A 57,194-nucleotide genomic window follows, 5' to 3' on the forward strand; every position below is an offset into this window, starting at 1 on the left:
TCGGCCAGCTTGCGCTCGGTGATGTCGAGAATGATGCCCTCCACCTCCAACAGCAGGCCCTGCTCGTTGCGCACCGGAATGTAGCGATTCTCCACCCAGCGGAATGTGTCGTCGCCAGTGCGCATGCGGAACTCGATGGAGGCGCCCGCCGTATCGCGACCCAGGACGCGCACCATGGCGTCGTCGACTTTGCTTTGGTCGTCGGGGTGAATCAGGATTTGCGCCCAATCCGGCGAATTGATCAGTTGCGCCGCTGAATGGCCGAACTTGGTGATGTTGTGGGAGATGTACATCAACGGGAACGGCGGTTCGCCGCGCAGGCGATAGAGGATGGTCGGGCTGTTCTGCACGATGATGTTGGCGTCGGCGAGCTCCCGGGTACGTTCCTCGACTGCCCGTTCGAGCATGTCCATTTTCAGCGCTGCGTCTTCGGTCATTTGCCATTTGACGGTCAAGGCGCTGGCCATCTGGCGGATCTCGATGGCATCGAAGGGTTTTTTCAGGATCAACAGGCGATCGCCCAAGTCGAGGCGCTCGGAGATGTCCTCCCAGGAATAGTCCGAGTATGCGGTGCACAGGGCCACTTGCAGCTTGGGGTCGACTCGCCACAGCCGTTCGATGGTCTCCAGGCCGTCCCAGCCTGGTGGCATGCGCATGTCGATGAAGGCCATGGCGAAGGGCTGCCCCTGGGCCAGCGCTGATTCGACTTTATTCAAGGCTTCCATGCCCTGGAACGCCGAATCGAGTACGAAACTCTGGTTGGAAACCACCACCGGCGCGCCGAACAGGGCTTCTTCGGCGCTGCTCAGGCTGTCTTCGGTGGTCACCTGGGGGCTGAGGATCTTTCGAAAATCCTCATGAATTGTAGGGGTGTCATCAACAATCAGGATCCGCCGATTGCCTTTCTCCATCGGCAGGCTCATGGCCGTGCACCGCTTTGATGCTGACTATAGAACCGTGGGAACATCTGATATCCCTTTCTGTGGCATGAGTATTCGGCCTGTACTTGGCCCTTCATGAGGTACAGCATAGTCGGCTCATCGGGATGCGCTCGGCCTGTGATGGCAATTCCTGCCTAAATTTATGCAATCTACTAGCCTGTATTTCGGGGGTAGGGTAGAACAGTTGTCGTGAATAGGAGGGGGTTCTAATGGAAGATCAATCGCCGGACGTTCCGGTTACGAAGCCGACGGTGCTGCTGGTCGATGACGAAGAGTCGATTCTCAATAGCCTGCGGCGGTTATTGCGCAGTCAACCGTATGAGATTCTGCTGGCCGATAGCGGAGCCAAGGCCCTGGAAATCCTCAAGGAGCGGCCGGTCGACCTGGTAATGACCGATGCGCGCATGCCGAACATGGACGGCGCGACGCTGCTGGCGCAGATTCGCAAGCTTTACCCGTCGACCTTGCGCATCCTGCTCACCGGTTACGCCGACGTGGATATGATGACCAAGGCCATCAATGAGGGGCAGCTTTATCGCTACCTCAGCAAGCCCTGGAACGATGAGGAACTGATACAGGCCCTGCGTCAGGCCCTGGCCCACCAACATTCCGAAAGCGAGCGCCAGCGCCTCGAAGCGCTGAACAGCGAACAGAACCAGCAACTCAAGACCCTCAACGCCACCCTGGAAAAACGCGTGGCCTCGCGCACCTCCGAGTTGCAGCAGACCGCCGACATGCTCGACCTGGCCTATGACGAGCTCAAGCGCAGCTATGTAACCAGCACCGAAGTGTTTTCGTTGATCGCCAACCTGCGCCTGCCCAAGGCCAAGCAGACCAACCGGCAGATCATCGAGCTGATCCGCGTCTACAGTCGGCTGCACTTCCTGGACGAGTCCACCGACCGCGACCTGACCATGGCTGCGGCGCTCTACAACATTGGCAAGCTGAGTTGGACCGACAACATGATGGTCACGCCCGCCGACATGTTGCACCACACTGAACTTGAGCTGTACCGCGCCTATCCGAAGCAGAGCGAATCGCTGCTGATGACCCTGGACCCGATGAAGGATGCGGCACGGATCATCCGCCATCACCAGGAGCGCTGGGACGGTAGCGGCTTTCCCGAGCACCTCAAGGGCGAGGCCATTCCGTTCGGTTCGCGGCTGTTGAAACTGGCGGTGGACTTCATTGAACTGCAGCGCGGGTTGATTCTCGAGCGGCAGATGAACAGCGACGAAGCGCTGGTCTACATCCGCAAATACGCCGGCAAGCTGTACGACCCGGACATGATCGAGGACTTCATCAAGGCTTGTGGCGAATACCTGGACGACGTGACCTTGTCCGATCCGACGGTGAAGGTCATGAGCACCCGGGAGTTGGGGCCTGGGATGATCCTGGCGCGCAACCTCAACGCCGATAACGGTATGTTGCTGCTGAACGCTGGCAAGGTCCTGAGCGCTCCGCTGGTGGAAAAGCTCATCGCCTTCGAATCGATGGAAGGGGCCCGGTACAGCGTGTTCGTCAAAATCCCTGAGGAGGAAGCGGACCCCTCGGCGCCGAAGCCGATTTTGGGCTGACCGCAGTTCAACTGTGAGAGCGGGCTTGCTCGCGAAGGCGGAGTATCAGTCGCAATCAATGTTGCCTGACACAGCGCCTTCGCGAGCAAGCCCGCTCCCACATGGGAATGTGTGGATTCTGGGCTTTGCTCGTTTCCCCCTGGCCTGTAATCTCCCCCGGCATTTCCCCGCCCAAGGCTTTGATCTCCCATGACCACTTCCCTCATCCGCATTGCCGCGGCCCTGTTGATCGGGCCTGACGGTCGAACCCTGCTGGTGCGCAAACGCGGCACCCTGGCCTTCATGCAGCCGGGGGGCAAGATCGAGGCCCATGAACAGCCGGTCCAGGCCCTGGTACGGGAACTGGAAGAGGAACTCGGCTTGACGATCGATCCGGCACGCGCCCGTTACCTGGGCCCGTTCAGTGCTCCGGCCGCCAACGAGCCGGGTTTTACCGTGCAGGCTGAAGTGTTTTTGCTGACCATCGACACCCCGGTTTCGCCCGCCGCTGAAATTGAGGAAGTGCGCTGGATCGACCCGGCCGGCGACAGCGATCTTGTGTTGGCACCGTTGACAGGTGAGGTGATCCTGCCGTTTTATCGAGCCACACACCTCGTGACCTGCTGACTCAAGGATTGATGCTCATGATTCCATTGCCGGACCTGTTGGTTTTCGCCGCCGCGGCGTTGTTGATGGTGCTCACGCCCGGCCCGAACATGATCTACCTGATTTCCCGTTCGATCTGCCAGGGCCGCAAGGCCGGTGTCACGTCCTTGCTGGGGGTGGTGGCCGGGTTTTTCGTGCACATGTTCGCCGCGGCGGTGGGGCTCACCGCAGTGTTCCTGGCAGTGCCGGTGGCCTATGAAGTGTTGAAATGGGCCGGTGCGCTGTACCTGCTCTGGCTGGCCTGGCAGGCCGTGAAGCCCGGGGCGCGTTCGCCTTTCGAGGCCCAGCAGCTGCCGGCGGACTCGACGCGCAAGTTGATCACCATGGGCTTTCTCACCAGCGCGCTGAATCCGAAGATCGCGGTGTTTTACCTCTCGGTGTTCCCGCAGTTCATCAGCCCGGAACACGGTTCGCTGTTCACCCAGAGCATCATCCTGGGGTTGACCCAGATCAGCGTCAGTTTCAGCGTCAACCTGCTGATTGCCCTGTTCGCCGCCGGCATTGCCTCGTGGTTCGTCCACAACCCGACCTGGCTGGCGGCCCAGCGTTATTTCATGGGCTTTGTGCTGGGGGCGCTGGCGTTGCGCCTGATGTTTGAGCAACGGCGTTCGGCGTGAGCATTCGACGGCTGCGGGCGGGCGATGCCCAGGCGTATCGCGAGCTGATGCTCCAGGCCTACGCGCTTCATCCGCAGGCCTTCACCTCCAGCGTCAACGAGCGGGCGGCGCTGCCCATCAATTGGTGGGAAGCGCGCCTGACCAATCGGCTGGATGTGGTGCTGGGGGCGTTTGTCGAGGATCAGTTGGTGGGGATTGTCGGGCTGTCCCTGGAGCCCCGGGAAAAGGCCCGGCACAAAGCGACGTTGTTTGGCATGTACGTCGTCCAAGCCCATTGTCATCGAGGCCTGGGCTACCAACTGGTACAGGCCGCCCTCGACGAAGCCCGTCGCTACAGCTTTTTGCGCCTGGTGCAATTGACCGTCACCGCCGGCAACGCCCCGGCCGTCAAGCTCTACCAGCGCTGCGGTTTCGTGCTGTACGGCCTCGAACCAATGGCGATACGGGTGGGCGACGAATACCTCGACAAAATCCATATGTGGCTTGAGCTCTAATCCCACCGCCCTTGTGAGATGAGCACACGTTCTGTGTCAACCAGCGATCTCCTGTGGGAGCGGGCTTGCTCGCGATAGGCGCGAAGCGGTATCACCGAACAGCACTCACCCCATCCAACGTGGAAAACGAAGTGTCCTTGGCCGTCAGCAAAAAATCGCGCATGTACGGCGCATCGAGCATGTCGGTACGCACCGCCGCATACAGCGTGGCAAACAAGCCTTTCTCCCCCAGCCGCTTGGCTTTCACGTAGCCCCGCGAGCTGTATTCATGCAGTGCCCAGTGCGGCATGCCGCACACACCTCGGCCGCTGGCCACCAGTTGCATCATCATCACCGTCAGTTCGGAGGTGCGCACCTGGGCCGGTTCGATGTCGGCTGGCTCCAGGAAGCGGGTGAAGATGTCCAGCCGGTCTCGTTCCACCGGATAGGTGATCAAGGTTTCGCTGATCAGGTCTTCCGGCACGACGTAGGGCTTGCCCGCCAGGCGATGCTGGTTGGCCACGGCAAGCATCGCTTCGTAGGTGAACAGCGGCACGTAGGTGATGCCGGCCAGTTCCAGCGGGTCGGAGGTCACCACCAGGTCCAGATCACCCCGGGCCAGGGCCGGCAGCGGGGCGAAGGCGAAGCCCGAAGCCAGGTCCAGTTCGACTTCCGGCCAGGCGTCGCGAAACTGGTCGATGGTCGGCATCAGCCACTGAAAGCAACTGTGGCATTCGATCGCCATGTGCAAACGTCCGGCGGTGCCGCCGGCCAGCCGTGCGATGTCCCGTTCGGCACCGCGCAACAGGGGCAGGGTGGCGTCGGCCAGTTGCAGCAGGCGCAGGCCGGCGCTGGTGAAGCGTACCGGCTTGGTCTTGCGCACGAACAACGGCATCCCCAGGCGCTCCTCCAGTTCCTTGAATTGGTGGGAGAGGGCGGACTGGGTCAGGTGCAGGCGTTCGGCGGCTTCGACCAGGCTGTCGGCTTCGCGCAAGGCGTGCAGGGTCTTGAGGTGACGGATTTCAAGCACGGCGGCCTCCATGAGGAAAACTTGTGATCAACACGAAAAGGTTGAGTTTGTCTCATGTAGGGTGAGCTGTCGACAATGGCGCCATCTTTTATAGGAGGACGCACACCATGGCCCTGGCCCACTCTCTCGGTTTTCCACGCATCGGCACCGACCGCGAACTGAAAAAAGCCCTCGAAGCCTACTGGAAGGGCGACCTCGCCCCGGCCGCGCTGCAAGCGGTGGGCCGCGAACTGCGGGCCCGGCACTGGCAACTGCAGAAAGATGCCGGCATTGACTTGCTGCCGGTCGGTGACTTTGCCTGGTACGACCAGGTGCTCGGTCACACCTTGACCCTGGGCGCCGTTCCGCCGCGTTTCCATAGCACCTTGAGTGCCCAGGGTAAACCGACCCTCGACACGCTGTTTGCCATGGCCCGTGGCGCCACGGCTGCCTGTTGCGGTGCCGACCACGGCCAGGCGCAATACGCCCAGGAATTGACCAAGTGGTTCGACACCAACTACCACTACCTGGTCCCGGAGTTTTCCGCAAATCAGACCTTCACCCTGAGCTGGGAGCAGTTGTTCGACGAAGTCGACGAGGCCCACGCCCTGGGGCACCAGGTCAAACCGGTGATCATCGGCCCGCTGACTTATCTGTGGCTGGGCAAGGCCAAGGGTGGGGATTTCGACAAGCTCGAGCTGCTGGAGCGCCTGCTGCCGGTCTACGGTGAAATCCTCAACCGCCTCAAGGCCCAGGGCGTGGAGTGGGTGCAGATCGACGAACCGATCCTCACCCTCGACCTGCCCCTGGCCTGGAAAAGCGCGTTCGAGCGGGCTTATCACATTCTCCAGTACTCGCCGCTGAAGAAACTGGTGGCGACTTATTTCAGTGGCCTGGAAGACAACCTCGGCCTGGCGGTGAGCCTGCCGGTGGACGGTTTGCACATCGACGCCGTGCGTGCGCCGGAGCAACTGGGCCAGGTACTGGACCGCCTGCCCACCTACAAGATTCTGTCGGTGGGGCTGGTCAATGGCCGCAATGTCTGGCGTTGCGAACTGGAACAGGCACTGGCGCAGTTGCAACCGGCCCAGGAGCGTTTTGGCGATAACCTCTGGGTCAGCACTTCTTGTTCATTGCTGCACAGCCCGGTGGATCTGGAGCGCGAAGACCGGCTCGATCCGGAACTCAAGGGCTGGCTGGCCTTCGCCGTGCAGAAGTGCGGTGAAGTGGCGGTGTTGCGCGATGCGCTCAACGATCCGCAGGCCCCCGGCGTACAGCAGGCCTTGGCCGACAGCCGCGAGGTGCAGGCCCGTCGCGCCAACTCGACGCGCATTCACAAAGCCGAGGTCCAGGCTCGTCTGGCCGCAATCGGGCCACAGGACAGCCAGCGGCGTTCATCGTTTGCCAAGCGCATCGAACAGCAGCATGCCCGGTTGAAACTGCCCACGTTTCCCACCACCACCATCGGCTCCTTCCCGCAGACCCCGGCGATTCGCCTGGCGCGTCAGGCATATAAGCAAGGCAAGCTGTCGGCCAATGATTATCAGGACGCCATGCACACCGAGATCCGCCATGCCGTGCAGATCCAGGAACGCCTGGGCCTGGATGTGCTGGTGCACGGTGAAGCCGAGCGCAACGACATGGTGGAGTATTTCGCCGAGCAACTGGACGGCTACGCCTTCACCCGTTTCGGTTGGGTGCAGAGCTACGGCTCGCGTTGCGTGAAACCGGCGATCATCTACGGCGACATCAGCCGGCCGAAAGCCATGACCGTCGACTGGATCCGCTACGCGCAAAGCCTGACCGACAAGGTCATGAAGGGCATGCTCACCGGTCCCGTGACCATGCTGATGTGGTCGTTTCCCCGTGAGGACATCTCGCGTCAAGTCCAGGCCCGCCAACTGGCCCTGGCCCTGCGCGACGAAGTAGTGGACCTGGAACAGGCCGAAATCAAGATCGTGCAGATCGACGAGGCGGCGTTCCGCGAAGGTTTGCCGCTGCGTCGCGGGCAATGGCAGGAGTACCTGGACTGGGCCGTGGAGGCCTTCCGCTTGAGCGCGTCGGGGGTGAGCGACGAAACCCAGATCCACACCCACATGTGCTACAGCGAATTCAACGACGTGATCCAGGCTATCGCGGCCATGGACGCTGACGTCATCACCATCGAAACTTCGCGTTCGGACATGGAACTGCTCGAGGCGTTCGAGGCATTCGACTACCCCAGCGACATCGGGCCGGGCGTCTACGACATCCACTCGCCACGGGTGCCGGACACGGCTGAGATGGTCGCGCTGATGAGCAAGGCAGTGAAGCGGATCCCCGCCGAGCGGTTGTGGATCAACCCCGACTGCGGGCTGAAAACCCGGGCTTGGCCGGAGACGGAAGCGGCGTTGGTGAACATGGTGGCGGCGGCGCGGCAACTGAGAAGCCAGTTGGCGTAAGAGCCGCGTAGGAGCTGTCGAGCGAAGCGAGGCTGCGATCTTTCCCCAGACAATTGGGTCTTGAATGAAAGATCAGCAAAACAAGATCAAAAGATCGCAGCCTTCGGCAGCTCCTACACAATCCTCATCTCCTCGCAGCCCAGCCGGATTCTGCAGCACCCCCCTCAGGCAGTCCGCCCTCCAAGCACTTCAGCGACCCAGTCGGCAATGTACTGGCCGGCATTGATACTGTTATCGAAGCTCGAATGTTGGACGCCGCCTTCGCGTTCGGTGAATATTTTCAGTTCGCGCTTAGGGCTGTTGACCAACTGCTCGTAGGTACGGTGCGCCCACTTCAATGGAATCTGCGAGTCCTTCTCACCATGGGTGACGAGGAACGGCACCTTGATGCGATCCAGTATGCCGTCCAGGTGGACATTCTCGGCGATGGTCATGAACTCATCGGTGTCTTTGGCGCCCCATACCCAGGCTACGTGCGACCAGTAATGCGGAACTGGGAAGCTGCCTTCTTTTTCCATGCGCCGCTTCTGTACATCACGCCAGTCATGGTTGGCACCCCAGACTACCCCGCAGGCAAAGCGCGGCTCGAAGGCTACCGCGCGGGGGCAGTAATAGCCGCCGAGCGACACGCCTTCCATGCCGATGCGTTTGGCGTCGATATCGTTGCGGGTTTCCAGCCAGTCCACCACTCGACTGGCCCAATGTTCGCTGTCAAAGCGCGCAGTCAGGTTATGCAGGCGCAGGGCTTCGCCGGTACCAGGCTGGTCGATGATCAACGATGACACGCCACGTTTGGCCAGCCAGGCGGGCAGGCCAACGCGGTATTTCATTTCTTTGGTGGAGTCCAGTCCGTTGACCTGCACCAGAATCGGCGCTGGGCCGCCGACGCCTTCGGCACGTACCAGCAGACCGGAAATGTGTTTGCCCTCGTAAGGGATTTCAACGCGCTCGCAGTTTTCCTGCGCCAGTTCGATACCGCGTTGGAAGGTGTGTAAAAAGCGCTGGTACAGCTCCGTACGGCCAGGGGCGCCATGGGCCTGCAGGCGTTCGCAGCTCAGGTAATAGGTCGCGGCGCGGTTGTATTTTTCGCCGGCTGACAACATTCGACCTTTGGCTTCATCTTCCTCGGCCAAGCCGCAAAGCTTGTCGGCCATTTTCGCCCAGGTTTCACGGAAGGCCTTGCTGCCGGCGGCATCCGGCTGCTTGGCGGCCTCTTGCAGCGGCGCGCACATTTCTTCGATTTCGCCGATGCGGGCGCCCATTTCAATGGCGAGGTCGACGGAAAGATTCCACACGTAGTTGGTCGGGAAGTAGCGGAACATGATTGTTATTGTCCTTGTGCAAACAAAGGCAGGCAGCCAGGTCCGGAGCGGATGACAGCCTGACCTGGCGGTTCGAAGCAGGCTAAGGGGAGGGCAATTGTTTGGCCAATCGCAAGTCGGGATGGGAGGTATTGCGAACGGTGATGGAGCGTATGTGTGTCATTGGCCTAGGGGTTTTCTACTCACAGATCAAGCAGCAAATCCAGATACCTATCATCGTACTTTGCGATTGCTCATAACGCGGGATGCGATTGGTGTCGTTGAGGTACGACTCACTAGAGTTGGCGCTACACCGCGCCGTTGGCTGGAGTCCCGGGCGCGCACAACAACAAGAACAAGGTATCGGCAAATGAGTGAGTCTAATTCCGGCACAGCGATCAGCCTGGGCGCCAAGGGCAGGATGTGTTTCCACTACCGTGGGAGGAATTGGACATGCCTGTACTGAGCCGTGTGCTTGGCAATCTGTCGGTGGGTGCCAAGCTGTCGCTGGGTTTTGGCCTGGTGTTGCTGGTTACCCTGGGGGTAGCGGCCACGGCTTTTCACTCTCTGGGTGTGTTGCAGCAGCGCGGTGAGCAATCGCGTCAGGAGTCGTCGATCCAGGCATTGATCCTGCGTGCCCGCATCGCCGAAAAGGCATTTGCCCTGGATCTTGCTCCGCAGGGCCTGGAACAGGTGCGCGAGACAATCGGCAAGCTGAACCAGCAACTTGATGAGGAACCGGCCAATAGCGCATCGGGCGCCACGGTGCGCACGGCGGTCAGTGCTTACCTGGAGCAGTTTCTCGGCTATGCCGATTCGTTGCGTCGGGCTCGCGAAGCCCGCTTGCGCATGCAGACGCTGGCGCAGACGGCAGGCGATAGCTTTACCCTGCTGTTTCTCGATCAACTGGATGCGCTGAATACCCGGTTGGGGCAGGGCACACCCCCGACCAGCAATCAGATGGTGCTGCTTGAGCAGACCGCTGCATTGCGCGACAAACTCGCCAAGCTGCGTGACAGCGAACTGTACTACTCGCTCGATGGTGAGGAGCGTTACCGCAGCGACTGGGAAATGAGCATGAGTGACCTGCTGGCCGCCATGCAGGCGCTCGATCTTGGCGAGCAGCAAGGCGAGTCGCTGCAGGAGGCGAGCACAGCCTTGGGCGACTACCGCAAGGCCTTCGTCGAGTTTGTCGCCAGCCGTGGGCAAAGCGCGCAAAGCAGTGCGGCGATGAACGCGCAAACCGAGCAGGTGAGCAAGCTGCTGGCCCTGGCCGATGAACAGCAAAGGCAGGCGGTGCTGGATGATAATCGCCGCGCCGATCGCCAATTGGGCTTGATCACTTTTCTGGCGCTCGCCTTGGGCATCGGGGCCAGCCTGCTGATCCGTCAGTTGATAGTGCAGCCGCTGCGCCAGGCCGTGCAGCTGGTCCAGCGGGTGGCGGCGGGAGATCTGAGCGATCCGCCGTCAGGCCGTGTTCGTCGCGATGAACTGGGCCAGTTGTTGGGCGCGGTGGGCAGCATGCTGGGCAGCCTGCGCGGATTGGTCGGGCGCATCGACCGTGGGGTCGGCTCGCTCAACGGCATGGCCGGCAGCCTGGCCGAAGTGACCCAGAGCAACAGCCGTGGTGTCGAGCACCAACGCCAGGAAACCGAACTGGCCGCCACCGCCATGCAACAGATGGCCGCCACGGCGCAGGAGGTTGCCCGCAACGCGGGTGAGGCTCGCGCAGCGGTGGCGCATGCCGACGAACAGGCGCGTGAGGGCGATGAACTGGTGCGCCAGGCGGGGGGCAAGATCGACCATCTGGCGGTGGAGATGAGTGGTTGTGCGCAAGCCATGCGCTCGTTGCTGGTGGAGAGCGCAGCGATCGGTGGCGTGCTCGATGTCATCAAGGCGGTGGCCGAGCAGACCAACCTGCTGGCGCTCAACGCCGCCATCGAGGCGGCGCGGGCTGGCGAGCATGGTCGCGGTTTCGCCGTGGTCGCCGACGAGGTGCGCGGCCTGGCACGGCGTACACAGCGTTCGACCACGGAAATCGAAGGGTTGATCGTTCGTCTGAGCAGCGTTGCCCAACAAGCCGCCGAGCGCTTGCAAGGCAGCCATGTGTTGAGCGATGAAACGGTGGTGCTTGCCGCACAAGCCTCCCAGGCACTGGCGCGGATCACCCGGGCGGTGTCCAGCATCGAGCAGATGAACCAGCAGATTGCCGCAGCCGCCGAGCAGCAGAGTGTGGTGGCCGAGCAAGTCAGCCAGAGTATGACGCGGGTGCGCGAAGTGACCGAGGGCAGCGCCAGGGAAAGCCAGCAACTGCAAGTCTCAACGGCCGACCTGCAACAGGTTAGCGGTGAACTCAAGGCGGCCGTCGGGCATTTCCGCACCTGACCCGGTTCCGGGCAAGGGAGCGGCTACTGCTCCAGCTCATTGATGATTTGACTGATTTTCGCTCGCAGCCAACGGTGCATCGGATCCCCGTCCATGGTGCGATGCCAGAGCATGAACTCACGCATCACCGGGATTTTCACCGGCGGCTGCAAGATGCGCAGCGGCAGGTAGTTGGCGTAGAGCCTGGCCATGCGCTGGAGCATGGTGGCGACGCGTTGGGTGCCGACGATCAACTGCGGCAAGGTGTTGAAGTCGTGGGTCACCACTTCCATGCGACGCGTGAAACCGTACTGGGCCATCAGCCATTCTTCGACGCTCAGTTGTCGGTTGCGACCAAAAATCACCGAGACATGACCCATCTCGATGTACTGATCGAGGGTGATGCTATCGCCCACTTGGGTGTTGCCGTCCCACACAACGCAAACGTGCTCTTCTTCGAACAGTAACTGCGATGGGTGGCCTTCAATGAGATAGCGCTCAGGCACGATCATCATGTCGGCCTCGCCGCGCATCAGCAGCTCGGTTGAGGTGTCGCCGGGGCCAAGCAGCTCGAAGGTGATGTGCGGAGCTTCCAGGGAGATCTTCTGGATCACCCGGGCAAACAGGACGCTGATCAGATAGTCCGAGGTGATCAGGCGGAAATGGCGCTTGCTGGTGGCGGGGTCGAACACCGGTTTGGCGGTGATCGAGGACTGGATCGTCAGCAGTATCTGGCGCACTGGCGCCGCCAGTTCACGGGCATAGGGCGTGGGCTGCATCTTGCGCCCGACCTGCGCCAGCAGTTCGTCTTCGAAATAGACCCGCAGCCTGCCCAGTACGCCGCTGGTGGCGGATTGGGTCATGTGCAGGCGTTCGGCGGCGCGGGTGATGTTCTGCTCTTCCAGTAACACATCAAGCGCCACCAGGAGGTTGAGATCCAGGTGGTTAAAACGCATGGCGGTCTCGATTTTTGTATTTATTTTGTAAATACCTTCCGACCTTCCTATCGCGGCGTCAAGCCCCGTGAAGAGGTGCGTCGACCGATGTCTTTGCGATTTTTCACGTCGTTTGGCGCTGCGCAGCCAGGTATCGCGTTTACCGATAGGTCGCATCCCGACAAGCGATTAGTCAGTGCGTTTTCGCCACTTCAGTATCGACCCACAGTCGGTTGGCCGTGACGCTTGATCGACTCCAAGACCCGCCTCGGCAGCGCTTCGCCTGGCACGGCTCCCGTAAGCGGGGTGCTGGCCTGCGCTGAATAATTACAATGGAGTGGTAACTCAATGAACATCATTGGCCTTGATGCCTTGATTTTTGGCGTCGACGACATTCAAGCCTGTACCCATTGCCTGCGTGACTACGGCCTGCAACCTGTCGATGTCGACAGCGAGGGCGGTCGTTTTGAAGCCCTCGACGGCACTGCCGTGATTATCCGCCGGGCTGACGATGCCAGTCTGCCGGCGGCCATCGGGCCTGCACCCTCGATTCGTGAAACCATCTATGGCGTGGCCAGCGGTGCGGATCTCGAGGCCATCGCCGATGAGTTGGGGCGCGATCGCCTGGTGATCCGTGGTGCCGATGGCTCCGTGCACAGTGTTGACGATATGGGGTTCGCCATTGGTTTTCAGATCAGTGTGCGGCGTCCGTACAGTGCCCCGGCCGACCTGACCAATGCGCCGGGCCATGCCCCCCAGCGCCCGGTCAATCAACCGGGTATCACCCCCGATATGCAGGCCCTGCCGCGCACCCTGTCTCATGTGGTGTATTTCGTGCCGGATGCGCTGAAGGCCGAGGCCTTTTACAAGCGCCTGGGCTTCATGACCACCGATACCTTCGTTGGTGCTGGCCCGTTCATGCGTCCAGCCGGTTCCGATGACCACCATTGCCTGTTCATGATCCAGACGCCACCGCACATGAAGGGTTGCGAGCACTTTACCTTTCACATGGGCAGCGGCACGGAAGTGCTGCTGGCCGGGCGACGCTTCGAACAGCAAGGCTGGACCAGCTTCTGGGGCCCGGGCCGTCACCTCTTTGGCTCCAACTGGTTCTGGTACTTCAACAGCCCATTGGGCTGCCACATCGAATACGACGCCGACATGGACAAGCACGATGATGCCTGGCAAGCGCGTCAGGCGCCTTTGTCGGCGGATAACTCGCAGCTGTTCCTGTTCACTTCCCGGGAAAAATGGTTCCCGAGCGGTCCGCCGCCCAAGCAGGCCTGAGTGCGGAGTTTGTCCATGAGTCTCGACGCCCTTGCGCTATGTCGCCTGGATGAATTGCTCGAAGGGCAGGCCCGCGGATTCGATCCTCTGGACACAGGGAAGGACAGCGTGTTTGCCCTGCGCCATGGCGGCGAGGTGCGGGTCTATCGCAATAGTTGCCCGCATCTGCAGGTGCGCCTGGAGTACCGCAAGGATCGTTTTCTCAGTGTCGATGGCAGCCAGATTGTCTGTTACGCCCACGGTGCCCGGTTCCTTCCGGACAGTGGCCTGTGCATCTACGGGCCGTGCCTGGGAGAAAGCCTGAGTGCTCTGCAATGGCATGCGGAGGCTGATTGGCTGGTGCTCGAAGCGGGTCAATTGGAGGCGTTTGCACCTGAATCAACGTATCGCGGTTGCTGATACATCGTATCCCTACATGCGATTAGTCAAACGCCTGCTTTGCCGAGAAAGTGAGCACAACGCGGTAGCGAATGCGTGCAGAAACAGCCGGTAGTGAGGCCTCTGATCGCTCCGGCAGATAGCTTGCGTGAATAACAAGAATAAGAGTGAGACAAGCATGAAAGCAGTGAAAAAAGTGCTTATCGTCGGTGGTGGTATCGGTGGTCTGTGCGCCGCGATTGCTTTGCGTCGCCAGGACATCGAAGTCGATCTGGTCGAGCTCAAGACGCAATGGACAGTCTACGGCGTCGGCATCATCCAGCAGAGCAACGTCGTGCGTGAGATGGCCAAGTTGGGTGTGTTGGACGGCTACCTGGATGCTGCCTACGCGTTCGAGGATGTGACCATCAATACCACAGCGGGTGAACAGCTGGCGCGAATACCCGGCCAGCGCCTGGCCGGCCCCGAATACCCGGCCAACGTCGGCATCTCGCGCCTGGCCCTGCATCAAGTCCTCAGTGACACCGCCATCGCCCTGGGCGCCTCGATTCGCCTGGGCCTGAGCGTGCAAACCCTGGAGCAGGTGGACGAGGGCGTTGATGTGCTGTTCACCGACGGCAGTCGCGGTTGTTACGACCTGGTCGTGGGTGCCGATGGCCTGTACTCGCAAATGCGCGGTTTGCTGTTCGGCGAGCAGTACCGGCCGCGTTTCACCGGCCAGTCGGTGTGGCGCTACAACTTTCCACGCGCCGCTGGAATCGATCACCTGGCTACCTTCCAAGGCCCTGCTGGCAATGCCGGACTGGTGCCGCTGGGTCGTGACCAGATGTACATGTTCGTCACCTCCCATGAACCCGCCAACCCCCGGATGGATGCCGCCACGCTGGCGACCCAGATGCGCCAGCGCCTGAGTGGTTTTACCGGGCTGATCGGTGAACTGCGCGAGCAGATCCTCGACAGTGACCAGGTGGTCTACAAGCCGTTGGAGGTGGTGTTCGTCAGTGAGCCCTGGTACCGCGGCCGTGTCGTGCTGATTGGCGACGCGGTGCACGCCACGACGCCGCACCTGGGCCAGGGCGCTGGCATGGCCATTGAAGATGCTGTCGTGCTCGGCGAAGAGCTGGTCGCCGGTGGCAGCGTCGAACAGCAGCTCGAACGCTTCATGGCGCGCCGATACGAGCGCTGCAAATTCATCAGCGAAAGCTCGGTGCTGGCCGGTGACAAGGAAATGGCCCACGACAGCAGTTTCGACCGGATCGGCCTGGTCAGGCGGATGCTCGAGGTCACGGCAGAGCCCATCTGAGGCGCCGGCAAGACTGAATTCGCTCTCCCATGGATGTTTCATGCCTGTGCAGGCTTGGCCCGGTTGGACTGCGGGCGCCGTTTCACCAGAAGAGCTGACATACAACAACAATAAAGAGGGTTACTTCGATGGCTACTCGCAAGATCGCTGCGTCGCGGCGCGTCCCCTTCACCCTGACCCTGGCGGCCAGCCTGGGGCTTGGCGCTTCGGTTGCCCAGGCCTTTCAGATCGATACCGGCAATCCCGATCTCAGTTTGCGCTGGGACAACACGCTCAAGTACAGCGCGGCCTGGCGCCTGAAGGAGCCCAGCAGCAAACTCAGCGAGGGCCAGACGGCGCTGAACCAGAATGACGGCGATCACAACTTCGGCAAGGGGTTGATCTCCAATCGGCTGGATATTCTTTCCGAACTGGACATTGGTTTTCACAACTTCGGTGCCCGTTTGAGCGGTGCCGCGTGGTACGACACCGTCTACCAGGACCGCAACGACAACAACGACGCGGCCAGTGCCAACCAACGTTCGGTGGGCTTCGACGAGTTCACCAGCGACACCCGTCAACTGCACGGTGGTGACGGTGAACTGCTGGATGCCTTTGTCTATTGGAACGGTGAGTTGGCCGACCGTGCCTTATCGATTCGCGCCGGGCGCCACGGCCTGATCTGGGGCGAGAGCCTGTTTTTCGGCGGCAACGGTATTGCCGGTGCCATGGCACCGGTGGATGTGGTCAAGGCGCAATCGGTGCCCAACACCCAATTCAAGGAAATCACCCGGCCGGTCAACCAGCTCTCGACCGCCTACCAACTGACCGACGATGTGTCATTGGGCGCCTTCTACCAGTTGGAGTGGGAAGCCACTCGCTTGCCGGGCGCCGGCAGCTACTTCTCCACCAGCGATACCATCGGCGACGGCAATGAACGGCTGATCACTGGCGGACCGTTTCCTGATTTCCTGGGCGGTAATGCCAATAGCCCGGCTGCGTTTTTCCATGGCAAGGACAAGAAAGCCAGGAGCTCCGGTCAGGGCGGCCTGCAGCTCAAGTACAACACCGGGACGACGGATTACGGTCTGTACGCGCTCCAATATCACGAGAAAACCCCAACGTTGTACTTGAAGCCGAATGCCACCGGGCCGGATTTCGGTACTGGCAAAGTCGGCGAGTACTCCTGGGTCTATCCGGAAGATATCCGTGTCCTGGGGGCCAGTTTCGCCACCTCCGTGGACGAGTACAGCTTTGCCGGCGAGGCATCGATGCGCTGGAACATGCCGTTGGTGTCCAACGCCCAGACCGTCCTGCCGGGCGTCGAGGCGGACAACAACGATGATGCCCTGTACGCCGTCGGCCGTACGGCTCACGTCAACCTCAACGTCCTGGCATCGCTGGGCCCTTCCTTCGTCGCCAATGAAGCCAGCCTGACAGGGGAAGTGGCCTGGAACCGCCTGCTCGCCGTGACCAAGAACCGCGCAGCCCTTGATCCTAACGCCACCGACGACGCCCTGGGCCTGAAACTGGTTTACACGCCCACCTATCGCCAGTTCTTCCCGGGCGTGGATATCAGCGTGCCGCTGGGCATCAGTTATTTCCCCATGGGCAAGTCGGCTGTGATCAGCGGGTTCGGCCCCGACAGAGGGGGGGATATGAACATCGGTGTCTCCGCCACCTACCTGGACCAAGTGACTGTGGGGCTGACCTACACCCACTTCTACGGGCCCGAGGACACCAGCCTCAACGCCGCCAACCAGTTCAATTACAAGCAGTCGCTGAAGGACCGGGATTACCTGGCTTTCTCCGTCAAGACCACGTTCTAAGAGGATTTGCGCATGACCATTCAGTTCACTCTAAAGGCCTTGTGCTTAACCCTGCTGGCCGCCGCCGCGCCGATGGCCTTGGCCGCCAGCGCCGAACAAGCGGCCGCGCTGGGCAAGACCCTGACGCCCTTCGGTGCCGAGAAAGCCGGTAATGCCGACGGCAGCATTCCGGCCTGGGACGGTGGCTACACCAAGGTTGATCCGGCCTACACACCGGGCGGCAAGCGCGGCGATCCGTTTGCCGCGGACAAACCTTTGTTCAGCATCACCGCGCAGAACGTGGCGAAGTACGCCGACAAGCTCAGCGACGGCACCAAGGAGCTGTTCAAGCGTTTCCCGGACACCTATCGCATCGACGTCTATCCGACCCGGCGCACGGCGGCCGCGCCACAGTGGGTCTATGACAACACGTTCAAGAATGCGACCCGCGCCAAACTGGTCGACAGCAGCGCCGGCCTGATCCCTGACGGTGCCTTTGGCGGGATCCCGTTTCCGATTCCCCAGAATGGTACCGAAGCCATTTGGAATCACTTGCTGAACTGGCGCGGCACCTCGGTGGCGGGGCATTTTCGCCATTATCTGATGACGGCCGACGGTAACCAGGTGATGACCAGCGACGGCCTGTTGACCCAGGAAATGCCCTACTACTTCGAGGAAGGCAGCCCTGAAAACTACTCGGGTGATTATTGGCAGGTGCGCTTTGTCAATCTCGGCCCGGCGATTCGTGCCGGCGAGCAGATCCTGGGGCGCGAGAACATCAACGGCGACAAATCCCAGGCCCATGTCTATCTGAGCGGCCAGCGCCGGGTGCGCACGCTGCCCAACGCTTGCTGCGATACCCCTACGCCGTCCACTGCCGGGGTCATGTCCTTCGACGAACTGTTCGTGTGGCAGGGACGTACGGACCGGTTCGACTGGAAACTGGTGGGCAAGCAGGAAATGTATGTTCCCTACAACACCAACAAGATGCAGGCCGCCGCCCAGCCGCAAGACCTGTTCGCCAAGCACCATCTGAATCCTGACTACGTGCGCTGGGAGTTGCACCGCGTCTGGGTAGTCGAGTCGACGTTGGCCGCCGGCAAGCGTCACCAGTTGCCCAAAGGTCGCTACTACCTCGACGAAGACAGCTGGCAAGCCCTGCTCGGCGACCGTTGGGACGCCAGCGGCCAACTGGCCAAGACCCTCTGGTCCCTGCCTTCCGTACTGCCCGACTTGCCAGCCGTGGTGCAACTGTCTGCCGGTTTTTATGACCTGACTTCGGGGGCGTGGTTTATCCAGAACGTCTACGCCGGATTGCCGGAGCAGTATCACGCGGTCGATCGCTACAAGGCCTCCGAGTTCTCGCCAGCGGCGATGGCCGGGCGCGGCGTGCGTTGAGTCTGAGCTGAGCGTGAAGGGCAGGCCTGTCGGCTTGCCCTTGAGGTGCGAGTGTTTTTCCGAGGTAGGTTATGAACAGAATCAGTCAGGCGGGCACTGTGCTCTTGGCCCTGTATTTGCCCTTCGCCACGAGCGTGTGCCTGGCCGGGCCGGCTGCGGTGGACGTGCCGCTCAGTACCCCGGCCATGCGGGTACCGGCTGCGCAGAACAGCGTATTGATCGACCTGGCGCGTGCCGGCACACGTCTGGTGGCCGTGGGCGAGCGCGGCCTGGTGCTGCTCTCCGACGACAATGGGCAAAGCTGGCGTCAGGCCTCGGTGCCGGTTTCGGTCAGCCTGACGGCGGTGCAGTTCGTTGATGCGCAAAAGGGCTGGGCCGTCGGTCACGCGGGCGTGGTATTGGCCACGCGTGACGGTGGCGAGCATTGGACGCTGCAACTCGACGGCGCCCGTGCGGCCCAGCTCGAACTGGACGCAGCGAAGGCTGACCAGCCCAACGCTGCCAACCCGGATGACGCATTGGCACGCGTACAAAGTGCCGAGCGTCTCGTCGCCGATGGGGCGGACAAACCCTTCCTGGCGCTCGAGTTCATTGATGCCCAACACGGGCTGATCGTCGGCGCCTACGGGCTGGCGCTGTGGACCTCCGATGGCGGTGCCACGTGGCAGTCGCTGATGGGGCACATCGCCAACCCGAACGGGATGCACTTGTACGCCATCAGTCACCAAGGCGCGCGCTGGTTCCTGGCGGGCGAGCAGGGTTACCTGGCGCGCTCGGATGACGACGCGGCTTCGTTCAGCCAGTTGGAAAGCCCCTATGAAGGCAGTTTTTTCACCTTGCAGAGCCGCGCCGATGGCGCCTTGCTGGTTGGCGGCCTGAGGGGCAATGCCTTTATCTCCAATGACGGTGGCGAAAGCTTCCAGCGCCTGTCAGTCCCTATGCCGATTGCCTTCAACGACGCCACCCGCCTGGCCGACGGCCAGGTGTTGCTGGTCAACCAGGGCGGCGCACTGTTTCTCAACGGTGAGCAGACCGGGGCGGCGCTGCTGCCACTGGGCAAGCCCTTGGGTAAGCCTGTTTCAAGTCTGATCGAGGCCGCCGATGGCAGCCTGGTCGTTGCCGGTTTCACCGGGCTGCAGCGTATTGCGCAGCCGTCCACTGCCGCTTCGGAGTGAGGTTATGACGTCCCCTGGTAATTTCCCCCAGTCTCCTGCGAATGCGTTCGATGACTTTGATCCGCGTTCCGGCTCGGTGCTTGAGCGAGCACTGTTCAACCATCGCCTATGGGTGTTGCTGCTGTGCCTGGCGACCACGCTGGTGCTGGGTTGGCAGTCCAGTCGTGTCGAGCTCAACGCCAGTTTCGAAAAAATGATCCCCACCCATCACCCCTATATCGCCAACTACCTTGAGCACCAGAAGGAGTTGAGCGGGCTGGGTAACGCGGTGCGCATCGCGGTGGTCAACAAGCGGGGCGACATCTATGACAGCGCCTACCTCAAGACCCTGCAGGCGTTGAGCGACAAGATCTATCTGTTGCCCGGTGTCGACCGTGCCTACATGAAGTCGCTGTGGACGCCGGCCACGCGCTGGGTGGCGGTGACCGAAGCAGGCCTGGATGGTGGGCCGGTCATTCCGGATAACTACGATGGCGGCGCCGCCAGCCTCGCGGCACTGCGGCGCAATGTGCAACTGTCCAACGAAATCGGCCAGTTGGTGGCGTTCGACCAGGCATCGAGCATCATCCATGTGCCCCTGCTGCAGCGCACCCCCGACGGCCAACCGTTGGACTACACCAGGCTGTCGCAACAACTGGAGTCGCTGCGCAGCCAATACCAGAGCGATAGCATCGACATTCGCATCACCGGTTTCGCCAAGAAAATCGGTGACCTGATCGCCGGTCTGCGGCAGATCCTGATGTTCTTTGCCGTGGCCATTCTGATCACCGCCGTGGTGCTCTACTGGTACACCCGCTGCATCCGCAGCACCTTGCTGGTGGTGTTCTGCTCGTTGGTGGCGGTGGTCTGGCAGCTCGGCCTGCTGCCGCTGCTGGGCTATCAACTGGATCCCTATTCGGTGTTGGTGCCGTTCCTGGTGTTTGCCATTGGCATGAGCCATGGCGCACAGAAGATGAACGGCATCATGCAAGACATCGGTCGGGGCATGCACCGTGTGGTCGCCGCGCGTTTCACTTTCCGCCGCCTGTTTCTCGCCGGTCTCACCGCGCTGCTCTGCGACGCGGTCGGCTTTGCGGTGCTGATGATCATCAAGATCCAGGTGATCCAGGATCTGGCGATGATCGCCAGCATTGGCGTGGCCGTGCTGATCTTCACCAATTTAATCCTGCTGCCGGTACTGCTCTCCTATGTTGGTGTCAGCCGCCACGCTGCGCGACTGAGCCTGAAAAGCGAGCACGCTGAACAAGCTGGCCAGAGTCGCCACGGGTTCTGGCGTTTCCTCGACCTGTTCACCCAGCGTCGCTGGGCTGCATTGTGCATTGCGCTGAGCCTGGCACTGGCTACCGCCGGCTTCGTGGTCAGCCTGCAATTGAAAATCGGTGATCTGGATGCGGGCGCACCCGAGCTGCGGGCCGACTCGCGCTACAACCAGGATGATGCGTTTCTTACCCATCATTACGGCGCCAGCAGCGATCTGTTCGCGGTCATGATCAAGACGCCCGCCAGCGCCTGTTCGCGTTACGACATCCTGCGCAAGGTCGATGCGCTCGACTGGCAATTGCGCACCTTGCCAGGGGTTGATTCGACCAATTCGCTGGCGCTGCTCAACCGCCGGATGCTGGTCGGTCTCAGCGAAGGCAGCCCGAAGTGGTACGAGCTGCAGAACAACCAGGCGATGCTCAACATGGTCACCGCCGGGGCGCCGCGCGGGCTGTACAACGAAGACTGCAGCCTGCTGACACTGTACGTCTACCTCTCCGACCACAAGGCGCAAACCTTGACCCGCCTGGTGGATCACGTCGAACAATTCGCCGCGGCGAACAATACCGACGAGGTCCAGTTCCTCCTGGCCGCAGGCAATGCCGGGATCGAGGCCGCGACCAATATCGTGGTCAAGCAGGCCAATCGCGAAATGCTGTTCTGGGTCTACGGCGCAGTGATCCTGCTGTGCCTGATCACCTTCCGCTCCTGGCGCGCGACGATTTGTGCGGTGATCCCGCTGATGCTCACATCGATCCTCTGCGAGGCGCTGATGGTCTGGCTGAACATCGGCGTCAAGGTCGCGACCCTGCCGGTGATCGCCCTCGGCGTGGGCATCGGCGTCGACTATGCGCTGTATGTGATGAGCATCCTGCTCGGCCATATGCGCCAGGGTACCAGCTTGTCGCAGGCGTATTACCAGGCACTGCTGTCCACCGGCAAGGTGGTGATGCTGACCGGTGTGACCCTGGCGATCGGCGTGGCCACCTGGATGTTTTCGCCAATCAAGTTCCAGGCTGACATGGGCGTGCTGCTGGCCTTCATGTTCGTCTGGAACATGGTCGGTGCGCTGGTTCTGTTGCCGGCCCTGGCCCACTTCCTGTTGCCAAGCAAGCGGGTGTGCAAGGGACAGGCCGAGCACCAACCCTGGGATGAAAGCCATGGCCTGACGAGTGTGCCGCAGGTGCCCGTCACCGCCGAGCAGGGAACCAGGGTGCAGCCTTCAGCGTGCAAGAAAACAGTCTCTGCGGCGGCTAATCCGGTCGCGCCATAACAACAAGAAAGGACGTTGCCATGCCTCGTATGTATCTGTTCCAGCAGCCTCTATGGCTTGACCTTATAGCCGGCCTGAGCGCCTTCGGCATGGCGTTCTGCGCAGCCCAAGCATCGGAGGTGAACGATGAGTGTTGAACGCCAGGCCGGTTTGCCACAGTCGTTGTTGCTGTTGCTCGGCAGTTGCCTGCCGGTGCTCGGTGCGGTGCTGCTGGCCCCCATACTGCCGCGGATGCAGGAGTACTTCGCGGATACACCGGGTGTGGCCGTGCTGGTGCCCATTGCCCTGACGCTCCCGGCGTTGATGATTGCGCTGTTGGCACCCGTGGCCGGGATCATCGCCGACCGGCTCGGGCGCAAGCCATTGCTGATCGGCGCGATGTTTCTCTACACCGTCTGTGGCGTGTTGCCGCTCTGGTTGGAGTCGCTGCAGGTCATCGTTATCAGCCGCGCCGGTATCGGCGTGGCCGAGGCGGCGATCATGACCTGTTGCACCACGATGATGGGCGACTACTACAGCGGCGCGCGACGTGAACGCATGTTCGCCCTGCAAATGGTTGCGACCTCGTTGTCGGCGGCGATTTTCATTTCCGTCGGCGGCGTGCTCGGCGAGCACGGCTGGCGCACCCCGTTCGCCCTGTATGGGGTGGGGCTGGTGTTCCTGCCGCTGATGCTTTGGTTGCTGTGGGAGCCACGCGTACATGTCGTCACGGCGACAACGGCGGTGAGGAGGGCATTCCCCTGGCGCCCCCTGGCACCGTTGTATGCCCTGTCATTCCTGGCCGGCTTGAGCCTGTTTATCGTGCCGGTACAAGTCGGTTACCTGCTCAATCTGCTGCATGTCGAAGGGTCGCAGCAGATCGGCATGACCATGGGCGCCAGTCAGTTCGGCGTGCTGGTCGGCGCCCTGAGTTTCCGTCTGTTCAGGGGGGTAGCGGCGTACCGACAGGTGCTCCTGGCCTTCGTCGCGGCCGGTATCGGTGGCGGGTTGCTGGCGGTGGCCGACAGTCATGGATGGGTGGTGATCGCCGTGCTGATCAACGGCCTGGGCATCGGCTTGATGATGCCGACTCTGCTCACCTGGATCATGGCCCAGATCGACTTCCAGCAGCGTGGTCGCGCCGCCGGCGGCTTCACGGCGATGTTCTTTGCCGGTGAGTTCGCCAGCCCGCTGGTGGTGCTGGCGATTACCGGTGGGGTGAGCAGCGCTTTGCCTGCCGCGCTGGGGATCGTTGCGGCCTTCCAAATACTGGTGGCCTTGGCATGCATTCGGTTGCGTGGCCGCAGGGCAGCTTTTCCCGCCTCTGTCGCCGTGGACCCTGAGCGCTGATCTGGCCCATTCGACGTTTTATCAAAATAAGAACAACGAGGAGAACATCATGAGTTATTTGCTCAACACCTGGTACATCGCTGGGTGGGCAGACGAGCTGGCGCCAGGGGGGATGCTGGGCAGAACCATTGTCGAGCGCCCCATTGTGTTCTTTCGCGACAGCCAGGGCACCCTCCAGGCTCTGGCTGATCGCTGCCCTCACCGTTTTGCCCCGCTGCACATGGGCAAGATTGTCGGCGACAGCGTTCAGTGTCCGTATCACGGCTTGCGTTTCGATGGCAGTGGCCAATGTACGGACAATCCCCATGGCGATGGGAGTATCCCCAAGGCCGCCTGTGTTCGTTCCTTCCCCGCCGTTGAGCGCCATGGGGCGATCTGGGTCTGGCCTGGCGACCCGGCCCTGGCCAGCGATGCGCTGATCCCCGATTTTTCCTTTTTTGAGCAGGCACTCCCCCATGCCAAGGGACATGGGTATTTGCCAACCCGCGCGCACTACGAGTTGCTGTCCGACAACATCATGGACCTGAGCCACGTTGATTTCCTGCACCCCGATACGCTCGGTGGTGGAGCGTTGTCACGCACGCGCGCCAGCATCGAAGAGTTGCCCAATGATCGCGTGCGCATCAGTTGGTGGGCGCCTGATGACGTCCCCCCGCCGGCTTTCGGCGCTCATCTTGAAGACCCGACTCGAGCGGACGTGTGGGCCGAGGTCATCTGGCACGCCCCTGGCCTGATGCTGCTGGGCAGCGGCGCCACTGCGCCAGGGCGCCCGAGGGAGGAGGGGCCCGTGACATGGAACCTGCATCTGATGACCCCGCAGGACGCGGCGAATACCCATTACTTCTTCGCCAATACGCGCAATTTCGAGCAGCACAATGAGCAGTTGAATGCCTTCATCCAGAACATGTTGATCGGCATTTTCGCCGGTGAAGACAAACCCATGGTCGAGGCACAACAGCGTCAGATTGGCGAGGTTGATCTGCTCGGCCTCAACCCTGTGTTGCTGCCAGTCGATGCCGGGGCCGTGCGTTGCCGACGGGTTCTGCGCCGATTGATCGCCGCCGAGCAGTCAGTGGGTACCCCGTGATGATCGAGGTAGTCGTTACCCGCAAGCATCGCGAAGCCGAAGGCATCTACAGTTTTGAACTGGCCCCGGTAGAGGGATCCATGCTGCCTGCTTTCAGTGCCGGCTCGCATATCGACGTGCACCTGCCCAATGGCCTGGTGCGCCAGTACTCGCTGTGCAATCACCCGGAAGAATGCCACCGCTACCTGTTGGGCGTGTTGCTCGACCCGGCGTCTCGCGGCGGTTCGCAGGCCATGCACGAACACGTGCACGAAGGCAGCCGGCTGCGCATCAGCGAGCCACGCAACCTGTTCCCGCTGGAGCATGCGGCGGGGTACAGCGTGCTGTTCGCAGGCGGTATCGGTATTACCCCGATCCTCTGCATGGCCGAGCGCCTGGCGCGGATCGGCGCACCTTTTGAGCTGCACTACTGTGGTCGTTCGGCCGGGCGCATGGCTTTTATCGAGTACATCCGCCATTCGCCATTCGCCGACCGTGTGCATGTCCATGTGGACGATGGCGAGGAGTCCCAGCGTCTTGACGCCGCCCAGGTTTTATCCATGCCAGCCGCTGACCGTCATCTGTACGTCTGTGGCCCTAACGGCTTCATGGAACACGTGCTCGGTACGGCGCGCGAGCGGGGCTGGGCCGAGGCGCAATTGCACCGTGAGTACTTTGCCGCCGCCGCAGCCCCGGCCAGTGAGGCGGGGGGCTTTGAGGTGCAGCTCGCCAGTTCGGGGCTGTGTCTGCAGGTACCTGCCGATCGCAGCGTGGCGCAGGTGCTGCTGGAGGCCGGTATCGACATCCCGTTGTCCTGCGAGCAGGGCATCTGTGGCACCTGTATCACGCGCGTGCTGGAAGGCGAGCCGGACCACCGCGACATGTTCTTGACCGATGCCGAACGAGCCCGCAACGACCAGTTCACGCCGTGCTGCTCGCGTGCCAGGAGCACCCGACTGGTGCTCGATCTTTAAGGTTTTTTCATGAATCCATCTTTACCCGCTGTCGCGTTTCGCCAACTGATTGAGGAGTCGAACATGCAACAACTTCCTGGTTTCAAACGCGTAGTCACCGGGCACGATGCCCAGGGCCGGGCGGTGGTCGCGCTCAGCGGACCGACGCCCAATAGCTTCCCGCTCAAGGCGGTACCCGGCACGGTCTTCCATGAGATCTGGAACAGTGGCGCCAGCCCGGCCGTGCTGGATAACGGTGACGACCCCACCAGCAAGCCGCTTCAACTGAGCCCGGCACCGTTGGGCAGTGTCATCCGCGTGGTGGATATTCCGCCGGACAGCGTGCAGAACCAGGTCAGTGCCGAGGATGCCGCGGCGGCCTTCGCCGAAATTGGCCAGGCCCATGCCGGGACAGGGCAGGCGGATTCCAAGCACAAGCTGATGCACCGCACCGAAACGCTCGATTATGGCGTGGTCACCGAGGGCGAGGTCTGGTTGGTGCTCGATGGCGAGGAGGTGCATCTCAAGCGCGGTGACATCGTCGTGCAGCGAGGCACCAACCACGCCTGGAGTAATCGCACCGAGCAGATGGCACGCATGCTGTTTGTCCTGCTCGATGGCCGCTTCGCCCCCGAGCTGCAAGGAGAGCAGGCATGAAGCTCAGTACCCTCAAGAATCACAGCCGCGACGGTCGCCTGCTGGTGGTGTCGCGCGACTTGGCCTGGGCGGTGGATGCCGGTGATATTGCCGCGACGCTGCAGGACGCCATCGATCGGTGGTCCAACGTCGAGGGCGCGTTGCGCGCGCGGTATGACGCCTTGAATGCGGGCTCCCAGGCCGGTGCCTTTGCTTTCGATCCGCAGCAAGCCGCTGCGCCGTTGCCGCGTGCCTGGCAGTGGTTGGATGCCTCGTCTTTTCTCAGCCATGGGGAGCGGATGCAGAAGGCTTTTGGGCTCGATCCAATTGAAGGTGTTGAACACACTCCGCTGATGTATCAGGGCTGTGGCGATGATTTCCTGGGCCCCCACGATGACATCGTTCTACCGAGTGAAGCCCATGGCATCGACTTCGAAGGGGAGTTCGCGGTGTTGGTCGATGACGTGCCCATGGGCTGCTCGGCAGAACAGGCCGCAAGCCATGTCCGGCTCATTGTGCAAGTCAACGATGTCAGCCTGCGAGGGCTCGCACCACGTGAAATGAAGACCGGCTTTGGTTTTATCCAGGCCAAGTCCTCATCAAGTTTTGCCCCGGTGGCGGTGACCCCTGACGAACTGGGCGAAGCCTGGCGTGGTGGGCGGGTGCATTTGCCGTTGCGGGTGGATCGGAACGGGCAGTGGTTTGGTCACGCCAATGGCGGCGCCATGCATTTCGGCTTTCATCAACTGATTGCTCACGCGGCACTGACCCGACGCCTCAGGGCGGGCTGCCTGATCGGTTCCGGCACCGTTTCCAATGCCGACCCCAGTGTTGGCGCGGCCTGCATCGCCGAGCGTCGTGCGGTTGAGATGATTGAGCAGGGTGCCCCGCACACGCCCTTCATGCGCTTCGGTGATCGCGTGCGCATGGAAGTCTTCGATCAACAAGGGCAGTCGGTATTCGGGGCGATAGACCAGCGTGTCGTGTGCGGAGGTCTCCCATGCGCGTGATGATTACCGGGGCCAATGGTTTTGTCGGGCGGGCGCTGGTGCAACGATTGCTCGAAACCAATGAATTACAAGGCCAGCCGATCAGCGCGTTGATCCTGCTGGATAAAGAGTTGGTGGGGTTTGCACAAGATAAGCGCCTGCGCCGGCATTGCGGCAGCGTGACTGACGCTGCGTTGTTGCGTCGTGCGCTGGCCGATGGCATCGATGTGGTTTTTCACTTGGTGAGTATCCCCGGTGGGGCGGCCGAGCAGCACTATTCACTGGGCTATCAGGTCAACCTGCAGGCGAGCCTGGAGTTGCTTGACCAGCTGCGCGAACAGCCCGGCCGGCCGGTGCTGGTGTATGCCAGCAGCGTGGCGGTGTACGGTGGCGACCTGCCGGCGCGCATCGATGAGCGCGCCGCGCCGCGCCCGCAGCTGAGCTACGGTACGCACAAGGCGATGGTGGAAATGGCACTCAACGACCTTGCCCGCCGAGGCGAGGTGGACGGCCGAGCGGTGCGCCTGCCCGGCATCGTTGCGCGTCCACGTGAACCCAATGGCCTGCGTTCGGCTTTCATGAGCGATCTGCTGCATGCCTTCGCCGAAGGCCAGCCGTATTGCTGTCCGGTTTCGCCGCAGGCGCAGGCATGGTGGATGTCGGTGAAGTGTTGCGTGGATAACCTGCTACGGGCCGCCGAGCTGCCAGTCGCCGAGCTCGGCGACTCACGGGTCTGGCAATTACCGCTGTTGCACCTGTCCATTGCCCAGGTCATCGATGCCCTGGCCGTAGCCTACGGCCAAGAGCGCCGCGGGTTGATCAGCTTCGCACCGGATGCTGGCCTGCAAGCGTTGTTCGGCAATTTCCCGGCGATGAAAACCCCCCTTGCCCGTGCCCTTGGCTTTCGTCATGACGGCTCTGCCGGCGCGTTGATCCGTAATAGTTTGAATGCTGCTACCCCTGCGCGTCGTGCGCGTGGGCGGGTGGCGCTTGGAGTGAGCGAACATGCAATCGACTAAACGCCGTCTGGTGGACCTGTCCGTGACCCTGGACAACAACCCGTACACTGATCCACCACCGTTGCTGCCGAAAATCGACTACATGGATCACCAGCAAGGCTGGCCGGAAATGGCCGCGATGTTTCCCGGGCTGTCCAAGGAACAGCTGCCGGGCAATGAGTCCTGGGCCGCCGAACGCCTGCAGATCACCACTCACAGCGGTACGCATATGGATGCCCCTTGGCATTACGCCTCGACGACCGACGGCGGCAAGCCGGCTTTCGGAATCGACGAGCTGCCGTTGGATTGGTGCCTGCAACCCGGCGTGAAGCTGGATTTTCGTCACTTGCCGGATGGCCATGTGGTCAGCGCCGCCGAAGTGCAAGCGGAGCTGGAGCGCATCGGTCACGTGCTACGGCCGCTGGACATCGTCCTGGTCAACACCCGCGCCGGGGCGCTGTTTGGTCAGCCGGGCTATCTGGATGCCGGGGTTGGCATCGGCCGCGAAGCCACGTTGTTTCTGCTGGAGCATGGCGTGCGCGTGGTCGGCACCGATGCCTGGAGCTGGGATGCGCCCTTCAAGTACACGCGCGAACGCTTCGCGGCCACGGGCGACGCCTCGATCATCTGGGAAGGACACAAGGCCGGGCGCGACATCGGTTACGGGCAGATGGAGAAACTGGCCAACCTGGAGTGCTTGCCGGCCCATGGTTTCCAGGTGTCCTGTTTCCCCTACAAGATCCGGCACGCCTCCGCCGGTTTCGTCCGCGCCGTGGCGATTTTCGAGGAGTGAGCGTGCCTGTGGCCACTGCTTTGACGATTGTCGATCCTCGATGGACATTGTTCGTACGGGTCGCGGCGGCTGGAAGCCTGAGCAAAGCGGCTGTTCTACTGGATATGCCCCAGTCGATGGTGAGTCGAAATATCGCTCAGCTCGAAGCGCAGTGTGGCGAGCGGCTGTTCCAGCGTACCGGACGTGGGGTGGTCCTGACTGAGTTTGGCGAACAGTTGCTGCCTTGCGTATCGAGTCTTCTCGCAGACGCTGAAGGCCTGGCCGACGACATTCGTACCCGGCGTGGCAAGCCGGTGGGGGAGGTGGTCGTAGGGATGCTGCCGTCTGCGGTACGGCGGTTTGCCGGTACGCTTTTTGCGGCGGTGCAGGCGCAGATGCCGGGGGTGAGGTTGCACTTGATCGAGGGCGCGAGTGCTCAGCTCGAAGAGCAGTTGCAGGATGGGCGTCTCGACATGGCGCTGGTGTTGCGCGAGAACGAAGCGAGCATCGGCGAGGCGTATCTGCTGGCCAGGTTGCCGCTGCATTTGATCGGGTCGGCCAGTGATCCAGTCCTCGCTGAGCGGGACATTGCATTGAAGCAATTATCCGGATTGCCGTTGGTGGTCCCCGGGCGTCCCCACCTGTTGCGAGCCAGGCTCGATCACCTGGCGCTCGAGCACTTCATGGAACTGAGCGTTGCCGTGGAGGCCGACTCCGTCCAGCTCCAGTACGAAGTGGTTGCGGCAGGCGGAGGTTATGCGATTGCCTCTGTGCTACCGGGCTCGCTGGATCAACGGCTGATTTCATCGCGCATCGTCGAGCCCGTTCTCGAGCGTTTTGTCGTGCTTGTCGAGTCTCCCCGTCGTCCTGTGACGCGTGCCTCCCGTGAAGTGCGACGGTTGATCTGCAATCTGTCCATGCCATCGATTTGAGCGATAGCTGCTTTCGATCCCCAGCAGTATTCGGCGTGGTGCGCGCCTCGTAGGGTGTCAGTCAATCAATGGCTGATACCCGATTGCGAGGTTAGCGACATGCATGACTCCCCAGTGCCCCCAGTAGTTGCCCCGACGCTCTTTCTCAGTGACGCCGATGTCGCTTCGCTCGCCGACTGGCGCGTAGCCGTTGCCGCGCTCGCCGAGGCGTATGCCTGCCCGACATCGGATGCCATGGTGCCGCCGCGTTCCATGGCGCGGGGCGACGGTATCTGGCTGCGCAGCTTGACTGCCGTACCTCCCGCTGGCGGTCATATGGGTTGCAAATTGATCGCAGCCTCCATGCGGGCACGCTGCGCCAGCTACCTGATCGCCTTGTTCAATCAGCAAACCATGGCCCTCAGTGCGCTGATCGACGGCAATCGGGTGACGGGCCTGCGCACCGCTGCAACCGCTGCGTTGGCGGTCGATTTACTTGCGCCGCAACGAGCGCTGCGGGTGGGCGTGATTGGGGCCGGGTTTGAAGCCCGTGGCGCGCTGGACTGCCTTAAGTCGGTGCGGGATGTCGCCCAGGTGCGGGTGTTCAGTCCAACGCCGGCAAGCCGTGAGCGGTTTGCCGAAAGCTTCAGGCCTGGGCTGGATATCCAAGCGGTGAACACTGCGCAAGAGGCCGTGCAGGACTGTGACGTAGTGATTTGTGCCGCACGCAGTCGTGACGAATCTCCGGTGCTGCAAGGCGCGTGGCTTTCTGCGGGCGCTACGGTCGTGTCCTTGGGTTCCACCTTGCCTGAGCAACGGGAGGTCGACCCGGCCACGATGGAGCGAGCCGTGTGCATCGTCGCGGATATGCCGCAAGAGGTGCTTCACGACACCGGCGACGCGATTGCCGCGATCAGCGCCGGTGTTTATGTCGCCGACAAATTAGTCGCGCTGGCGGATCTGGTGGCGGGGCGTGTCATTGCGCGCCAAAACGAAAGCGACATCGTTCTCTACAAATCGGTCGGCTCGGCGCTACAGGATGTCGTCATCGCACAAGCGCTGTACGAACGCGCCAGGCAACAAGGCCTCGGCATCGAGCTGCCTGCCAGCATTGTCCCTGTCTCGAAATAACCCCTCCACTGATCGAAGGAAATCATCATGGCCACTTACAAGAAAGCTGATGCCCGTGCCTGGGCCCGTGAAAACCTGGTGGGCTGCTCGGCGGTCACCATCCCAAGCTTCAGTGCTGATCTCAAGCGGCTCAATGAACGTGGCATTCGCCACGACATCGAGCACACGGTTGGGCTGGGCTACAGCAGCACCTTGCTGTGCAGCGAGCTGGCGATCTCTGCCCAGGAAAACGCGCAATTCACCGCCTGGGCCCGTGAGTCGGGGAAAGACCTGATCCTGTTTTTCCACGCGGCGTTTGGCACGCTGGCGGAGAACATCGAGGCGGTGAAGCTCGCCGAGAATGCCGGTGCCGACATCGTCCTGCTCTCTTATCCACCGCAGTTCTGGCCGACCAGCGAGCAGGAAATCTACGACTACACCAAGTCATTCTGCGATGCGACCGAGCTTGCCGTCATGTTGTTCCCGATTCCGCTATGGGGCTTTGAGCGCGTGCATCCGGCGGGGATGTCGCTGGAGTTGGTTCGTCGTCTGTTGGCCGATTGTCCGAATATCGCGGCCATCAAGTCGGAGCAAGGGTTTCCGCTGCCGGCGGGCATTTGCGAAATGTATTACCACTTCCGTGATCAGGTCGTGATCAGTTGCCCGATTGAAGGTGATGCCATTCCGTTGATGAGCCTGATGAAGCTGCAGTTTTCCGGCACCAGCAACACCGCCTGGATGAGCGACTACTACCCGAAAGCTTTCGAACTGGCACGCACGGGGCGGTTCGAGGAGGCGATGGAGTTGTATTGGAAGGTCAATCCGGCACGCAGCGCCAACGGCGCCGCCGCGCAAACCTATGCCGGCGGTACCGGGGTGCTCAATCGCACGATGTGGAAATACCAGGACTGGCTCGCCGGCTTCAACGGCGGCCCATTGCGTGCCCCGGCGATGCGCGTGCCGGATCGCCTGATGAAATCCCTGCGTCAAGGGCTGGTTGCGGCGGGGCTGCCGGTGACTTCCGATCCCGATAGCGCCTTCATGATCGGGCGTCACCCTTGCTGATTACGAGGATTGCCAAGTGAAGCATTTACTTAAAGACCCCACGCTGTGGCGTACCGGTGCCTACATCGCTGGCGAGTGGCTGAACGAGACACCGCACGGTCAGTACACCCTGCGTAATCCGGTGGATCAAGCGGTGCTCACCGAGCTGCCGCGCTGCCGCGTGCCTGAAGTACGCCGGGCAATCGATGCGGCGCATGAGGCCTTTGGTCCATGGCGACGCTTGACGGCTAAACGCCGTGGCGAGGTGTTGCGCCGTTGGTATGAGTTGATGGTCGAACACCGTGAGGACATTGCCACGCTGATTACCCTGGAGGAGGGTAAGCCACTGGAGGAGGCCCGTGGTGAAGTCGATTACGCCGCCTCCTTCGTCCGCTGGTTTTCGGAAGAGGCCACGCGGGTGCGCGGTGACATGATCCCCGGTGTGAAAGACACCCAGCGTATCGTCGCATTGCGTGAGCCCATCGGAGTCTGCGCCGCCATAACGCCGTGGAACTTCCCGGCCGCCATGATCACCCGCAAGGCCGCTCCGGCACTCGCCGCGGGCTGCACGATGGTGGTGAAACCGGCAAGCCAGACGCCGATGACGGCGCTTGCCCTCGCCGAACTTGCCCAGCGTGCCGGAGTGCCAGCGGGTGTCTTCAGTGTGATCACCGGTAATGACACCCGGGATATCGCTGGGGAACTCACGGCCAACCCGTTGGTGCGCAAGCTTACGTTTACCGGTTCCACTGAAGTGGGCCGACTGCTGTTGGCGCAAGCGGCGCAGACCGTCAAGAAATGCTCGATGGAGCTGGGCGGCAATGCACCCTTCATCGTCTTTGACGATGCTGACCTTGATGCGGCTGCCGACGGAGTGATGTTGGCCAAGTTTCGCAACAGCGGCCAGTCGTGCATCGGCGCGAATCGGGTGTTGGTGCAGGCTGGGGTGTATGACGCACTGGCCGAGCGCATTGTCGAACGCGTGGCACGGCTTAAAGTGGGCAACGGTCTGGAGCCCGGTGTGCAGGTGGGGCCGTTGATAGACGCCGCCGCGGTGCAGAAATCCCAAGCGCTGGTCGATGATGCGCTGGCGCACGGTGCCCGCCTGTTGGCCGGCGGTAGCCGTCATGCAGTCGGCGGCGGGTTCTTCCAACCCACGGTGCTGGCGGATGTGACGCATACGATGAAGGTTGCCCAGGAGGAGATCTTCGGCCCGGTCATGCCACTGTTGCGTTTCGAGACGGATGACGAGGCGATCACCATGGCCAACGACAGCGAGTATGGCCTTGCCGCCTACTTGTTCAGCCGTGATGCGGCGCGGATCTGGCGTAACGCCGCGCGCATTGAATCGGGCATGGTCGGGATCAACTGCGGGTTGATCTCGAACGAGGTCGCCCCCTTCGGTGGTGTAAAGCAGAGCGGTCTTGGTCGGGAAGGATCCCACCTTGGGATCGATGAGTTCCTTGAGGTGAAATACCTCTGCTGGGATGGCTTGGAAAGCGTTTGAGCTAACGGAGTTAAAGGCCCTTGGAGGCCCGCTCCCACATAGGGTTTGTGGGTGTTCACCGCATCTGCACACAACACAAAAACCTGTGGGAGCGGGCTTGCTCGCGAAGGCGTAGGCACACCCAATATCACCGTCAACTGACCCTCCGCTATGGCGAGCAAGCCCGCTTCCACATTGGGTGTGTGGAGGGCACAGCGACAGCCATCTTCTCCAGCGATACCTCGGATTGTGGAAAGCGATTTCAGCGCGGATAGCCGATTCGATAGTCTCGTCGTTGATCCGGCTTTGTCAGTCGGAATTTCATGAACTTGCGGCATTGAGTCGATAGTGCTGCAGAGCTCGTCGGTGCGCCATGCAATGTCAGCCCGATTGAAATAAGAATAATTAGGAGAGCGTGATGATTGCAGCAGTCAATAAGGTCCTGGTCATCGGAGGAGGGTTTTCCGGCATGACCGCGGCTATCCAGCTTGCCCGTCAGGGCGTCGAAGTCGACCTGGTCGAAATAGATCCTTTGTGGTGTCCCCTGGGGGCTGGTATTACGCTCAGTGGGCCGACGTTGCGAGCGCTTGATACGGTCGGCATCCTTGAAAGGGTGGCCAGCGAAGGGTATCTGTCGACCGATTTCGATGTGTTTTCACCCGCAGGCGACCTGATCGTGCAGTTGGCGCTGCGACCTCCGGTCAGTGATAAACAGATTCCCTGTGGCGGCGGCATCCTGCGCCCAGTGCTGGCGCGAATTTTTGCCGATAAGACCCGGGAAGTCGGCACCAACGTGCGCCTGGGCATTACGTTCGACAGCATCGTCGAGCACGTGGATGGCGTTGAAGTGTCTTTCACCGACGGTACTTGCGGGCGCTACGACCTGGTCATTGCCGCCGATGGCGTGCATTCGCGTATGCGAACGGACTTTTTTCCAGAAGCACCCTCGCCAAAACCCATTCACCAGAGTGTCTGGCGTGCGGTGCTCAAGCGCCCGCCGGAAATCGTGCGGCCCAGTCATTGGCTGGGACGCACCAAGGTCGGCGTCAATCCGATTTCCGAAACGCACATGTATATGTTCCTCATGGAAAGCCGCGAGTTTTCCGAATGGATTGACCCGGCCAATTGGGCAAGCGAAATGGCACGTCTTCTGGGCGAGTTCCCGGCCCCGATCCTGCAAACGCTGGTGCCGCAACTGTCCGAGCCGGGCGCCAATATCGACTACCGCCCGCTGGCCAATCTGTTGGTCCCGCTGCCCTGGCACAAAGGCCGCATCGTGATGATCGGGGACACGGTGCATGCCACCACGCCACATCTGGCTTCCGGGGCTGGCATTGGCATCGAGAGCGCCATCGTGTTGGCCGAAGAACTGTTCACTGAAAGCGATCTGCAGGCGGCCCTGAACCGGTTCGAAGCGCGGCGTTGGGAACGTTGCCAACTGGTGGTCGAGAATTCCGCACGGCTGTGCGAGATAGAAAAAAGTGGGGGTGACAAGGAAGAGCATGCTCAGATCATGCGCGAGTCCACTGCTACGTTGGCTGAGCCAATCTGAGTTAAATGAGTCGCTGTTCTACATCTAACCGGCATTGAAGTGATGTAGAACAGCCGCCCCATTGATTAAGTTGTTACTGGCTCAGATCCATAATGACCACCTCTTTGACATACACGAAAAAAGACTCTGAGGACAGCACGACGCCTTCGTCAGAAAGCTGTTGGAACAGTGCTCGCTGATATTGGCGAAAGATAGAAAAGTCGGCTTCATGTTCAAACCACATGCTGCAAACCCCTTCGTATACCGCGATGTCTGGTCCGAAGTAGGAGGTCACTCTGTCACCTTCGGGCAGGTACCTGGAACGCACATGTCGGCGTAGCGCCTTTTGGAAGTCTGGGTATTGATTGGTGATCGCATCGTGGGCCAGGTCCCACTGGGTGAAAAAGGTCTCCAGGGTCACAGCCGGGTTCTTTTTCAGGAAGACCATCGCCTTCCATTCGAGGGGGGCGGCACCGGCGTTGGAGGTCTCTAGCTCATCCATCAACTGAGCGGCCTGGTTGGCCAGGTCAGCGAAATTTCTTGCATCAGGTCCGACGGTTTGTTGGGTATAGGGATCGCTGAAGGTTTGAATCAAACCTGACATGTCGTCAAAAAATAACTCCGTGATGGAATCCCTGTGGAAGGTTTTTGTGTAGGTCATGTCGGCGTCAACTCCGAACGCCGCGTCGATGACATGATTCTGCACGTATCGTTTGACACCCAAGGGTTTGGCTCGAGCGATTTTTCCGTGCTGGTGCTCTATATAATCCAAAAACTCAGCGTGGGTCATTCCGGGTTTTCGGCGTACGGCGGCTAGCATTTTAATCATGATGACTCTCGCGTCTGGCAGGGTTTAATTAAATTGTTTTTGTCGTTCTAAACACTGAATGCGGTTTTTTCAGAAGGTATGCACCGTAAGACTTTTTCAGACATGAACGATAAGTCGAAAAAAGCCCCGATAACCAATCGGTGTTTCTGTTGGCAGGTATCACTAAACAACATGCTTGACGAGATTTGCTCTCGGCCCGGAAGAACACGTCGAACCCGGCCGCCGGGTATCCTCGGCCAGCACCTCGATCGATCCGGCTGGCAACCACTGGGCAATCTTCATCAAACTGTCACGAAACTGTGGCAGCGCGCTTGAACAAACTTCATCAGACTCGCGCTCTACTGGGGTTCTGCGTTTCGGTGTTTCTTCATGCGTGTATTCATTTTCCTGGCCGCGTTGTTGTTCGGCCTGCCGTCGATTGCGGCGTCTCGGTGTGACGTCAATGTTGCGACCCAACGGGTCGATCTGGAGCAGGTCAGCCTGGCGTACCAGAGCATCGGCCGTGCCTCGGATCCGGCGTTGCTGTTGGTGATGGGGCTGGGCGGGCAGCTGATCCATTGGCCGGATGAGGTGGTGGTTGCCCTGTGCGAGCAAGGTTTCCGGGTGATCCGCTACGACAACCGCGATGTGGGCTTGTCCACCTGGCGCCAGGCGCCGGGCAGCGCCAACCTGACCTTCGAAGCCCTGCGCTACAAACTCGGCTTGCCCGTGGCCGCGCCCTATACCTTGACCGACATGGCTGACGACGGACTGGGGCTGATGGACGCCTTGCACGTGCAAAGCTTCCATGTACTGGGGGCAAGCATGGGCGGGATGATCGCCCAGCACATGGCGGCCATGGCACCCGAGCGGGTTGAAAGCCTGACCCTGATCATGACCAGTTCCAGCGCCGCAGGCCTGCCGGCGCCCAGCGAAAGGCTGGTGCAACTGTTGTCCCGGCGCGGTGCGCCGAATCGCGAAATGGCCCTTGAGCAGCAGGCCGATCTGCTGGCCGCCCTGGGCAGCCCGATGGTGGTCGACGACCGCCAGGTGCTGCTGCATCAGGCGGCACTGGCCTATGACCGGGCCTTCAACCCCGAGGGCGTGAAGCGCCAGATCATGGCGATCATGGCCGAGCCGAGCAGGGTGGCGCTGCTCAATCAACTGCGGGTACCGACCCTGGTCGTTCACGGCACTGCTGACCCGTTGTTGCCGGTGATGCATGGTGTGCATCTGGCGGCGCACATCCAAGGCAGCCAGTTGAAGCTGATCCCGGGCCTGGCCCATCGTTTCCAGGATGCGTTCAAGGCACCGTTGCTGGGGGCGGTGTTGCCTTACTTGCAGCAACACCGCGAAGACACCTCGCACTGGGCGCAGATCGAGCCGGTACAGGCGCCGAATCTGCTCTGATAAAACACTCTTTCTAAAAGCTTGCCCTCTGTGGCGAGGGAGCAAGCTCCCTCGCCACAGAGGGCTGTGCGAAGCGGCTACCGCGCTCGGGCCTGCTCCACCAACCAGCCCATCAACTCCTGCAACGGTTCCGACGCCTCGGGTTTGCGCGGGTGCACCAGGTGATAACCCAAGCCGGTCTTGACCTTCAGCTCGAACGGCATCACCAGCCGCCCGGCGCTCAGGTCGTCGCCGATCAGCGACCAGTCGCCAATCGCCACGCCCGTGCCCTGGGACGCCATGGACATTGCCAGGTCGAGGGTTTCGAAATGCTGACCCTTGCTGACGTTGCTCAAGTGCACATTCGCCACCTCCAGCCAGGCGTTCCAGTCGCGCTCGTCACGGGTGGGGTGCAACAGCAGGTGTTGTTGCAGGTCGGCGGGTTCACGCAGCGGCACGGAGCCTTCCAGTAACGGGCGGGAACACACGGGGGTCAGTTGTTCATCAAACAGGTGCAGGCACGCCAGTGAGGCGTCGGGTGGTGGGCCATAGACCACCGCGGCGTCGAAGGCTTCGCGCTGGAAGTCCACACCGTGCCTGACCGTAGTGGTCAGTTCCACCGGCACGTCCGGGCGTTCCTTTTGCCATTGCAACAGGCGTGGCAGCAACCAGCGCATCACACAGGTCGGCGCCTTGAGTTGCAGGGTCTGGCGCTTTTCGCCGATCTGCTCCACCGCCTCGTCGATCAGGCTGAACACCTGCTGTACCCGTGGCAGCCAAGCCTGGCCCTCGGCGGTCAGGCTCAGGCCACGGGCCTGGCGCTGGAACAGCGCATAACCCAAATGATCTTCCAGCCCGGCGATCTGCCGGCTCACCGCGCCTTGGGTAATGTGCAGTTGTTCGGCGGCCCGGGTGAAGTTGCAGCATTGGGCCGTGATCAGAAACGTGTGCAGTGCCGGCAGTGGGGGAAGTCGTTTCATTTCGGATCCAAGCCATGACGTGAGGACATGGCTAGTATGACTTTTTATCCATTGTTGCGGCTATGGCCGGCCCGTTCCAATAACGCCATTCCAAGGACAAAAAGAGCCTCGCAGGGCTCAGTCCAAGACAAGAAAAAAGGTAATGGCAATGGCGACGTGCGGCGAAGTATTGGTCAAGTTACTCCAAGCGTATGGCGTGGAGCAGGTATTCGGCATTCCCGGCGTGCACACCGTCGAGTTGTATCGCGGGCTGGCCCGTTCCAGCATCCGCCATGTGACCCCGCGTCACGAACAGGGCGCAGGCTTCATGGCTGACGGCTACGCCCGTGTCAGCGGCAAGCCCGGCGTATGTTTCATCATCACCGGCCCCGGCATGACCAACATCACCACCGCCATGGGCCAGGCCTACGCCGACTCGATCCCGATGCTGGTGATCTCCAGCGTGCAATCGCGCAGCCAGTTGGGCGGCGGACGCGGCAAGTTGCATGAGTTGCCGAACCAGGGTGCGTTGGTGGGCGGGGTGGCGGCGTTTTCCCACACGCTGATGTCCGCCGCCGAATTGCCCGGCGTGCTGGCCCGGGCTTTCGCTTTGTTCCAGGCCGGGCGTCCGCGGCCGGTGCATATCGAAATTCCGTTGGATGTTTTGGTCGAAGACGCTGACGCTTTGCTCGCCAGCACACCGGTGAGCATCAGCCGTGCTGGCGCTGCACCGGATGCCGTGGAGCAAATGACGGCCATGCTGGCGACGGCCAAGCGGCCCTTGATCCTGGCCGGTGGCGGCGCCATCGACGCAGCGGTCGAATTGACCGAACTGGCCGAACGCCTCGGCGCGCCAGTGGCGTTGACCATCAACGCCAAGGGGCTATTGCCGTCCCGGCATCCTCTGCTGATCGGCTCGACCCAGAGCCTGGTCGCCACCCGGGCGTTGGTGGCCGAGGCTGATGTAGTGCTGGCCATCGGCACCGAACTGGCCGAAACCGACTACGACATCACCTTTGCCGGCGGTTTCGAGATCCCCGGTGCGTTGCTGCGTATCGACATCGACCCGGACCAGACCGTGCGCAACTATCCGCCGCATCTGGCGCTGGTGGCCGATGCTCGCACCGCCGCCCGGGCCTTGCTCGACACGTTGAACGCGCAACCCTTGGCCGAGCGCTGCAACGATTGGGGCGCGGCTCGCGCTGCGCGGTTGCGGGCCGATCTGGCAGGGAACTGGGATGCTGCGACCCGCGCCCAAACCCTCTTCCTCGACACTGTCCTGCAGGCGTTGCCCGAGGCGATATTTGTCGGCGACTCCACCCAACCGGTGTACACCGGCAACCTGACCTTCAACCCGGAGCAGCCGCGCCGCTGGTTCAACTCGTCCACCGGCTACGGCACCCTCGGCTATGCGTTGCCGGCGGCCATCGGCGCCTGGCTCGGCGGTAGGGACCTGGGGCACGGTCGCCCGCCGGTGGTGTGCCTGATCGGCGATGGCGGGTTGCAGTTCACCCTGCCGGAGCTGGCCAGCGCGGTGGAAGCGCGTACGCCAGTGATCGTGCTGCTGTGGAATAACCAGGGCTATGAAGAGATCAAAAAATACATGGTCAACCGCGCCATCGAACCGGTGGGCGTGGACATCTACACCCCGGATTTCATCGGCGTCGCCAAGGCGCTGGGTTGCGCTGCACAAGCCATCGATGGCGTGGAGCAACTGCACGGTGCATTGCTCGCTGCCAGTGATCGGCAAGGTCCGACCCTGATCGAAATCGATCAGGCAGGCTGGATGGCAGAGGTGTCGAAATGAGTTTCCTCACCACGCAAGACGGGCTGTACATCAACGGTAAATGGTTGGCCGGTGATCAACCGCTGCGGGTGATCAACCCGGCGACCGAGGCGCTGCTGGCCACCGTTTATGGCGGTGATGAGCACGCTGTCGATCAAGCCTTGAGTGCCGCTACCCAGGCTTTCGGCCCATGGTCGAACACCCTTGGCACCGAGCGCGGCGCACTTTTGCGCCGTATTGCCGCTGGCGTGCAGGCCGCTCGTGAGCGGCTGATACAGCTGCAATCGAGCAACAACGGCAAACCGTTGTTCGAAGCGGCCATCGATGTCGACGATGTGGTCGCCACCTTCGAGTACTACGCCGAGCTGGCCGAAGGTCTGGACGCCCGCCAGGACAGTCCGCTGGCATTGCCCAGCGATGATTTCAGCGCACGCCTGCGCCGCGAACCCTGCGGCGTGGTCGGCTTGATCGTGCCGTGGAATTTTCCGATGGTCACCACCGCCTGGAAACTCGCTCCGGCTTTGGCTGCCGGGTGTTGCGTGGTGCTCAAGCCTTCGGAAGTCACGCCGTTGCCGGAGTTGGAACTGGCCGCGATCATCGCTGGCTGCGGTCTGCCGGACGGGGTGTTCAACCTGGTGTGTGGCACAGGCCTGGCAGTCGGGGCGCCGCTGGCGGCGGACCCACGGGTGGCGAAGATTTCCTTCACCGGCAGCAATGCGGTGGGCGTGCAGGTGATGCAGCGGGCGGCGGAAACGGTGAAGGGCGTGAGCCTGGAGCTGGGCGGTAAATCGTCCTTACTGGTGCTGGCCGATGCCGACCTGGACCTGGCGGTGGAACTGGCCTGTGGCGGCGGTTTCTTCAATGCCGGGCAGATGTGTTCGGCCACCAGTCGCGTGTTGGTCGCCGATGAGCTGGCCGATGAGTTCCTGCAACGGCTCAAGGGCCGCGCCGAGGCGATCCGCGTGGCCGACCCGTTCGACCCGGATGTGGAGATGGGCGCGCTGGTCAACCAGGCGCAATACCAGCGGGTGCTGGGGCACATCGACCGAGGCTTGAGCGCCGGAGCGACGCTGGTGAGTGGTGGGCAGCGACCGGCGCATTTGCCGCGCGGCTTTTTTTTACAGCCGACAATCTTCACTGACGTGCCCCTGGACAGTGCGTTGTGGTGCGAGGAGATCTTCGGGCCCGTGCTGTGCGTACGCCGTTTCAGCAGCCAGGCGCAGGCCATCGCCTTGGCCAACGACAGTCGTTTCGGCCTGGTGGCCAGTGTGGTCAGCCGTGATACGACGGCTGCCGAACAGGTGGCCAACGCCTTACAGGCAGGACTGGTGTGGATCAACGCCCCCCAGGTGATTTTCCCCCAGGCGGCTTGGGGCGGTTACAAGCAGAGCAGTCTCGGCCGCGAATTGGGGCCTTGGGGATTGGCGGCGTTTCAGGAAATCAAGCATGTGATCCGGGCGGTCTGAAGGCGCGTTATCAGGTCACGCATGCCTCGAAAAAAGGCATGCGCCAGGAACATGGCTTCAATGAGTTTTTTTCGATAGTCAGGGATTTTGCACAACCCCAGGATGGCCGCAGGCGGCGGCAAAGCCCAGGCAGTACGGGGCTTTGCTCGACGTCGAACGGTGCGGGCGCAGCGGTTTTTACCCACCTCATACTTAAAAGAATAAAGGGAGTCCTCCATGGGCGAGCATGATCTGAACAGACGTCAATTCATCAAGACCGCAAGTGTGGTTTCGGTAGCGGCCGCCGCCATGAGCGTGCCCTTCATCAGCGCTCGGGCCAGTGATACGCGGTTCGTCGGCAAGACCTTGCGCCTGCTCACTTGGTCCGACGACACCGGTCTGGCGGCGTTGCGCAACATCGCGGCGACCTTCGAGGCCAAGACCGGGGCCAAGGTCATTGCCGACCGCACCGGCAGCACGTCGGAAATGGTCGCCAAGCTCAAGGCCGGTGGCGACCGACCGCAGTACGACATCATCACCCTGGCAGGCGTCGGCGCCGAGGGCCTGGCCGCTGCCGGGCTGCTGGAAAAGCCCGACCTCAATCGCATTCCCAACCTGGCCGATGTGCCGGCGCAATACCGCACGGGCGCCGGCGGCCATGGCATTGGTTACCTGTTGTGGTGCAACAGCCTGGTCTACAGCACCCGGACCTTACAGCAGGCGCCGGGCAGCTACGCCGCGCTTTGGGATGCGGACCTGGCGCCGAATATTTTCCTGCCGCCGCCGAACTGGACCGAGGCCATGGACCTGATCATCATCGCCGCCAAGCTGGCCGGCGGTGACGAGCACAACATCGAACCCGGCTTCAAGAAACTCGCCGAGCTCAAGGACCGGGTGGTGACCCTGGGGGAAAACCCGAACCAGATCGCCGAGCTGTTTCGCACCGGTTCCCTGGACATGGGCGGGTTGTACGCGCCGGCGTTTTTCCCCAAGCAGATCCGCGACCCGGCTTACGGCCTGGGGGCGACGTTTGGCATGAAGGAGGGGTTCTACACCGACCTGATGCTCTCGGTCATGCCGAAAAACCGCCCGGGCGACACCGACCTGGCCTACGCCTTCATCGACCACTCCCTCGACCCGCTGGTGCAGGGCAAGATGGCCGAAGACATCTTCAACGGCCCGGTCAACGCCAAGGCCATCATCTCCGCCGAAGCGCGCAAGAGCCCGTACATCCTCACCCCGGAGCAAATCGCCGACATGGCGATCATGCACGACAACGCGTTCCTGGCGACGGTGCATGACCAATGGATTCGCCGGTACACGGAAATCTTCTCTTCCTGATTCGAACTCCACTGTGTGAGCGGGCTTGCTCGCGAAGGCGGTGGAGCAGTCGATGGAGATATTGACTGTGCCTTGCCCTCATCGGAAATGAGTGGATCTGAAATTGTGTTTGTTCTGTCGTTTTCCACTGACGAGACCTTGCCATGGAACACCAACCGTTAGCTCATCCCCAGAGTGTTGCGCCCATGCGTGTCACCCGGGGTATTTCACCCACCAGCCGGGCCTGGCTTTTCCTGTCGCCGTCGATGTTGTTTCTCGGTGTGCTGATCGCTGCCAGTCTGTTGGTGCTGCGCATGAGTGTCGGCACCAAGGGCGCGGAGTGGAGTGGGTTCAGTCTTGCCAGTTACGGGCAGTTGCTGGAGCCCTATTACCTCAAGTCCCTGCTGCTGACCTTGCGCCTTGCGTTGATTAGCGCGGTGATCGCCGTACTGCTGGCGATCCCTGTGGCCTACACCATGTCGCGCCTGGCCTCGCCATTATTGCGGCGGGTGTTCCTGGCGGCGGTGCTGTTGCCGTTGTTGGTCAACCTGCTGCTGCAAAGCTATGGCTGGCTGGTGATCCTTGGTCCTGCCGGCATGCTCAATCAGGCGCTCATGGGGCTGGGCCTGATCAAGCGGCCGATCATGCTGCTGTACAACCAGAATGGTGTGTTGATGGGGCTGGTCCAGACGGCATTTCCACTGGCCGTGCTGCCCATCGCCAGCGCCATGCGTGGCGTTGCCCGCAGTTATGAAGAGGCCGCCGCCACCCTCGGCGCCAGCCGTTTCCAGGTGTTTCGCCAAGTGGTGCTGCCCATGAGCCTGCCGGGCATCATCACCGGCGCGACATTGGTGTTTGCCTACAACGCCAGCAGTTTCGTCGTGCCGCTGCTGCTGGGTGGTCGACGGGTGCCAATGTTGGCGGTGATGGTCCACGACCAGATCGCCCCGTTGATGAACTGGCCGGCCGCGTCCGCCGCCGGGGTGGTGCTGATCGTCACGACGCTGATGATCATGACCCTGTCCGAATATTTCACCGGCCGTCGTCGGCGGATGCTGGAGGCTTCTCAATGAGTGCGCTGACTAAAAAACGCCAGTCGCTGTTGCCCGGTGAAACCGGGCGAGGCGTGGGGCTGCTATCGGGCTTCATCCTGCTGTTGGCGGTACTGCCGATCCTGACCATGATCGTCATGTCCTTCAGCGGCGCCGCGAACCTGGATTTCCCACCGAGCAGCTACAGCCTGCAATGGTATCGGGCCGCCTGGCATACCTTCGTCTCGCCGGATGCCAGCGACGTGTTGAGCCTGGGCCAGGCAATGGGGACCAGCCTGTTGGTGGCCTGCCTGACGATGATTTTCGCCACGCTGATCGCGGTGCCGGCGGCCTACGCGCTGACCCGTTGCGAGTTCCGTGGCAAGGCCGTGGCGCTGCAACTGATGTCGCTACCACTGGTGTTTCCCATGGTGGTGTTGGGGTTGGCGTTGCTGCTGGTGTTCGACGGCCTGCCGTTCCAGATGAGCACCTCGCGGCTGGTCATTGCCCACGTCATTTTGGCCTTGCCGTTCGTGGTGAAGAACTGCACCGCCGCCATGCTCGGCATCGGCAGTGAAGTTGAAGAGGCCGCGCGAATGCTGGGGGCCACACCGCAGCGGGCCATCGTCGATGTGGTGGTGCCGTTGATGAAATCGGGAATTCTCGCCGGGATGCTGCTGGCGTTCATTGTCTCGTTCAACGAATTCACCGTGACCTATTTCCTCTACACCATCGATGTCATGACCGTGCCGATCTGGATGTACAGCCGCACCGTGTCGTCCCTGGACCCCACCGTTTTTTCGTTTGCCGTGCTCATCGTGCTGATCGACTTCGTGCTGATCTGGGCGTTGGAGAAACTGGTGGGCGAGGGCGGCGTTTCCTTTTGATTTCGAGGTGAAGACATGACTGGACTGATACTGGAAAACGTCGAGAAACATTACGGCTCGGCCTGCGCGGTAACGGACGTTAACCTGCATTTGCCCGAGGGCAAGCTGGTGTGTTTCCTCGGGCCTTCGGGCTGTGGCAAGACCACGCTGCTGCGTATGATCGCTGGCCTGGAAAGCCTCAGCGGTGGCGAAATCCGCCTGGATGGCCAAGACATCGGCCATACCCCGGCGCACCTGCGCAACTTCGGCATGGTGTTTCAATCGCTGGCGTTGTTTCCCCACATGACCGTCGGCGAGAACATCGCCTATCCGCTGAAGCTGCGGGGCGTGAGCAAGGCCGAGCAACAGGCGCGGGTGGTGGAGTTGCTGGAACTGATCCAGCTCCAGGCGATGATCGATCGGCCCGTGGCCAAGCTTTCTGGCGGCCAGCGCCAACGCGTGGCGATTGCCCGGGCCATTGCCGCCCGGCCGAAAATCCTGCTGCTGGACGAGCCGCTGTCGGCCCTGGACGCCAAGTTGCGCGAATCGATGCAAGTGGAAATCCGCCAACTGCAACAGCGGCTGAACATCACCACCATTTTGGTGACCCACGATCAGCGCGAAGCCATGACCATGGCCGACATCGTGGTGGTACTGGGTGAGCATCGGGTGCAACAGGTCGGTACGCCGATTGAGATCTACCGGCACCCGGCCAATGAATTTGTCGCCGATTTCATCGGTTCAGGCAACATCTTCCCCGCGACCACGCTGGGCAACGGGCGGGTCGGGCTGCCGGGCGGGGATTCTCTGGAAGTGCCGGCCAGCCATAGCACCGTCGTCGGCGAGAAGATCAAGTTGCTGGTGCGCCCCGAAGACCTGCAACTGTCCGCGCCCCAGGTCGCGGCGGGTAATCGGTTGCTGGGCAAGGTGACGTTCGTGCGGGACATCGGCGCGACCGTCGAGACCACGGTGGAGTGTTCCGGGATTTCGTTCACGGCGTTGAGTACGCCTTGCCAGGGCATGGACCTGGGGATCGGGCATGCGGTGTCGGTGACGATACCGGCGCAGGCGTGTCGGTTGCTCAGTGCCTGAGTTCAAGAGATGAGGCGCTTCTACTGGCCCCATCGCGAGCAAGCTCGCTCCCACAGGGGATCTTCAGTGAACACAGATTCTCTGTTCACAACAGACCCAATGTGGGAGCGAGCTTGCTCGCGATGAGGCCGGCCCAGTCAACAAAAAAACGGATCAGACGGTCATCCGCAATCGCGCCAGATCCCGCAGCGGCGGCGCGCCGAACAGCCGGCTGTATTCGCGGCTGAACTGCGAAGGGCTTTCATAACCCACGCGATATCCAGCCGCCGAAGCTTCCAGCCCTTCGGCCAGCATCAGCCGTCGGGCCTCCTGCAGGCGCAATTGTTTCTGGTATTGCAGCGGACTCATGGCGGTCATGGCCTTGAAGCGGTGATGCAAGGTCGAGACGCTGAGGTTCACTTCCCGAGCCAGGTCATCGATGCGCAACGGCTGTTCGAAATGGCCGTTGAGCCATTTGATCGCCTGGCTGATGCGATGGCTCTGACTGTTGGTGATAGCGATTTCATACAGGCGATAGCCCTGTGGACTGCGCAGCAGGCGGTACAGGATCTCCCTGCGCACCAACGGCGCGAGCATGGCGATGTCTTTCGGGCTGTCCAGCAGCCGCGCCAGGCGCAGTACGGCATCGAGCATCGGCGTGTCCAGGCGCTCGACGTACAGGCCTCGCCCCGTGGGGCGGGTCGGCACGCCCAAGGGGCCGGCGTCGGCGATCAGCGCGGTGATTTCCGCCGGGTCGATGTCCAGGCGCAGGGCCAGGATCGGCTGTTCGGGCGAAACGGCGGTCACGCACCCACTCAATGGCATCGACACCGAGACCACCAGGTAGTGGAGCGGGTCGTAGTTGAACAGTTCGTCCGCCAGGTGCACCTGCTTGCTGCCCTGGGCCATGATGCACAGCGCCGGTTGTGCCAGCACGGGGGCAAATTTATGAGGCTTGCTGTGACGCGACAGGTTCAGCGAGCCGATGGCCGTGGCGTAGCTACCATCTTCGCTGGTGTTACGGTCGATGATCGATGCCAGTTCGGCGCGCTGTTGTTCCAGGTACGTGTCCAGCGGGACGTGGGCGTGATCGAGCGGCGACATGCCGGAATCCTCAGGAAATAGGGAGCGATGAACAAAGCTTAAGTTTGTGCAAGATGCAGCGATAGCCACATCCTGTTGAAAGCTTGCCTGATCCTGCACGGTACTTCGGATCAGGGCCGGACAATGCTGCTGAAACTTGCTTGAAACCTTTTGTTTCAACTATCCGGATTCCAGCCCTATCCATGTCGAGTTTTGTTACGTCGGTGGGCAGGATTGTGCAATGGGTCGGCAGGAATCGACTAACCAGGCTGGCGTGGCGACGCTTAACCTTTGATCCTGTCGCAGCCTGTCCCCGGCTGCACAACGGATTACCTGGGAGGGTTGAACATGTCTACACAGATCCCCGTCAGTCACATGGCTTTTGTCCGCGCCCGTGCCGGTTGCTCGAAGCAATTGGGGGCACGCCTGAGTACCCTGATCGCGCCTTCGCGCCAGGCCCCCGGTTGCCTGCACTTTGCCTTGCAACATTCCCAGTGTGATGCGGATCTGTGGCTGGTGTCCGGGCTCTGGTTCAATCAGTCGGCGATGGATGCCTACTTCAACTCTCCGGCCATGGCGATTTTCGCCGAGCTGGTGCAGGACCTGGTGGTGAGCAGCCTGGACTTCCACACCTTCAGGGACGTATCCGCCGCCCAGGCGACCGAAGGGTGTCTGGCGAAGGTACACAAACTGGCTGGTTGAAGGTTTAATGGCGGTCATTTTTCACCGCCAGGATGCACAAACATGGCACGCAAAGCCTTTGAAACCTTTGAAGCTGTTTCCGCAGTCGTTCCCCGGGAGGGCGGTGGTTATTTCGCCGCTATTGCCACCAAAGCCATTGGCGGCTCCGGTGCGCCGCGCTTTAACAAGGTGCTTGAAGAGCACAGCTTCAAGACTGCTACCGAAGCCGACGATGCAGCTGCTGTGCAGTTGACGCATCTCAAGGGTGTTGACGACGAGGGTGGGTTGGTCTGGTAAACCAGCATCGATGGGATTGCTTTTGTGACGAGGGAGCTTGCTCCCTCGCCACGGAGGATAGCGCTGCTTCTATCGAGGGCGATGCATCTTGAACAACGCCTCAGGCCCCAACTGGAAATAATCCGCCGGCCCGCCACCGCGCAAGATCGGCTCGGCGGCAGCGGTGTCGTACACCCCATCTTTCAACAGCCACTTGGCGATATGCACGGCGACCACTTCGCCTAGGATCAGCCAGCTCGGCACCAGCCCTTTGTCTGCTCGCTGCAACTGAATGATCTGAGTGACCTTGCATTCGAAGGACACCGGGCTTTGCGCTACGCGCGGCACCTGGATCACCCGTGACGCCGCCGGCGTCAAACCCGCCAGTTCGAACTCATTGACCTCAGGTGCGACCATCGCGCAGCTCTGGTTCATCTGCTCGGCCAGCGGGCGGGTGGCCAGGTTCCAGGCGAACTCGCCGGTCTGTTCGATGTTGTTCAGGCTGTCTTTGCGCCCGACGCTGGAAAAACCAATGATCGGCGGAATGTAGTTGAAGGCGTTGAAGAAACTGTAAGGCGCCAGGTTCAGGCGGCCTTCGGCGTCCTGTGACGAAATCCAGCCGATGGGACGCGGACCGACGATGGCGTTGAACGGGTCGTGGGGCAGGCCGTGGCCTAGGGCGGGTTCGTAGTAGTGGATGTCGTCGGGCATAGCTGAAGGCGGTCCTTCGTTGGGTTTATAAGGAGTTGAGGATAGTGCAGGTCCCCGCTGTTTTTGTCAGCACCGTAGCATCTTGTGGGAGCGGGCTTGATTCGTGGCGATTACGAAACCAGTGTCCGCCTTCCTTTTCCATGCCCTAAAAACAACTAAGCCCGGCCGAAGCCGGGCTGTGAGGGTGGGGTTATCGGATTAGCTGATGGCAGCAGTGTTAGTGCGATCAAAACCATCTTCAGCGACGGTAGCGCCGCCAGTGCGATCAAAACCATCTTCGGCAACGGTGGCGCCGCCAGTGCGATCAAAACCATCTTCAGCGACGGTAGCGCCGCCAGTGCGATCAAAACCATCTTCGGCAACGGTAGCGCCGCCAGTGCGATCAAAACCATCTTCGGCAACGGTAGCGCCGTTAGTGCGATCGAAGCCATCAGCAGCGACAGCGGCGCCACCAGTACGGTCGTAACCATCAGCAGCAACAGTGGCAGAGCCAGTGCGGTTGTAACCATCAGCGGCAATAGCCGAGCTGGTGCGGTCGAAGCCATCGGCGGCGAAAGTGTTGGCAGCCAGTACCGACAGGGTCAGGGCGAGGATCAGTTTGGTTTTCATGGTCGTGCTCCAGAGTGGTTGGCGTTAAGTGCCTTGGGTGTGGAATTCATATTACGCTGGTTAATTTGATTAAAAAGCGCAAAAAAACGCTTAAACCAATCTATTAATTCGATATGTTTGTGGTCGCCTCAGAGCGGTTTGGAAACCTCATCACAGGACGTATCGAATTGCGTTTGGTTGAGAGTGAGAATGAAGAGCAGGCATTAACCAGAGATTAATGTCAGATAAATCTTCAGACATGGAACGAAAAAAGGGGCGAACCTGTTCAGGTTCGCCCCTTTTGCTTGTACGACTCGTATGTCAGTCGGTGAGGATCCGCGAGTGCTTGCGGGTGTCTTTCATGGTGATGTACACCAGCAGCGAGACCGCGATGCACGCCGTCACGTACCAGTAGTAGCCAGTCTCCATGCCGATGCTCTTGAACCACAGCGCGATGTATTCAGCGGTGCCGCCGAAGATCGATACGGTCAGTGCGTACGGCAGGCCGACGCCCAGGGCGCGGATTTCGGTGGGGAACAACTCGGCCTTCACCACGGCGTTGATCGAGGTGTAGCCGCTGACGATGATCAGCGCGGCCATGATCAGGAAGAACGCGCCCCACCAGGTCTGGATGGTGTGCAGGGTGGTGAGGATCGGCACGGTGCACAGCGTACCCAGGATGCCGAAGGCAATCAGGATCGGCCGGCGACCGACCTTGTCCGACAGCCCGCCGATCACCGGTTGCAGGCACATGAACAGGAACAGCGTGGCGGCGGAAATGGTCGTGGAGTCGGAGATGCTCATGCCGACGGTGTTCACCAGGTATTTCTGCATGTAGGTGGTGTAGGTGTAGAACGCCAGGGTGCCGCCCATGGTCAGGCCGACCACGGTCATCAGTTCCTTGGGGTGGCGCATCAAGGTGCGCATGGCGCTTTCCTTGGACTTCTCTTTCTTGGTGAACGACTCGGTTTCTTCCATGCCGCGTCGCAGGTACAGCGCCACGACCGCGCACAATGCGCCGATGGCGAACGGAATGCGCCAGCCCCAGGCATACAGCTGTTCGGTGGTGAGGAACTGTTGCAGCACGATCAGCACGCCGAGGGCGATGAGCTGGCCGGAGATCAGGGTCACGTACTGGAAGCTGGAGAAGAAGCCGCGACGTTCCTTGGTCGCCATCTCGCTCAGGTAGGTTGCCGACGTGCCGTACTCGCCACCCACCGACAGGCCTTGGAGCAGGCGGGCAAACACCAGCAGGATCGGCGCGCCGACGCCGATGGTTTCATAGCTGGGGCTCAGGGCGATGATCAGCGAGCCGAAGCACATCAGGTACACCGAAGCCATCAACGCGGCCTTGCGGCCGGCGCGGTCAGCGTACAGGCCCATGAGCCAGCCACCGATCGGGCGCATCAAAAAGCCCACGGCGAAGATCGCGGCGGTGTTGAGCAGTTGGGCGGTGGTGTCGCCTTTGGGGAAAAAGACTTTGGCAAAGTACAACGAGAAAGCGGCGTAGACGTACCAGTCATACCACTCGACCATGTTGCCGACCGAACCGCTGAAGATCGATTTGATCCGGCTGGCGGTGGTTCTTTCACGGGCGGGCACGGCAGCCGACCCAATGGGCAGGGCGTTGGAGTTATCCATTGAAGGATCCTTCGTTTAATTGTTTTTGTGGAGCGCGTGGGAACGCAGCCTGACAGGGCTATAGCAGGAGCTGTGCCAGCTGCTGGAAGGCCGGGCTAGAGGGGTTTGCGGCGTTAAGTGAGCGGAAATCCGCTTGTTCTGAATTGGGTGTGAGCGGGAATCCGCTTATCCGTGGGGCAGATGTGCTGTCTGGGCTGGCCTCATCGCGAGCAAGCTCAGCTCCCACAGGGTATGTGTACGCAGGTCAAAATGTGGGAGCCGAGCTTGCTCGCGATGGGGCCGGGACCGGCACAGAAAATTCAGCGGCACTACAAGAACATCTCCCGACTCAACCCATGCCGCTGCATTTTTTCATTGAAGGTGCGGCGCGGCAGTTGCAGTTCTTCGAGCACCGCTTTCACATCACCTTTGTGCCGTGTCAGGGCGGCGCGCAGGCATTGGGCTTCGAAGGCTTCCTGCTGGGCGGCGAGGGACTGCCCAGGTTCTGTTTCCAGGGTGTGGGGTTGATCGAGCCCCAATACCTGGCGCTCGGCCACGTTGGCCAGTTCCCGCACGTTGCCCGGCCAGTCGTGGCTGAGCAGGTGACTCAATTGCGGGCCGCTCAGGGGCGCGGCGCGGCGGCCCAGGCGTTCGGCGGCGCTGTGGGTGAAGTGTTCGAACAGCAGCGGAATGTCCTCGCGGCGTTCACGCAGCGGCGGAAGGCGCAACTCGGCGACGTTCAGGCGATAGGCCAGGTCTTCACGAAACCGTCCGGCTCGAGCTTCGTCCAGCAGATCGGGCTTGGTGGCGGCGATGATGCGCAGGTCCACCGGGATACTCTGGTTCGAGCCCAGGCGTTCGAGTTTCTGCTCCTGCAACACCCGTAGCAGCTTGACCTGTTGCGCCAGAGGCATGCTCTCGATTTCATCGAGGAACAGCGTGCCGCCGTCGGCGTATTCGAGTTTGCCGATGCGCTTGCTCTGGGCGCCAGTGAAGGCGCCGCTTTCGTGGCCGAACAGTTCCGCCTCGAACAACTGCTCGGGAATCGCCGCGCAGTTCAACGCGACGAAGGGTTTGCTCGCCCTCGGGCCGAAGTCGTGCAGGCAGCGAGCGACCAATTCCTTGCCGCTGCCGGTTTCGCCGCGGATCAACACGTTGACCGGCAGTGTCGCCAGGTCCAGCACCTGGCGCCGCAGGTTTTGCAGGGTCCGGGAAACCCCTAACAGCGTTGTGTCGAGCTTGGCCTTGGCGTCGGCTTGTTCATGCAAGCGACGGTTCTCCAATACCAGGGTGCGCTTGTCCAGGGCCCGGCGCAGGCTGCCGAGCAGGGCTTCGGGGCTGAAGGGTTTTTCCAGGAAATCGTAGGCGCCGTCGCGCATGGCTTCCACGGCCATCGGTACATCGCCGTGACCGGTCAACAGAATCACTGGCAGGTCGGGGTCGCGCCGTTGCACTTCGGCCAGCAGGTCCAGGCCGCTGAGGCCGGGCATGCGCACGTCACTCAGGATCACCCCAGGAAAATGTTCCGGCAAGTGCGCCAGGCATTCCTCGGCGCGGCTGAACAACTGCACCTGGAACCCCGACAGGCTCAACCATTGCTCGACGGCGCTGCGGATGCTGCCTTCGTCGTCGACCACTATCACTGAGTCAAGCATGCAACTGCGCCTCCTGATCGATGGGCAAGGTCACGCAGAACACCGCGCCGTGCTCATGGTTGTCCGCCGACAGCCGTCCACCGGATTCATGAATGATCGCAAACGAAACCGCCAGGCCCAAGCCCAGGCCATCGCCCACCGCCTTGGTGGTGAAGAACGGATCGAAGACCTGGGCCAGGTGTTCCTCGGCGATGCCGCTGCCGCTGTCACTGACCGTCAGGCGCCACAATTGATCATCGGCTTCCAGGCGCACTTCCAGGCGCTTGAGGGGCTGGCCGGCCATGGCGTCGAGAGCATTGCGCAGCAGGTTGATCAACACCTGTTCGAGACGGATCGCATCGCCACGTACCCACGCCGGGCGCGTCAGGTGCAGCACAGTGCTGACCTGTTCGTCGCGCAGGCGGGTGTCCAGCAGTTGTAGCGCCTGGTCCACCACCGCCGCCAGGTCCAGGCGTTCGCGCAGGCCGCTGGGGCTTTTACGGGCGAAGGTTTTCAGGTGACCGGTGAGGGCGGCCATGCGCGTCAGCATGTCGTCCAGTGGTTTGAGGGCTTTGTAGGCATCGTCGACCCGGCCGTGATCAAGCAGCAAGCGCAAGGTTGCCAGTTGCATGCGCTGGGCGGTCAGCGGCTGGTTGATCTCATGGGCCAGGGCCGCCGACATCTGCCCCAGCGCCGCAAGCTTGGCCGATTGCACCAAGCCGTCCTGGGCGGTGCGCAAGTCCCGGGTGCGCTCTTCTACTAATCGTTCAAGTTCTTCGCGGCTGCGCTGACGCAGTTTCGCCAGGCGCCAACGCTGGTTGAGAAACAGCAGCAGGAACACCAGGGTCAGCCACAATCCGGCGGCGGCGAGCCCGGCATTGCGACGGTCTTCGAAGGCAATTTGCGGGCGGCGCAGCAAGTGCAGCGTCCAGCCTTCGGCACTCAGCGGCAGGGATTCCCACAGGTAATCGGCCGGGCCATCGGGGGCTTCGACCCGGGCCAGGTGACTGTTGTCGTCAAAGCGTCGCAGCGGTTCATAGGCCAGGGGTTGCAACGGTTGCTTGTCGTATTGGCGAGTGGTCTTGAGTTCGGCGCGGTCGCTGTCGGTCAGGGGCTGCAAGTGGCGATAACGCCAGCCTGGGCGATTGGCGATGAAGACGATGCCTCGGGCATCGCTGACCAGCAGGGTGTCGCTGCCCTGGCGCCACTCACGCTCAAGCTCCGGAAACTCCAGCTTCACCACCATTGCGCCGAGGAACTCGCCGTTATCGCCGGTCACCGCGCTGGAGAGGAAATAGCCCGGGATGCCGCTGGTCACGCCCACCGCATAAAACCTTCCGGTGCCCTGGGTGCGGGTCTGGAGGAAATAGGGGCGAAAGCCATAGTTGTGCCCGACATAACTGCTGGGCAGACGCCAGTTGCTGGCCGCCACGGCCAGGCCGGTGTGGTCGAGCAGTTCCAGTGTGGAAGATTGCGCGGCGCCGTTGATCTGTTCCAGTTTGCGGTTCAAGGCGTCCTGCTGCACCGCGTTGACGGGCCCCTTGAGGGCTGCGCGCAACTCCGGGTCCAACGCCAGCACGGCGGGCAGGGCGCGGTAGCGTTCGATCAGGGTGTGCAATGAATTGGCGTACAGCGCCAACTGCTGGTTCGCCCGGCTGGCGTCTTCCTCCAGGGCCTCGCGTTCGGCGTGACGCACGGCCAGGGTGGCGGCAACCGCTGCGCCGGCAAGGATCAGCAAGGTGTACAACGACAGGCGCAAGGTACGGGTAGTCGGCAGCATACTGGCATAAACAGGTAGACAGTCGGGCGGGCACGATAGCATGGCGCTCGCGAAGACGGCTGCCCATCCAACATGGATGCAAGCTGACCCACCGCTATCGCGAGCAAGGCCGCTCCCACAGGGGATCTGTGGTGAGCAGCAATTTTTGTGAGCAACCCGCTCCCACAGGGATCTGTGGTGGACATCAAATGTTGTGAGCACAAAAAAAGGCCGGTGAGCTTGTCGCCCACCGGCCTTTTTCACAGCAGCAAAGTGCGTGTTACTGCACTTCCACCGCCAGGCTGTCACTGATCTTCTTCTGCCAGATGGCTGGACCTGTGATGTGCACCGACTCGCCTTTGCTATCGACCGCGACGGTCACCGGCATGTCCTTGACCTCGAACTCGTAGATCGCTTCCATCCCCAGTTCGGCGAAGGCCAATACCTTGGATTTCTTGATCGCCTGGGCCACCAGGTAAGCGGCACCGCCGACGGCCATCAGGTAGACAGCCTTGTTGTCCTTGATCGCTTCGATGGCGGTCGGGCCGCGCTCGGATTTGCCGATCATGCCCAACAGGCCGGTCTGCTCGAGGATCTGGCGGGTGAACTTGTCCATCCGCGTGGCCGTGGTCGGGCCGGCCGGGCCGACGACTTCGTCACCCACCGGATCAACCGGGCCAACGTAATAGATGAAGCGACCCTTGAGGTCCACCGGCAAGGTTTCACCCTTGTTCAGCATCTCGACCATGCGCTTGTGCGCCGCGTCGCGACCGGTGAGCATCTTGCCGTTGAGCAGCACGGTTTCGCCCGGTTTCCAGCTTTGCACGTCTTCCGGGGTCAGGGTGTCGAGGTTCACGCGACGAGCCGATGGGCCGGCTTCCCAGACGATTTCCGGGTAGGCGTCCAAGGGTGGCGCTTCCAGCGACGCCGGGCCGGTGCCGTCGAGCACGAAGTGGGCGTGGCGGGTGGCGGCGCAGTTGGGGATCATGCACACCGGCAGGGAGGCGGCGTGGGTCGGGTAGTCCATGATCTTCACGTCGAGCACGGTGGTCAGGCCACCCAGGCCCTGGGCGCCGATGCCCAGTTGGTTGACCTTCTCGAACAGCTCCAGGCGCATCTCTTCGATACGGTTCTGCGGGCCGCGTGCCTTGAGCTCGTGGATGTCGATGGACTCCATCAACACTTCCTTGGCCATCACCGCGGCTTTCTCGGCGGTGCCGCCGATGCCGATGCCCAGCATGCCCGGTGGGCACCAGCCGGCACCCATGGTCGGAACGGTTTTCAGCACCCAGTCAACGATGGAGTCGGACGGGTTGAGCATGGCCATTTTCGACTTGTTCTCGGAACCACCGCCCTTGGCTGCCACGTCCACTTCCACGGTGTTGCCCGGGACGATGGAGTAGTGGATGACCGCCGGGGTGTTGTCCTTGGTGTTCTTGCGCGCGCCTGCCGGGTCGGCGAGGATCGACGCACGCAGGACGTTTTCCGGCAGGTTGTAGGCGCGGCGTACGCCCTCGTTGATCATGTCGTCCAGGCTCATGGTTGCGCCATCCCAACGTACGTCCATGCCCACGCGCACGAACACGGTCACGATGCCGGTGTCCTGGCAGATCGGCCGGTGGCCGGTGGCGCACATGCGCGAGTTGATCAGGATCTGCGCCATGGAGTCACGGGCCGCCGGCGATTCTTCGCGCAGGTAGGCCTCGTGCATCGCCTGGATGAAATCCACGGGGTGGTAGTAGGAAATGAACTGCAGGGCGTCGGCAACGCTCTGAATCAGGTCATCTTGCTTGATCACGGTCATGAGTCGCGCTCCTCTCTAAAGACGGGAACATTCAATAAGGTGCCGGCCGTTTGGGTGCATCGGTCGACGGGCGGCACCTCTTAAGGCACGCCGGGCATGCTGGCGCGACACTAAAAAGGCGCGGCAGTATATCGCAGGCGGGCACCCTGTGGGAGCGAGCTTGCTCGCGATAGCGACGGATTGATGAGGTCGGATGTGGAAACCTGTGGTGAGGGAGCAAGCTCCCTCACCACAGGTAAACGCTCGCCAGGGACATCAGACAACTGCGTCAATTTTGGCCATTGCTTTGACGCCATTTTTCTGCTCCAGAATTGAATGGTCATTTGCCCTGCACGCCACTAAAGTGGCGTCTGGCCTGTAGCGTAGGACGCCTCCTGTCAGTTCCTTTCCCATGGTGAGTCAACGATTGACCCATAACGCCATCCAACGTCTTTTGCTGAAACGCTTCGCCTTGGCAGCTGCCACTTACGCGCTGGCATTGGTGTTGCTGTGGCTGGCATTTTTCAGTGGTCATTACCTCGATTCGTTGCGCGATGTCATCATCGGCAGTGTGTTGGTGGTGCTGTGCCAGGCAGGGCTGTTCGCGCTGTTTATCACCGACCGCAACTTGCGCTTCGCCGATCCCAGCCTCACTGAAATACAGGTGTTGATCGGCCTGGGCTGGCAGACCTGGATGATGGCGCACCTGGATCAGGCGCGGGGCGTGTTCCTGGTGTTTTATGTGCTGATCCTGCTGTTCGGCCTGTTCCATCTGTCGCGCCGGGCTTTCGTGCGCTGCGCGATGTTGGTGTTTATCGGTTTCACTGGCATTACCCTCTGGGACGGCTATTTCTTCCAGCTTCCCGACCCCACATTGGCCGGCTTGCAGGTGTGCGTGCTGTTTCTCGTGCTGGTGTGGCTGGTGTTTTACGCCCGCTATGTCCAGACCTCACGCCAACGTATGCGCCAGCGACGGTTTGCCCTGCAAGCGCACCAGGACACCCTGCGCGGCATGATGCGCCAGCTCGAAGACCTGGTGGCCACCGACGAACTGACGGGCCTGTTCAACCGCCGGCACTTTCTGCGCCTGGCGTCCCGCGAGCTCAACACCCTCAGGCCTGGCGTCGCCCATGGCCTGGCCTTGATCGACCTCGACCATTTCAAGCGCATCAACGACCTGCACGGCCACGCCGCTGGCGATCAGGTGCTCCAGGCCTTTGCTGGCGTTGCCACGGCCTGTCTGCGCGAAGGCGATGTGCTGGCCCGTTACGGTGGTGAAGAGTTCGTCATGTTGTTGCCCGCCTGTGATCCCTCGCGCCTGACCGCCTGTTGCGAGCGGCTGCGGCTGGCATTTACTGAAGTCGAACTGATTGGCCTGCAGGTCGGCCCCCTCAG

The 57,194-nt window shown here is 61.6% G+C and carries 48 protein-coding genes and 1 pseudogene (2 of these 49 cut by a window edge); 36 read left to right on the forward strand and 13 right to left on the reverse strand.

Features of this window, described 5'->3' with window-relative positions; genetic code table 11:
- Window positions 1-923 carry the start of a GGDEF/EAL domain-containing response regulator gene (locus ACWNZ1_RS15480; RefSeq protein WP_256453682.1) on the reverse strand. Its footprint begins 1,369 nt before the window's first position, so 923 of the gene's 2,292 nt are visible here — the first part of the coding sequence; it begins with the start codon at window positions 921-923; its stop codon lies off the left edge, out of view.
- A 227-nt stretch (window positions 924-1,150) separates the two neighbouring features.
- On the opposite strand from ACWNZ1_RS15480, the gene ACWNZ1_RS15485 reads away from it, so the two are divergent.
- The 4 genes from ACWNZ1_RS15485 to ACWNZ1_RS15500 all read left to right on the forward strand — a co-directional run bounded on the left by ACWNZ1_RS15485 (window position 1,151) and on the right by ACWNZ1_RS15500 (window position 4,274).
- Window positions 1,151-2,518 carry an HD domain-containing phosphohydrolase gene (locus ACWNZ1_RS15485; protein WP_256453681.1) on the forward strand — a complete coding sequence of 456 codons (1,368 nt, stop codon included), beginning with the start codon at window positions 1,151-1,153 and terminating at the stop codon, window positions 2,516-2,518.
- Between the two features lie 189 nt (window positions 2,519-2,707).
- Window positions 2,708-3,124 (forward strand): NUDIX hydrolase, encoded by a 417-nt coding sequence (locus tag ACWNZ1_RS15490; protein ID WP_256453680.1) that lies wholly within the window; start codon window positions 2,708-2,710, stop codon window positions 3,122-3,124.
- Between the two features lie 17 nt (window positions 3,125-3,141).
- On the forward strand, window positions 3,142-3,780 hold the full coding sequence (locus ACWNZ1_RS15495) for a LysE family translocator (protein WP_135846990.1): 639 nt from the start codon (window positions 3,142-3,144) through the stop codon (window positions 3,778-3,780).
- Entirely contained in the window at window positions 3,777-4,274 is a 498-nt protein-coding gene (locus ACWNZ1_RS15500) for a GNAT family N-acetyltransferase (protein ID WP_135846989.1), read from the forward strand. Before ACWNZ1_RS15495 ends, ACWNZ1_RS15500 begins: the two co-directional genes overlap by 4 nt.
- A gap of 91 nt (window positions 4,275-4,365) precedes the next feature.
- Here the strand turns inward: ACWNZ1_RS15500 and metR are convergent, their stop codons facing one another.
- Window positions 4,366-5,283, reverse strand: a complete 918-nt coding sequence (gene metR, locus ACWNZ1_RS15505) for a transcriptional regulator MetR (RefSeq protein WP_135846988.1) — start codon at window positions 5,281-5,283, stop codon at window positions 4,366-4,368.
- Window positions 5,284-5,390: 107 nt separating this feature from the next.
- Here metR and metE point away from each other — a divergent pair, with 107 nt between their 5' ends.
- Window positions 5,391-7,703 (forward strand): 5-methyltetrahydropteroyltriglutamate--homocysteine S-methyltransferase, encoded by a 2,313-nt coding sequence (gene metE, locus ACWNZ1_RS15510; RefSeq protein ID WP_456027736.1) that lies wholly within the window; start codon window positions 5,391-5,393, stop codon window positions 7,701-7,703.
- A 164-nt stretch (window positions 7,704-7,867) separates the two neighbouring features.
- Here the strand turns inward: metE and ACWNZ1_RS15515 are convergent, their stop codons facing one another.
- A complete protein-coding gene (locus ACWNZ1_RS15515) occupies window positions 7,868-9,025 on the reverse strand; it encodes an alpha/beta hydrolase family protein (protein WP_256453678.1) in 1,158 nt (385 codons plus the stop codon).
- Between the two features lie 1,209 nt (window positions 9,026-10,234).
- Here ACWNZ1_RS15515 and ACWNZ1_RS15520 point away from each other — a divergent pair.
- Both ACWNZ1_RS15520 and ACWNZ1_RS15525 read left to right on the forward strand, forming a co-directional pair.
- Window positions 10,235-10,531: pseudogene (locus ACWNZ1_RS15520) on the forward strand (HAMP domain-containing protein); the annotation flags it as partial.
- Window positions 10,532-10,675: 144 nt separating this feature from the next.
- Window positions 10,676-11,389 (forward strand): methyl-accepting chemotaxis protein, encoded by a 714-nt coding sequence (locus ACWNZ1_RS15525; RefSeq protein WP_456027760.1) that lies wholly within the window; start codon window positions 10,676-10,678, stop codon window positions 11,387-11,389.
- Between the two features lie 23 nt (window positions 11,390-11,412).
- Here the strand turns inward: ACWNZ1_RS15525 and ACWNZ1_RS15530 are convergent, their stop codons facing one another.
- Window positions 11,413-12,324, reverse strand: coding sequence for a LysR family transcriptional regulator (locus tag ACWNZ1_RS15530; RefSeq protein WP_135846984.1), 912 nt, complete (start codon window positions 12,322-12,324; stop codon window positions 11,413-11,415).
- Between the two features lie 327 nt (window positions 12,325-12,651).
- On the opposite strand from ACWNZ1_RS15530, the gene ACWNZ1_RS15535 reads away from it, so the two are divergent.
- From ACWNZ1_RS15535 to ACWNZ1_RS15625, 19 genes are all read left to right on the forward strand, one after another.
- Window positions 12,652-13,590, forward strand: coding sequence for a VOC family protein (locus tag ACWNZ1_RS15535; RefSeq protein WP_135846983.1), 939 nt, complete (start codon window positions 12,652-12,654; stop codon window positions 13,588-13,590).
- 15 nt (window positions 13,591-13,605) lie between these two features.
- Complete coding sequence (locus ACWNZ1_RS15540) at window positions 13,606-13,989, forward strand: Rieske (2Fe-2S) protein (protein WP_256453676.1); 384 nt, start codon at window positions 13,606-13,608, stop codon at window positions 13,987-13,989.
- A gap of 157 nt (window positions 13,990-14,146) precedes the next feature.
- Window positions 14,147-15,271 carry an FAD-dependent oxidoreductase gene (locus ACWNZ1_RS15545; protein WP_256453675.1) on the forward strand — a complete coding sequence of 375 codons (1,125 nt, stop codon included), beginning with the start codon at window positions 14,147-14,149 and terminating at the stop codon, window positions 15,269-15,271.
- Window positions 15,272-15,399: 128 nt separating this feature from the next.
- The gene (locus ACWNZ1_RS15550) at window positions 15,400-17,079 is read left to right on the forward strand and encodes a DUF1302 domain-containing protein (protein ID WP_135846980.1); all 1,680 of its coding nucleotides are present in this window, start codon (window positions 15,400-15,402) and stop codon (window positions 17,077-17,079) included.
- Window positions 17,080-17,091: 12 nt separating this feature from the next.
- The gene (locus tag ACWNZ1_RS15555; RefSeq protein WP_135846979.1) at window positions 17,092-18,456 is read left to right on the forward strand and encodes a DUF1329 domain-containing protein; all 1,365 of its coding nucleotides are present in this window, start codon (window positions 17,092-17,094) and stop codon (window positions 18,454-18,456) included.
- 71 nt (window positions 18,457-18,527) lie between these two features.
- On the forward strand, window positions 18,528-19,631 hold the full coding sequence (locus ACWNZ1_RS15560) for a YCF48-related protein (protein WP_256453674.1): 1,104 nt from the start codon (window positions 18,528-18,530) through the stop codon (window positions 19,629-19,631).
- Window positions 19,632-19,635: 4 nt separating this feature from the next.
- On the forward strand, window positions 19,636-22,164 hold the full coding sequence (locus ACWNZ1_RS15565; protein WP_256453673.1) for an efflux RND transporter permease subunit: 2,529 nt from the start codon (window positions 19,636-19,638) through the stop codon (window positions 22,162-22,164).
- 126 nt (window positions 22,165-22,290) lie between these two features.
- Window positions 22,291-23,493, forward strand: coding sequence for an MFS transporter (locus tag ACWNZ1_RS15570; RefSeq protein ID WP_280944355.1), 1,203 nt, complete (start codon window positions 22,291-22,293; stop codon window positions 23,491-23,493).
- A 49-nt stretch (window positions 23,494-23,542) separates the two neighbouring features.
- Window positions 23,543-24,580, forward strand: a complete 1,038-nt coding sequence (locus tag ACWNZ1_RS15575; protein ID WP_265072360.1) for an aromatic ring-hydroxylating dioxygenase subunit alpha — start codon at window positions 23,543-23,545, stop codon at window positions 24,578-24,580.
- On the forward strand, window positions 24,580-25,533 hold the full coding sequence (locus tag ACWNZ1_RS15580; RefSeq protein WP_456027737.1) for a PDR/VanB family oxidoreductase: 954 nt from the start codon (window positions 24,580-24,582) through the stop codon (window positions 25,531-25,533). Before ACWNZ1_RS15575 ends, ACWNZ1_RS15580 begins: the two co-directional genes overlap by 1 nt.
- Window positions 25,534-25,596: 63 nt before the next feature.
- On the forward strand, window positions 25,597-26,169 hold the full coding sequence (locus ACWNZ1_RS15585) for a cupin domain-containing protein (protein WP_135846973.1): 573 nt from the start codon (window positions 25,597-25,599) through the stop codon (window positions 26,167-26,169).
- The gene (locus ACWNZ1_RS15590) at window positions 26,166-27,158 is read left to right on the forward strand and encodes a fumarylacetoacetate hydrolase family protein (protein WP_265072358.1); all 993 of its coding nucleotides are present in this window, start codon (window positions 26,166-26,168) and stop codon (window positions 27,156-27,158) included. Before ACWNZ1_RS15585 ends, ACWNZ1_RS15590 begins: the two co-directional genes overlap by 4 nt.
- Window positions 27,149-28,156, forward strand: a complete 1,008-nt coding sequence (locus ACWNZ1_RS15595; protein WP_135846971.1) for an NAD-dependent epimerase/dehydratase family protein — start codon at window positions 27,149-27,151, stop codon at window positions 28,154-28,156. The genes ACWNZ1_RS15590 and ACWNZ1_RS15595 overlap by 10 nt, the downstream gene beginning before the upstream one ends.
- Window positions 28,143-28,928: a cyclase family protein gene (locus tag ACWNZ1_RS15600; protein WP_135846970.1), complete on the forward strand. Its 786-nt coding sequence runs from the start codon at window positions 28,143-28,145 to the stop codon at window positions 28,926-28,928. Before ACWNZ1_RS15595 ends, ACWNZ1_RS15600 begins: the two co-directional genes overlap by 14 nt.
- 2 nt (window positions 28,929-28,930) lie before the next feature.
- Window positions 28,931-29,839, forward strand: coding sequence for a LysR family transcriptional regulator (locus ACWNZ1_RS15605; protein ID WP_256453669.1), 909 nt, complete (start codon window positions 28,931-28,933; stop codon window positions 29,837-29,839).
- Between the two features lie 99 nt (window positions 29,840-29,938).
- On the forward strand, window positions 29,939-30,949 hold the full coding sequence (locus ACWNZ1_RS15610) for an ornithine cyclodeaminase family protein (RefSeq protein ID WP_135846969.1): 1,011 nt from the start codon (window positions 29,939-29,941) through the stop codon (window positions 30,947-30,949).
- Window positions 30,950-30,976: 27 nt separating this feature from the next.
- A complete protein-coding gene (locus ACWNZ1_RS15615; protein ID WP_256453668.1) occupies window positions 30,977-31,993 on the forward strand; it encodes a dihydrodipicolinate synthase family protein in 1,017 nt (338 codons plus the stop codon).
- A 16-nt stretch (window positions 31,994-32,009) separates the two neighbouring features.
- Entirely contained in the window at window positions 32,010-33,479 is a 1,470-nt protein-coding gene (locus ACWNZ1_RS15620; RefSeq protein WP_256453667.1) for an NAD-dependent succinate-semialdehyde dehydrogenase, read from the forward strand.
- A 397-nt stretch (window positions 33,480-33,876) separates the two neighbouring features.
- The gene (locus ACWNZ1_RS15625; protein WP_256453666.1) at window positions 33,877-35,010 is read left to right on the forward strand and encodes an FAD-dependent oxidoreductase; all 1,134 of its coding nucleotides are present in this window, start codon (window positions 33,877-33,879) and stop codon (window positions 35,008-35,010) included.
- Between the two features lie 73 nt (window positions 35,011-35,083).
- Here the strand turns inward: ACWNZ1_RS15625 and ACWNZ1_RS15630 are convergent, their stop codons facing one another.
- Complete coding sequence (locus tag ACWNZ1_RS15630) at window positions 35,084-35,818, reverse strand: EthD domain-containing protein (RefSeq protein WP_256453665.1); 735 nt, start codon at window positions 35,816-35,818, stop codon at window positions 35,084-35,086.
- Window positions 35,819-36,187: 369 nt separating this feature from the next.
- Between ACWNZ1_RS15630 and ACWNZ1_RS15635 the strand changes: the two genes are divergently transcribed.
- Complete coding sequence (locus tag ACWNZ1_RS15635) at window positions 36,188-37,207, forward strand: alpha/beta fold hydrolase (RefSeq protein WP_135846964.1); 1,020 nt, start codon at window positions 36,188-36,190, stop codon at window positions 37,205-37,207.
- A 77-nt stretch (window positions 37,208-37,284) separates the two neighbouring features.
- Here the strand turns inward: ACWNZ1_RS15635 and ACWNZ1_RS15640 are convergent, their stop codons facing one another.
- A complete protein-coding gene (locus ACWNZ1_RS15640) occupies window positions 37,285-38,166 on the reverse strand; it encodes a LysR substrate-binding domain-containing protein (protein WP_256453664.1) in 882 nt (293 codons plus the stop codon).
- Window positions 38,167-38,314: 148 nt separating this feature from the next.
- Here ACWNZ1_RS15640 and ACWNZ1_RS15645 point away from each other — a divergent pair, with 148 nt between their 5' ends.
- The 6 genes from ACWNZ1_RS15645 (at window position 38,315) to ACWNZ1_RS15670 (ending at window position 45,685) form a co-directional block, all read left to right on the forward strand.
- On the forward strand, window positions 38,315-39,952 hold the full coding sequence (locus tag ACWNZ1_RS15645) for a 5-guanidino-2-oxopentanoate decarboxylase (protein ID WP_256454428.1): 1,638 nt from the start codon (window positions 38,315-38,317) through the stop codon (window positions 39,950-39,952).
- Window positions 39,949-41,397 (forward strand): aldehyde dehydrogenase family protein, encoded by a 1,449-nt coding sequence (locus tag ACWNZ1_RS15650; protein WP_256453663.1) that lies wholly within the window; start codon window positions 39,949-39,951, stop codon window positions 41,395-41,397. The genes ACWNZ1_RS15645 and ACWNZ1_RS15650 overlap by 4 nt, the downstream gene beginning before the upstream one ends.
- A 216-nt stretch (window positions 41,398-41,613) precedes the next feature.
- Window positions 41,614-42,717 (forward strand): ABC transporter substrate-binding protein, encoded by a 1,104-nt coding sequence (locus ACWNZ1_RS15655; protein ID WP_456027738.1) that lies wholly within the window; start codon window positions 41,614-41,616, stop codon window positions 42,715-42,717.
- A gap of 143 nt (window positions 42,718-42,860) precedes the next feature.
- Window positions 42,861-43,769: an ABC transporter permease gene (locus ACWNZ1_RS15660; protein ID WP_135846960.1), complete on the forward strand. Its 909-nt coding sequence runs from the start codon at window positions 42,861-42,863 to the stop codon at window positions 43,767-43,769.
- Window positions 43,766-44,614: an ABC transporter permease gene (locus tag ACWNZ1_RS15665; protein ID WP_456027739.1), complete on the forward strand. Its 849-nt coding sequence runs from the start codon at window positions 43,766-43,768 to the stop codon at window positions 44,612-44,614. Before ACWNZ1_RS15660 ends, ACWNZ1_RS15665 begins: the two co-directional genes overlap by 4 nt.
- Window positions 44,615-44,629: 15 nt before the next feature.
- Window positions 44,630-45,685, forward strand: coding sequence for an ABC transporter ATP-binding protein (locus ACWNZ1_RS15670; RefSeq protein ID WP_135846958.1), 1,056 nt, complete (start codon window positions 44,630-44,632; stop codon window positions 45,683-45,685).
- Between the two features lie 153 nt (window positions 45,686-45,838).
- Here ACWNZ1_RS15670 and ACWNZ1_RS15675 read toward each other — a convergent pair whose 3' ends face one another.
- Window positions 45,839-46,768 (reverse strand): AraC family transcriptional regulator, encoded by a 930-nt coding sequence (locus ACWNZ1_RS15675; protein ID WP_135846957.1) that lies wholly within the window; start codon window positions 46,766-46,768, stop codon window positions 45,839-45,841.
- Window positions 46,769-47,095: 327 nt separating this feature from the next.
- Here ACWNZ1_RS15675 and ACWNZ1_RS15680 point away from each other — a divergent pair, with 327 nt between their 5' ends.
- Both ACWNZ1_RS15680 and ACWNZ1_RS15685 read left to right on the forward strand, forming a co-directional pair.
- Window positions 47,096-47,449 carry a putative quinol monooxygenase gene (locus ACWNZ1_RS15680; RefSeq protein ID WP_135846956.1) on the forward strand — a complete coding sequence of 118 codons (354 nt, stop codon included), beginning with the start codon at window positions 47,096-47,098 and terminating at the stop codon, window positions 47,447-47,449.
- A 42-nt stretch (window positions 47,450-47,491) separates the two neighbouring features.
- The gene (locus ACWNZ1_RS15685; protein ID WP_135846955.1) at window positions 47,492-47,725 is read left to right on the forward strand and encodes a hypothetical protein; all 234 of its coding nucleotides are present in this window, start codon (window positions 47,492-47,494) and stop codon (window positions 47,723-47,725) included.
- A gap of 69 nt (window positions 47,726-47,794) precedes the next feature.
- On the opposite strand, the gene ACWNZ1_RS15690 is transcribed toward ACWNZ1_RS15685, so the two are convergent.
- From ACWNZ1_RS15690 to ACWNZ1_RS15715, 6 genes are all read right to left on the reverse strand, one after another.
- The gene (locus ACWNZ1_RS15690) at window positions 47,795-48,415 is read right to left on the reverse strand and encodes a flavin reductase family protein (RefSeq protein ID WP_256453660.1); all 621 of its coding nucleotides are present in this window, start codon (window positions 48,413-48,415) and stop codon (window positions 47,795-47,797) included.
- Window positions 48,416-48,613: 198 nt separating this feature from the next.
- Window positions 48,614-49,024: a heme utilization protein gene (locus ACWNZ1_RS15695; RefSeq protein ID WP_135846953.1), complete on the reverse strand. Its 411-nt coding sequence runs from the start codon at window positions 49,022-49,024 to the stop codon at window positions 48,614-48,616.
- A gap of 300 nt (window positions 49,025-49,324) precedes the next feature.
- On the reverse strand, window positions 49,325-50,644 hold the full coding sequence (locus tag ACWNZ1_RS15700) for an MFS transporter (protein WP_256453658.1): 1,320 nt from the start codon (window positions 50,642-50,644) through the stop codon (window positions 49,325-49,327).
- A 308-nt stretch (window positions 50,645-50,952) separates the two neighbouring features.
- Window positions 50,953-52,278: a sigma-54-dependent transcriptional regulator gene (locus tag ACWNZ1_RS15705; protein ID WP_456027740.1), complete on the reverse strand. Its 1,326-nt coding sequence runs from the start codon at window positions 52,276-52,278 to the stop codon at window positions 50,953-50,955.
- Window positions 52,271-54,037 (reverse strand): sensor histidine kinase, encoded by a 1,767-nt coding sequence (locus tag ACWNZ1_RS15710; protein ID WP_135846950.1) that lies wholly within the window; start codon window positions 54,035-54,037, stop codon window positions 52,271-52,273. Before ACWNZ1_RS15710 ends, ACWNZ1_RS15705 begins: the two co-directional genes overlap by 8 nt.
- Window positions 54,038-54,296: 259 nt before the next feature.
- A complete protein-coding gene (locus ACWNZ1_RS15715; protein ID WP_014339954.1) occupies window positions 54,297-55,820 on the reverse strand; it encodes a fumarate hydratase in 1,524 nt (507 codons plus the stop codon).
- Between the two features lie 406 nt (window positions 55,821-56,226).
- Here ACWNZ1_RS15715 and ACWNZ1_RS15720 point away from each other — a divergent pair, with 406 nt between their 5' ends.
- Window positions 56,227-57,194, forward strand: the 5' portion of a protein-coding gene (locus tag ACWNZ1_RS15720) for a GGDEF domain-containing protein (protein ID WP_256453657.1). It continues 139 nt past the right edge of the window; 968 of the gene's 1,107 nt are visible here — the first part of the coding sequence; it begins with the start codon at window positions 56,227-56,229; the stop codon falls past the right edge of the window.

The organism is Pseudomonas sp. CFBP 5748 (assembly GCF_053850495.1).

What these genes read in the sequence shown, in the direction of transcription:
- ACWNZ1_RS15680 (WP_135846956.1), top strand. Translation starts at nt 47,096, where the DNA reads ATGTCTACACAGATCCCCGTCAGTCACATGGCTTTTGTCCGCGCCCGT.
- ACWNZ1_RS15550 (WP_135846980.1), top strand. Translation starts at nt 15,400, where the DNA reads ATGGCTACTCGCAAGATCGCTGCGTCGCGGCGCGTCCCCTTCACCCTG.
- ACWNZ1_RS15610 (WP_135846969.1), top strand. Translation starts at nt 29,939, where the DNA reads ATGCATGACTCCCCAGTGCCCCCAGTAGTTGCCCCGACGCTCTTTCTC.
- ACWNZ1_RS15540 (WP_256453676.1), top strand. Translation starts at nt 13,606, where the DNA reads ATGAGTCTCGACGCCCTTGCGCTATGTCGCCTGGATGAATTGCTCGAA.
- ACWNZ1_RS15665 (WP_456027739.1), top strand. Translation starts at nt 43,766, where the DNA reads ATGAGTGCGCTGACTAAAAAACGCCAGTCGCTGTTGCCCGGTGAAACC.
- ACWNZ1_RS15530 (WP_135846984.1), bottom strand. Translation starts at nt 12,324, where the DNA reads ATGCGTTTTAACCACCTGGATCTCAACCTCCTGGTGGCGCTTGATGTG.
- ACWNZ1_RS15545 (WP_256453675.1), top strand. Translation starts at nt 14,147, where the DNA reads ATGAAAGCAGTGAAAAAAGTGCTTATCGTCGGTGGTGGTATCGGTGGT.
- ACWNZ1_RS15535 (WP_135846983.1), top strand. Translation starts at nt 12,652, where the DNA reads ATGAACATCATTGGCCTTGATGCCTTGATTTTTGGCGTCGACGACATT.
- ACWNZ1_RS15575 (WP_265072360.1), top strand. Translation starts at nt 23,543, where the DNA reads ATGAGTTATTTGCTCAACACCTGGTACATCGCTGGGTGGGCAGACGAG.
- ACWNZ1_RS15690 (WP_256453660.1), bottom strand. Translation starts at nt 48,415, where the DNA reads ATGCCCGACGACATCCACTACTACGAACCCGCCCTAGGCCACGGCCTG.
- ACWNZ1_RS15485 (WP_256453681.1), top strand. Translation starts at nt 1,151, where the DNA reads ATGGAAGATCAATCGCCGGACGTTCCGGTTACGAAGCCGACGGTGCTG.
- ACWNZ1_RS15555 (WP_135846979.1), top strand. Translation starts at nt 17,092, where the DNA reads ATGACCATTCAGTTCACTCTAAAGGCCTTGTGCTTAACCCTGCTGGCC.
- ACWNZ1_RS15490 (WP_256453680.1), top strand. Translation starts at nt 2,708, where the DNA reads ATGACCACTTCCCTCATCCGCATTGCCGCGGCCCTGTTGATCGGGCCT.
- ACWNZ1_RS15675 (WP_135846957.1), bottom strand. Translation starts at nt 46,768, where the DNA reads ATGTCGCCGCTCGATCACGCCCACGTCCCGCTGGACACGTACCTGGAA.
- ACWNZ1_RS15560 (WP_256453674.1), top strand. Translation starts at nt 18,528, where the DNA reads ATGAACAGAATCAGTCAGGCGGGCACTGTGCTCTTGGCCCTGTATTTG.
- ACWNZ1_RS15650 (WP_256453663.1), top strand. Translation starts at nt 39,949, where the DNA reads ATGAGTTTCCTCACCACGCAAGACGGGCTGTACATCAACGGTAAATGG.
- ACWNZ1_RS15525 (WP_456027760.1), top strand. Translation starts at nt 10,676, where the DNA reads ATGCAACAGATGGCCGCCACGGCGCAGGAGGTTGCCCGCAACGCGGGT.
- ACWNZ1_RS15685 (WP_135846955.1), top strand. Translation starts at nt 47,492, where the DNA reads ATGGCACGCAAAGCCTTTGAAACCTTTGAAGCTGTTTCCGCAGTCGTT.
- ACWNZ1_RS15600 (WP_135846970.1), top strand. Translation starts at nt 28,143, where the DNA reads ATGCAATCGACTAAACGCCGTCTGGTGGACCTGTCCGTGACCCTGGAC.
- ACWNZ1_RS15635 (WP_135846964.1), top strand. Translation starts at nt 36,188, where the DNA reads ATGCGTGTATTCATTTTCCTGGCCGCGTTGTTGTTCGGCCTGCCGTCG.
- ACWNZ1_RS15625 (WP_256453666.1), top strand. Translation starts at nt 33,877, where the DNA reads ATGATTGCAGCAGTCAATAAGGTCCTGGTCATCGGAGGAGGGTTTTCC.
- metE (WP_456027736.1), top strand. Translation starts at nt 5,391, where the DNA reads ATGGCCCTGGCCCACTCTCTCGGTTTTCCACGCATCGGCACCGACCGC.
- ACWNZ1_RS15710 (WP_135846950.1), bottom strand. Translation starts at nt 54,037, where the DNA reads ATGCTGCCGACTACCCGTACCTTGCGCCTGTCGTTGTACACCTTGCTG.
- ACWNZ1_RS15495 (WP_135846990.1), top strand. Translation starts at nt 3,142, where the DNA reads ATGATTCCATTGCCGGACCTGTTGGTTTTCGCCGCCGCGGCGTTGTTG.
- ACWNZ1_RS15630 (WP_256453665.1), bottom strand. Translation starts at nt 35,818, where the DNA reads ATGATTAAAATGCTAGCCGCCGTACGCCGAAAACCCGGAATGACCCAC.
- ACWNZ1_RS15615 (WP_256453668.1), top strand. Translation starts at nt 30,977, where the DNA reads ATGGCCACTTACAAGAAAGCTGATGCCCGTGCCTGGGCCCGTGAAAAC.
- ACWNZ1_RS15565 (WP_256453673.1), top strand. Translation starts at nt 19,636, where the DNA reads ATGACGTCCCCTGGTAATTTCCCCCAGTCTCCTGCGAATGCGTTCGAT.
- ACWNZ1_RS15580 (WP_456027737.1), top strand. Translation starts at nt 24,580, where the DNA reads ATGATCGAGGTAGTCGTTACCCGCAAGCATCGCGAAGCCGAAGGCATC.
- ACWNZ1_RS15700 (WP_256453658.1), bottom strand. Translation starts at nt 50,644, where the DNA reads ATGGATAACTCCAACGCCCTGCCCATTGGGTCGGCTGCCGTGCCCGCC.
- ACWNZ1_RS15645 (WP_256454428.1), top strand. Translation starts at nt 38,315, where the DNA reads ATGGCGACGTGCGGCGAAGTATTGGTCAAGTTACTCCAAGCGTATGGC.
- ACWNZ1_RS15705 (WP_456027740.1), bottom strand. Translation starts at nt 52,278, where the DNA reads ATGCTTGACTCAGTGATAGTGGTCGACGACGAAGGCAGCATCCGCAGC.
- ACWNZ1_RS15570 (WP_280944355.1), top strand. Translation starts at nt 22,291, where the DNA reads ATGAGTGTTGAACGCCAGGCCGGTTTGCCACAGTCGTTGTTGCTGTTG.
- ACWNZ1_RS15640 (WP_256453664.1), bottom strand. Translation starts at nt 38,166, where the DNA reads ATGAAACGACTTCCCCCACTGCCGGCACTGCACACGTTTCTGATCACG.
- ACWNZ1_RS15515 (WP_256453678.1), bottom strand. Translation starts at nt 9,025, where the DNA reads ATGTTCCGCTACTTCCCGACCAACTACGTGTGGAATCTTTCCGTCGAC.
- ACWNZ1_RS15695 (WP_135846953.1), bottom strand. Translation starts at nt 49,024, where the DNA reads ATGAAAACCAAACTGATCCTCGCCCTGACCCTGTCGGTACTGGCTGCC.
- ACWNZ1_RS15660 (WP_135846960.1), top strand. Translation starts at nt 42,861, where the DNA reads ATGGAACACCAACCGTTAGCTCATCCCCAGAGTGTTGCGCCCATGCGT.
- ACWNZ1_RS15655 (WP_456027738.1), top strand. Translation starts at nt 41,614, where the DNA reads ATGGGCGAGCATGATCTGAACAGACGTCAATTCATCAAGACCGCAAGT.
- ACWNZ1_RS15590 (WP_265072358.1), top strand. Translation starts at nt 26,166, where the DNA reads ATGAAGCTCAGTACCCTCAAGAATCACAGCCGCGACGGTCGCCTGCTG.
- ACWNZ1_RS15595 (WP_135846971.1), top strand. Translation starts at nt 27,149, where the DNA reads ATGCGCGTGATGATTACCGGGGCCAATGGTTTTGTCGGGCGGGCGCTG.
- ACWNZ1_RS15585 (WP_135846973.1), top strand. Translation starts at nt 25,597, where the DNA reads ATGCAACAACTTCCTGGTTTCAAACGCGTAGTCACCGGGCACGATGCC.
- ACWNZ1_RS15715 (WP_014339954.1), bottom strand. Translation starts at nt 55,820, where the DNA reads ATGACCGTGATCAAGCAAGATGACCTGATTCAGAGCGTTGCCGACGCC.
- ACWNZ1_RS15670 (WP_135846958.1), top strand. Translation starts at nt 44,630, where the DNA reads ATGACTGGACTGATACTGGAAAACGTCGAGAAACATTACGGCTCGGCC.